Raw genomic sequence first — 56,423 nt, forward strand, 5'->3', positions numbered from 1 at the left:
AATGTCGGAGGGGTCACACCCGTTCCCATCCCGAACACGGAAGTTAAGCCCTCCAGAGCCGATGGTACTCCGCGGGAAACCGCGTGGGAGAGTAGGTCGCTGCCGGATTCTTTTTGAAAGCCCCTGGCGCCGCAAGGCGCCAGGGGCTTTGTCTTTGCGGGCTTGTGTCACGGGTTTCGGGCACACGTCTCTTCGTGGATTGATCCGACGGGATGCGAACGTACAGCCGCCTGGCTTTGAGGCTGGCCTGACCCTGGCTGCTTTGCTTGAGTGGCGCTCCTTCCCCCCTCTCTGGACAGGAGCCTCTCGCATGCATCTGCTTCGAATCTACGCCGCTGGTCTGTTCGCATTGGGGCTCCTGCTGGCGCCCGCGGAGTCCAAGGCGCAGCAGTCCGGCGTCCGCCTGGGCGTGGGCGCGGACTACTGGGTGGACACCAGCGCCGCGTTCAACTTCACGCTGGGCGTTGAAGGGCATGTGGCGGGTCCACTCTTCGTGGGTGCCCGGTTCGGCGCGGTGCTCGTCACGGACGGCAACATCATCGGCGTTCCGTTGGACATCTCGCTTCGCGCGACGGTGGGCCGGAACGTCTACATCGAGGGGCTCGCCGGCCCGTGGATCTTCTTCAAGGGCGACACCTTCAAGGCCCATGCTGCGTTTGGCTTTGGCCTCCAGGGCAAGGCCGCGAGCATCGGCATCGAGGTGGGCTACCTCGATCCGAATCCCATCATCGGCCTGCGGCTGGGCTACAAGTTCTGAGGTCCTGGCTCAGTAGTGCGGTGGCCGCTCCTGTTGGCGGGCGTCCACCAGGCCCGGCTCGGCGTCCAGCTTGCGCTTGAGCTGGTCCAGCTCCACCCGGAGCGCGTCGATGACGCGACCCTGCTGGTAGAGCACGTCGTTCAGCTCCTGCAGCAGCTCCTGCTGCTGCGTGTAGCGGATTTCCAGCTCGACCAGGCGCTTGTCTTCCATTGCCGTCTTCTCCGCTTGGGGACCGTGCCCCATGAATACCCTTGAATACCTGCAGCGCGCCCGCGAGCTGCTTGGACGCGGACAGCCCGAGTTGGCGGAGTCCGCGCTGAGTGATGCCATCGATGCGGCCGTGGCGGCGGAGGACCTGGTCCTCCTCACCCAGGCACGGTTCGCGCTGGGGGAGTTGCTCTTCCAGCAGGGCCGGGATGAAGAGGCAATCCCCTTCCTCCAGGCGGTGGTGCGCACCGAACGGGCCGACGGGTCCGTGGACGCGCCGGTCATCGCCTCTGCGCGGATGCTGCGCCAGATTCGGGGGCAGGAGCCGCGTTGAGCGTCTCCTGTGCCTCAGGGCAGCCGGCACTGCTCCCGGATGGCGTCCATTCGCTGTGGGAAGCGCCGCTCCAGGTCCGTCCGCGTCTGGCGTGCTCCCTCGAACTTCCCCGCCTTCAGCTGGAGGGTGCAGAGGGTGCCCAGGGCCCGCGTGTCGGACACGTTCAGCCGGTCCGCCTGACGCAGGGCCTCCTCGGCGGCGGTCTCGTTCCCCAACTGGAACCAGGCGATGCCCAACTGGAAGTGGCCTTCCGTGAGCTTCGGGTCCTTCTGCACCGCCTGCTGCAACAGCCCCACGGCTTCGCGGCTCCGGCCATTTCTGGTCAGCACCAGTCCCTGTTCCACCAGGAGCCGGGCCGTGGGGACCTTGCCCTCCAGGGAGGTGAAGACCTTCAGGGCGTCCTCGGGCCTGCCCATCCGGCTGAGCAGCCGGCCGTAGCGCAGGCCGATGAGGGGATCTCCTGGAGTGCGACTGTAGGCTCGGGACAGGGCCTCCGTGGCGCCGCCGACATCGCCCTTCGCCTCGCTCAGGTCCGCCCAGAGCAGCTCCGGCCGTGGGTCCGCCGGCGCGAGCTTCCGTGCCTTCTCGAGCGACTGGTCCACGCAGCGGGACATCCGCTCCCGGTCGCAGATGCGCGCGAGCAGGAGCTGGGTCTCCAGGGCATTCGGGTCCCTCCGCTCGGCTTCCAGGGCCAGGTCGTGCGCTTCCGCGGGGGCTCCTTCGCGCAGGAGCTCGGCCGCCTCGCGCAGGTCCGCCGCCGTTGCCTTGTCGTTGTGCTTCAGGGGCACTAGGAACCGCAGGCGGCCCTCCACGTTCTCCGTGGCCCTCGCGATGGCCAGTTCCTGCTCGGGCATGTCGCGGGGCAGGAGCAGGGGGATGACGTGAATGGCGAGCGCCGCCCCGCAGACCCAGAGGACGCCCCGGAGCCCCTGGGGCCGGCGGCGGCCGCTCCGCTCCTCCGGTTCGTTCGCTGGGTCGCTCATGGGGCGTTTCTAGACGGCCCGGAGGTGTGGGCGCAGCCCCGACGGCAGTTCCAGCTCGCAGCTCCAGCAGAGTTCGAAGTTGGCGGGGTTCTCCTCGCCACAGCGTGGACACGTCACCGAACGGTTGGCGGCCTCCTGGTTGGCCTGGAGCTCCGCGAGGACCTGGCGCCCGGCTTCCAGCTCCTGCGGCCACAGCCACAGCTCCACCCAGGCCTCGGTGCTGGGGATCTCTCCGCTCAGCGGGACCAGGGACTCACCGCGGATGTCGACCGAGAGCCCGGCCGATTCCAGGGCCCCCGCCAGCATCCGTGCCTCTCCAACCGTGCGGTGCACGGAGAACTGCACGCGCTTCATGCTTCTTGTCTGTCAGAACCGGGCCTCCAGGGCAACCGGCCCCGGCTGCTCCCCTGCTGTGCCCCGGCAGGCGCGGCCCTCACGGACCGTGCGGCCTCGGTCATTCATCGTGACGGAGTTGGTGCGGAAGGACGGCGTGGGCATGGCGAGGGGCTCGCGCGTGGAGCTCCGCCGACAGCAGGGCGTCCAGCTCCGCGAGCAGGCGATCATACCCACCTCCCTTCGCGGGCAGCCGCTCGGTGGCGAGCCTCAACCGGGGCGTCTCCTCGTCCTCGAAGGCCAGGGTCACCGCCAGGATGTCCGGGCTTCCTGCTTGGGGCGCGAGGGTGGCGGGTTCGGGCTCCTGCTGCAGGGGTTCCAGCAACGGGGCCAGGCGGTGGATCTCCTCTGGCGTCAGGTCCCGCTCCACCACCGGTTCGCCCTGTTCAAGGACTCGCAGGTGCTTGAGGCCTTCCACTCGCAGCGCCTGCGCCCCGGTGTTCGTCTGGCCACTGCGTTCGTAGGTCACGGTCTTCACGCGCCGCACCTCCCCGGAGTCAAGGAGTAGGCACTCGCATCCTCCCTGGCATCCAGAGGAGACCGCGGCGAGCGTTCCCTGGACGGGGAGGGCAGGCCGAGCGACCGGTGCTGGACACCAGGCAGCGCCTGCTGGGCCCCTGCGCTTCCCGGGGGCGTCTCCCTACCGTGCCTTCCGTCCGGGCGCCCATGTCCGGACACACGGAGGACGCCGCACGATGAGCAAGCACAAGACCCCGAGCCCGAATGATCAGCGCTCCAACACGAAGAACCCCGAGCGCCCGGAGCACAAGTCCGCCCAGGACAACCGCTCCAACCAGATGAACCCGAACCGTCCTCCGAACCCGCCGTCCAACATGCCGTCGCACGGCGGTGGGGGCATGACGGGCGGGGATGATTCCTCGAAGCGCTGAGTGAAACGGGAGAGGCCGGCCGCGCGTTCGGGCCGGCCCCTCCGGGGGCGTTGTCCTAGCGGACGCGCGGCGAGCACTCGCCTTCGCCGCGGTAGTGGCCCACCGTGCGCACGAGCGCCGTCACGAAGTCGCGCAGCGTCCGCACGCTGCCCGCGCCTCCCGTGCCGTACTGGTCCGAGGGCAGAGTCGTCAGGTTCACCAGTCCCAGTTCATCCAGCGTGATTTCACCGTCCGGGCCGACGATGCCCGTGCTGTCCGCCGCGGCGATGGCGTCGAAGCGCATCTTCGCATCCGGCGATTGGAGGTCGTCGAAGAACAAGTGGTCGCCGTGGATGGTGAGCTGCACCGTCTCCGTGCTGCCCTTGGGTACCGTGACGCCGTTGCCGATGTCCTCGTTCTCGCAGTGTTCGTAGGTCGTGTTGGTCGCGAAGCCCCAGTGGAAGCTCTTGGTCGCCGCGCCCTTGGTGGCCGTGCCCTCGACGTAGACGGACCACCCTTCGGTGTTCATCCGCGTCACGTCCTCCATGTCCGCGTTGCCTGCGGTGGCGTCCGTGGCGGGGGCGATGGCGTAGCTCACCTCGTCCCATTCCTCGGCGGCCAGGTCGCTGAACTTCGCGACGTCCACGGGGCCCGGACGGTGCACGTCGTAGACCTTCGCGGCCGTCTGCTCGGCGGCGGTCTCTCCCTCGTGGTTGGCGACCTTCACCTCGCTCAGCTTCACGAGGAACTTGGTGTACTTCACCGTCCAGCCGTCCTCGAAGGCGCTGGCGGGGATCTCCTTCTCGATGAAGTCCTCCCCGTACGCGGTGAACGTCACGTTGCCTTGACCCGACGAGCAGGCGACCAGGGCCAGGCAGGACACTCCCATCAGCCAATGCTTCTTCATTCCGCTGCTCCTTCCACCCACGTCACGACGTAGGCGCTGGTGTCTTCCACGCCGCGCACCAGGCCGTTCTGGGCCTGGCTGTTGGCGGGGAAGGTGGAAACGCCAGCCGCGTCCGGAAGCGACGCGGTGGCGAAGTCGATGCGGTCCATCCATGTCCCCAGATCCACTGCGATGCGCACGAAGCCGGCCTCCTTCTGGAGGTCGCGCTCGAAGCGCACGCCTTCGATGGCCTTGGGCAGATCCACCGTCGCGTCGAAGCGCACCGTGGCTCCGGACGTGTGGGTCGCGGTGCCTCGCACGTGGGCCTGGTGGCCTCCGAGGATGTTCTGCGCGTCCGTGGCAGCCGTGGGCGTCACGAGCGTCAGCTCCAGTGAGCCGTACGAACCCGTGACGGCGTTGGCGTCACCCAGGTTGCCTCCCGCGAGCAGATCCACGGTGCGGGCGTTGAGTACCTCTCCCAATGCATCCCCGGGGACATAGTGGCCAGGGTGCGCGTGCGCGGTGCCTCCGATGAGCGAGTACCATTCGAAGCGGGGGAGGCGTTGCGACAGCAGCACTCGGCCCTCGAAGAAGCGCACCGAGCCCACGGAGAGCTGCGCGGCTTCGGGCGTCACCGTCCAGCCGTACTCGTTGGGTGCCGTGGGCGCTGTCGCCGTCATCGTCACGGCGAAGGTGCGGCGCTCGGCTTCGGTCTTGCCTCCGCAGCCCAGGCTCATCAGGGCCACGGTCAAGGCCAGTGCAATCGGGTTCATCACAGGTGGACCTCCAGGGTGAGCGAGGCCACGCGTGGCGCCCCCGCGGTGAAATGTCTGGCTGGAACGAGGCTCGGCTGGGCGGTGGGGTCGAAGCGCGAGCTGTAGACGAACTCGCCGTCGCGCCAGCGCGTGTTGAGCAGGTTCTTCACGTCGAGCCGCAGCGCGAGTGCTCCCCTGCGCAGCGCGGCCTGCACGTCCGCGAGGAACACGGTGTGGCTGTGTTCGTCGTAGGGCAGGGGCCTGGGGCCGATGAGCGTGAGGCCCGTGCCCAGCGACAGCACGGAGCCGATGCCGGGCAGCGGCTTCTCCCAACCGATGTCCGCTCGGGCGACCAGCGGCGCGAAGTAGGGGAGCTTCGCGTCCGTCTTCGTCACCGTCGCGTTCGCCACCGTGGCGCTCAGCGCGGCCGTGACGCCTTCGAGCGGACGCGCCTGCAGGGACGCGGAGATGCCGGTGCGCAGCGTCTCTCCCGTGAAGACGGTGGTGCCCACCGTGTGGTCGAAGAAGAAGTCGTCCGACACCTGCGAGCCGAAGGCGCTCGCCTGGATGGACAGACGTTCTCCGTCCTTCCTCGTGCCCAGTTCCGCGCCGTGCACGTTGACGAAGGGGGCTTGTTCTCCTTCCGCGAGGCTTCGCGCCTGCGGGGAACGGAAGCCGTCTCCGTAACTGGCGAAGAGGGCCCAGGTGTCCGTGAGCGCGTATTCGACGCCGGCCTTCGCGCCCCAGTGCACACCGAAGGCGCTGCGCGAGTAGCCCTGCCCGTCGTAGTAGCGCGGGTCTCGGAAGGCGAGCGCGTCGAAGACCTCCACGCCCAGCGCGTCCGCGCGGCCTCCCAGCCGGAAGGCCCAGCGGCCCACGGGGAGCCTGGCTTCGGCGTAACCCCAGACGTCCGTCTGCGTGATGTCCGCGTCTACTTCGCCCGCGAAGAAGGTGCCGTCCGTCTCGCGGTAACGGTGTTGCGTCTGGTGGATGCCGTCGCGCCTTCCTCCCAGGCCGAGCTCCAGCGCTACGGGGCGGTCGAAGAGCGTGACCTGGCGGCGGTGCTCGGCTCGCAGGCCCAGCGTGGAGCCGTCGTGGGTCTGCTCCAGGCCGTCGCCCCGGTCGTCCACCCGGTAGCCCGTGAAGTTGTTGCGCAGGCGCAGGTCCGAGCGGATTCCGAAGGCCTCCAGGCGCGTGCGCGCGGTGCCCTCGCGCGGGAGGTCCACGCCGATGAGCAGCTGGTGCCTGGAGACCGTGCCTCCCTGCCGGTCGAAGGAGCCGGAGTAGAAGGTGCGACGCCCGGCTTCGAGGTCGTCCTCGCGCACCACTCCGGGTGAGTCGAAGCGCGTGACGTAGCTTCCTCCCAGGATTCGCGCGCTCAGGCCGTGGCCCAGGTCCAGGTCCGCCTGGGCGAGCAGGGTGGCCCGGCCGTAGCCTCGCTGGGGCCCGAAGCCGTCGCTCTCTCCGATTTCCGCCGCCGCGAAGGTGCCGGGGTCCTCGCCCGGGCGGACCGTCACGACGAGCCGGCGCGTGTTGAACTGGCCCAGCGTGCCGGCGAACTCCACGCCCTTTTCACGCGCGCCCAGGTCCATGCGCACCGTTCCTGCTACCGCGAAGTCCCCCTGGAACGCGCGGTAGGAGCCCTCCGTCACCTCCAGCGATTGGACGAGCTCCGGGATGATGAAGTTGGTGTCCGCGTAGCCCAGCGCGTGGATGTGGCTCACCTCGTTCACCGGCAGGCCTCCGACGTTCAGCTCCACGTCCTGGCCGTGGAGCGCGTCGAAGCCTCGGAGGAAGAGCTGCTGCGCCTTGCCTTCGCCGCTGTGCTGCGAGGCCACCAGGCCCGGGACCACGCGGAGCACGTCCGTCGCGTTCATTCGCGGTGCCGTGTCGAGGATGTCCCGGCCGAGGGTGACTTCGGCGGCGCTCTGGGCCGGACGCGTGCCTCGCACCACCGTGGACCGCTGCTTCCCGGTGGCTTCCGTGGGTGGCGTGGCGGCGGGGGCTTCCGGAGACTGCTGCTCGGGAAGGGGCGCGCCGGGTTCATTCGGGGCTGGGGCCTGTTGTGTTTCGGGTTGCTTCTGTTGCTGCGTGGCTTCTGTTGCCGCGTGGCCGGTGTCTTCCGGGCGCGGCCCTTCTTGTGCGGCGGGCATGACCGAGGGAAGGCACGTCGAGAGCGTGGCGAACGCGATGAGCAACATGGTCACGGTGGGGACGACACGAGGAGACGACGGCACGTCCCCGGCTCGCGTCGGGACGCGTTCCGGGGCGTGCGGGTTGAAAGACAGACGGGGCTCGAGGACACACGCTCACGCAGGCCCGTGTCTGGCCTGGGCCAGACGGTCCGCATGCTCGCGAGTCATCCTTCCGGAAGTCCGAAGGGGGCTATGGGCCCTGCGGCATCGCCGCGGACCGCAACCGCTGACCCGGTGACCACTCCGGGCTTCGCTCCGGCTCCACGCGCCAGGACACCCAGCGCAACTTCGGCGGCACGAACACCGTCCAGCTCGCCGCCACCGCCAGCAGGTGCTCCACCGAGCCCGTCAGATGCTGGTGGCCATGGCCCCGCTTCGCTCCGTCCGGCGTAGCCTGCTCGGACTCCGTCGGACACGCGGCCCGGGTCGCGTCACATGCGGCCTGAGTTCGGTGGACGTGGGTGCTGACGCCGTGCTCGTGGCGCCCCAGGCCTCCGCCGTGTCCCACCACCGCGTGCAGCACCGGCGCCACCGCGAGCCCGTACACCAGGACCCACAGTCCCAGGAACGCCAGGTCTCGTCGGTCTCGGGTGTCCCACACGGCGGTTCGGTGTACGGCGGCGGAGCGTCCAGGACGGGGGAGGTGAGGCGGCTGCCTGCCTATCCGTCCTCCCCCCGACACGCAAGGTGGCCTCCGCCGCCCGCTGCCAGACAGTTCCTTGCCGCCCAGTCCCATGACCCCGTGGACCGCTTGACGCATTGCATCGGAATCCGCTGCGGCCACAGACTTCCCGTCATAGACTCGTCACGTGCGTTCCGAATCCGCCGCTCTTCGTTCCCTGCCTGCCTCTACCGAGGTTCCTGCCCCGCCCTCGCGCGCCGACCGTCTGCGTGCGCTGGGGAGTGAGTCGTTCGACCTGCTCGTCATTGGCGGCGGGGTGACGGGGGCGGGTGCTGCTCGGGACGCGGCGCTGCGGGGCCTGAAGGTGGCCCTGGTGGAGCGCGAGGACTTCGCCAGCGGGACGTCCAGCCGCTCGTCGCGCCTCATCCACGGTGGCCTGCGCTACCTGGAGCATGGCCACCTGGGTCTCGTCTTCGAGTCGAGCATCGAGCGGCGCCGCCTGCTCCACCTGGCGCCTCACCTGGTGCGCCCGCTGGCCTTCATCTGGCCCGTCTACGAAGGGGCTCGCGTGCCGCGCTGGAAGCTCAACGCGGGCCTGATGCTGTACGACGCCCTGTCCCTGTTCCGGAACGTGAAGGCGTATCAGCGCCTGTCGCTCAAGCAGCTGGTGGAGGCCGAGCCCGGCATCCGCTCCGAGGGGCTCAAGGGCGGCGCCCGCTACTACGACGCGGCCACCGACGATGCTCGCCTCACGCTGGCCAACGCGCTGGGCGCGAGCGAGGCCGGCGCGGTGGTGCTCAACCACGCCTCCGTGAAGCGGCTGGTGCTGGAGGACGGCAAGGTGAAGGGCGCGGTGGTGGTGGATCACCTCACCGGCCTGGAGCACACCGTGCACGCTCGCGCCGTCGTCAACGCGACCGGGCCCTGGAGCGATGAGATCCGCCGGCTGGACTCGCAGCAGGAGCGCACGGGGCCCGCGGTGCGCGGCAGCAAGGGCGTGCACATCGCCGTGCCCCGCTCGCGGCTGAACATCGGGGACGCGCTCACGCTCCTGTCGCCCGTGGATGGCCGCGTGATGTTCATCCTGCCCGCGGATGCGTTCACCCTCATCGGCACGACGGAGACCGCCACCCGCGCCCACCCGGCCGAGGTGCGCGCGAGCGAGGCGGACGTGGCCTACCTGCTCTCCTCCGCCAACGCCTTCTTCCCCGAGGCGAACCTCACCCGCGAGGACATGGTCAGCGCCTGGGCCGGCATCCGCCCGCTTGCGGCGAGCGGCTACCACGGCAACAGCGACGCGGGCAGCGCCAGCCGCGAGCACTCCATCGACGTCAGCCCGTCCGGCGTGCTGGCCATCAGCGGCGGCAAGCTCACCACCTTCCGGGTCATGGCCCGCGACGTGGTCAACGCCGTGGAGCGCCACCTGTCCCGCCCGCACAAGAAGCCCGTCACCCACGAGCAGCCCCTGCCGGGCGGCGACATCCTCAAGCTGGACGCGGAGCTCGCGGCGGCGAAGCAGGAGGTGGGGGATGCTGCCACGGGCGAACACCTGGTCCGCGCGTACGGCAGCCGCTGGCACGCCGTATGGGCGCTCACTCGCGAGTCGCCCGCGCTGGCCGAGCCGCTGGTGGAGGGCCTGCCCTACCGCCGCGCCGAGGCCGCCTGGGGCGTGTCCCATGAGATGGTCCAGACGCTGGCGGACCTGCTCATCCGCCGCCTCAAGGTCGCGTTCGAGACGCGCGACCAGGGCCGCGCCGCCGCCGTCCGCGCCGCGGAGGTGATGGCGCCTCGCCTGGGTTGGGACGCCGCGGAGACCGAGCGTCAGCTGGCGGCCTACGCCGTGGATGCACAGCGCATCTTCGGCGTGGATCCTTCCGACGCCTGACGTCCTGCCAGGTGGCCGGGCACGGTGCGTCATGCCGGGCCGGACGTCCTGCCGCGAACGAGGCGCTTCCCTCGCTGAGCGTTGAGCGCCTCACGATGGACCGGCACCGGATGGCCGTCGGGCGCACGACAGCCGCCCGAGCAGTCGTGCTGCGTCCATGCTTAAATCGTCTTGGGAACGGGAAGCAGGGTCGGCCCGTTCTTCCCGGCCCCCTTTTCGGGGGCGGCAGGTCACGGCGCGGTAATCCACGTTGGCCGGGCGAAGGAGATACACCCCATGAAGCGTTGGCTTTGGCTTGGGCTCGGGTTGTCCGGACTGGTGGCGAGCGGCTGTGGCAGCGACCCCGAACCCATCGATGTCCTGCCCCAGGTGTGTCCTGGCACCTCGGAGGTGTCGCTGCCGAAGCCGGGGGTCTCCCCGCTGAGCACGGACACGGCGCCGGACGGCGTCATCATCACCTACAAGCCGAAGGTGACCGCGAGCGCGCTGGCCGCGTCGGCGGACATCGCGGCGGCCGTGGAGCGCGAGGGCGGCACGGTGAAGCGCCGCATCCCGAACATGAACGTGGTGTCCGCACGGCTGTCGCCGGAGGCCATCTCCGCGCTGAAGCTCCACCCGGACGTGCTCTCCGTGACGCCCAATCGCCGCGTGCGCGCGCTGGGTCTGCCCACGCCCCCGCCGCTGGCGTCGTGGCAGGGCGCGTACAGCACGCAGGGGTCGGTGGGCGAGTACACGGAGGGGCTGAAGCTGATCCAGGCCCCGCAGGTGTGGGACGCGAACAACGACGGCGTCATCGACCCCGGCGCGCCCACGGGCGAGGGCGTGAAGGTGTGCGTCATCGACAGCGGCTGGGACAGCAAGCACCCGGAGCTGAAGGCGGCGTTCGTCATGGGCAAGGACTTCGTCGACGACGACGACGACCCGTCCGACCAGAGCGTGTCCCAGGGCGTGGTGACGGTGGGCGGCGGCCACGGCACGCACGTGTCCGCGACCATCCTGGCGCAGTTCGGCGCGGGCTCCGGCGCGCGCGTGGCGCCCGGGGAGGAGCCGAACGGCGTGGTGGGCGTGGCGCCGGGCGCGTCGCTGCTCGTCGCGCGCGTGCTGGACACGGACGGCGGCGGCCGCACGGATGACGTCATCGCGGCGGTGGACTGGTGCCATTCGCAAGGGGCGAGGGTTGCCTCGCTGTCGCTGGGCGCGCCGGATCCGTCAGAGACCGAGCAGCTCATGTTCGAGAAGGTCTGGGAGAACGGCAACGGGATGCTGTCCGTCGCGGCCAGCGGCAACGACGGCAAGCGCGGCATCGCGTATCCGGCCGCGTACCTGCCGTCGGTGATGGCGGTGGGCGCGGTGGACCTGCAGGGCGAGTACGCGCCCTTCTCGCAGTTCGGCCAGGAGCTGTCCGTGGTGGGGCCGGGTGTGAACGTGCTGAGCGCCACGGTGCTGGGGGCGGCGTCGCTGTCCTCGGTGACCGCGGCGTCGGCGCCCGTCACCTCGTCGCCGCTCACGTACACCGCGCAGGGCACGTACACGGGCCGGCTGGTCAACTGCGGCCTGGGCGCGGACCGCGCTGCGTGCGGTGAGACCGCCACCTGCGACGGCTTCGTCGCGTACGTGGACCGCGGCGACCTGTTCTTCGAGGAGAAGGCGCGCAACGTCATCCAGGCCGGCGCCCGCGCGGTCATCATCGGCAACAACGTGGCGGACGACGCGGAGGGCACCTTCACGCTGGGCTCCTCGAACTCGCACTGGGTGCCCACGGTGTCGGTGTCCATGGCGACCGGCGCGTCCCTCAAGAAGCTGCTGGGCCAGGATGTGACGGTGTCCATCACCGGCCTGGACTACCAGCGCGAGTCGGGTACCTCCATGGCCACCCCGCACGTGTCGGGCGTCGCCGCGCTGGTGTTCAGCGCCCGGCCGGACCTGAGCGCCGCGCACGTGCGCGCGGTGCTGGAGAAGACGGCGAAGGACGACAAGACGACGCCGGGCAAGGACGAGAAGTACGGGTATGGCCTGGTGCAGGCGGCCAAGGCCGTGGAGCTGGCGCGCACGCTGCCCCAGGGCGGCGGTCCGCTCCCGCTGCCGTAACCGCGCGCCTTCGCGCCCGTGGGCCTGACGCCCCCGCGTCCCTTCGTGGGACCGGGGGCGTTTCCTTTTCCCGAGCAGGCGCCGGGTCGTGGGTTGGCAGCCCGGGCGGGCATGCGAGCGCCAGTCCTCCGGGCGGGTGGTTCGCGCCGCGTGCGCATGCACCTTCCCAAGAAGGGAGGCACGCGGCGCATGAGGCGAGACACCTGGCTGGGATTGGGAATCGCGGGGCTGGCCTGCCTGCTGATGTGCGCCGGGACTCCATCCGGCGGCATGGAGGATGACGCGGCGTCCGAGGAGACTCCTGCTCCCGCGGGTGCGCGAGTCATCACGCCGCGGACTCCCTCGGCCACGCCGCAAGCTCCAGCGCCCGTGCAGCAACAGCAGCCTGGGACGGGCGGCTCCGGGACGAACACGCAGGCTCCCGCTGGGACGGCTCCTGGCGCCGCGCCCGCGCAGGGCACCGAGGCTGGGTCGGATCCGAACAGCCCCAGCGCGGAGCCGAGCCCGGAGGGGCAGACGACTCCTCCCAACCCGGGCCCGGAGACGAACTCGGGCACGGGGGGGACGGGCAACACGGGGACAGGGGCTCCCTCCACGGCGAAGCCCTCCGCTCCTGGCGCCTCGCAGGGCGTCGCGGTGGTGGATGCCATCTACCGGGGGAAGGTGCGCTCGGTGTCCGACACGGTGGTCGTCATCGACAACGATGGCTCACGCCTGCCGCTGGAGATCAGCACCCAGACGCGCGTCGTCCGCGACGGTGAGGACATCGGTGTGACGGAGCTCAAGGAGGGCGAGCGTGTGCGCGCCACCGTGAACCTGGTGGGCCGGAGCCACACGCGGGAGATCGCCGTGCTGACCGGCGCCGAGGCCCGACGCGACGCCGAGACTCAACGCCGCCGGTAGCCCGCGGCCCCTCCGTCAGCCGCATGGCCTGGTCCGCGTCTCCCGCACGATGACGGTCTACAACCGATACCGAACCCTGTTGCACAAGTTGGCCCTCGTCCGCGCCTGCGCGCCCGGCGGGGATTCACCCGAAGCGGATGCGCTGCTCGACACGATGGACGAGGTCTGGGACGCCCTGTCCGACGGCGAGCGCGCCGCCATGGAGCGCGAACGCGCCCGGTTGGCCTTGTCCGTGGACATGCGCGCCGTGCCCGCGTGAGGCCTTCGCGTCACTCCCGCACGGACCCCATGGGCGCACCCGTGGGCCCCTGGGGAAGGTGCGAGGACGGCCGTGACGGCGGCAGTCCCCGGCCCTGACGCTGACGCCACACCGCCCGCGTGTAGTCCACCACCGACGCCAGCGACAGCAGCGCGACGAGCGCCACGAGCGGCCGCACCAGCGGCGGGTAGAGCAGGACGCACAGCAACACCGCGAGCTGCAACGTCGTGACGACCTTGCCCAGCATCCGCGCCTTGAGCTCGACGGCCCGCATGTCCGGCCGCACCCTGGCGACGATGAAGCCGATGGCCGTGCCGATGTCCCGCAGGAGCAGCAGCGTCAGCTCCACGGGGTCGATGAGCCCGTCCAGCAGACACACGATGAAGGCCGTCACCATGAAGGCGCGGTCCGCCACCGGGTCGATGAGCGCTCCCATGCGCGTGGCCAGTCCCCGGTGCCGGGCAATCCAGCCGTCCAGGAAGTCCGTCGCCGCCGCCAGCACCACCAGGAAGGCCCTCATGCGCAGGTCCGACACCGCGATGAACACCGCGGCGAGCGGCAGTCGCGACAGGGACAGCGTATTGAGCAGCACGAGGCTTGCCCGACGGTGCATGGCTTTCAAAAGGTAGTGCTCGGCCCCCGGGGCGCACCTGCCCGGCATGGCGAGCGTCCAGCGAAGAACTCCTCCGGTGCCCTCGTGGATCCACGTTCAACGAAAGGACCCCGCGGCCCGCGTACGGTGTCCCAGGGCATGGCCCGGGATTTTCCCCGGCCTCCGTCCTCCTGGAGTCCGCCTCTTGAACGCGATGGGAACCTTCCGCCCCCTGCTGGCACTGGCCACCCTGCTCACCGTCGCGCTGCCGCTGGCGAGCTGTGAAGCGGCCGGACGGGCGAAGGTCGCGACCCGTGCTCCCACGGCGGAGGAGCGGACGCGCTACCCGTGGCTGCCAGCCTCCGCCCAGGTGCGCTCGCTGGAGGAGACCTTCGCGCCGCCGGAGGGCTACACGCGCATGCCCCTGGAGGCGGGCTCCTTTGGCGCCTGGTTGCGCGGACTGCCCCTGCGCTCCGATGGCTCCCCCGTGCGCGACTTCCAGGGCAATACCGTGCTGGCGGCCTCCGACTCCCGGCTGGCGGCGGTGGGGGAGCTGGACGTGGGCACCGCGAACCTCCAGCAGTGCGCGGACTCCATCCTGCGCCTTCACGCGGAGTGGCGCTGGGCGTCCGGCCAGTCGGAGCGCATCGCCTACCGCTTCACCAGCGGCCACCTGGCGTCCTGGCCCAAGTACGCGTCCGGGGAGCGGGCGCGCGTCTCCGGCTCGAAGGTGACGTGGGTGCCGGGGAGCGCGGCGGCGGACAGCTCGCGGGCGGCCTTCCGGAACTACCTGAACCTGCTCTTCACCTACGCAGGCACCCTGTCGATCCAAGCGGAAGGCTCCCGTCCCACGCGGGAGCAGCTGCGCCCCGGGGACTTCTTCGTCCTGGGCGGCAGCCCCGGCCACACGGTGCTCGTGCTGGACGTAGCCACCAACGCGAAGGGTGAACGGATGGCGCTCGTGGGCCAGGGCTTCACCCCCGCGCAGGACTTCCACGTCCTGGCGGGAAGGGACGGGGCCTGGTTCCCGCTGGAAGGGGAGAGCCTGGCGACGCCCTTCTGGGCGCCATTCCCCATGACGTCCCTGCGACGCCTGTCCTCGCCCTGATCGACTGGAAACCTGAAGCACCAACGAGGTGCAGCCTGGGGGACGGGCGCCCTCCTGGTGGGTCTCCTGGCGGACGGGAAGGCGTGAAACGGGCAACTCCCGAGGGTTCTTCTGGAATCGACGGGAGGCAGGAGGCAGGTTGCGGCGTGGAGTGTTGTCCTGCCGTCAACGGGCGACACACCGAAGCCGGGCCCGTCCCCCGCCGAGTGCCCGTCAGCCTAAAGGGAAGAGGAGCCCGTCCCCCGAGCCTCCACCATGTCCTCCGCCGCCGCATCCGTGCCCGCGTCTTCTCCCAGGGCCAGCATCCTCATTGTCGACGACACGCCCGGCCACCTCCTGGCGCTGGAGGGCATCCTCTTGCCCCTGGGGCAGCGGCTGGTGCGCGCCACCTCCGGACGCGAGGCCCTGCGGCGCGTGCTGGACGAGGACTTCGCCGCCGTCCTGATGGACATGAACCTGGGCGACATGACGGGCGTGGAGGTGCTGGGCCTCCTGCGCGAGCGCGAGCGCAGCCGGCGCACGCCCGTGCTGCTGATGACCGCGGGCGACGGCGACGAGAAGGAGTGGCTGGCGGCGTACGCGCACGGCGCGGTGGACTACCTGCGCAAGCCGCTGCGGCCTGAAATCCTCCTGGCGAAGGTGTCCATGTTCGTGGAGCTGCACCTGGCGCGCGAAGCCGTGCAGCGGCGCGAGGAGTCGCTGCGCGAGCGCGAGCGCGACGCCCTGGAGGCCGTCCACCGCGAGCGGCTGCACGCCTTCTTCATGCAGGCCCCGGTGGGCATCTCCATCACGCGCGGGCCGGACTTCGTCTTCGAGCTGGCGAACCCCTACTACGAGCTCCTGGTGGGCCGGCGGGTGACGCCGGGACAGGCGCTGCTGGACGCGTTCCCGGAGATGGCCTCGCAGCCGGAAATCATGGAGGTGCTGCGCGGGGTGGTGCGCACGAGGCAGCCCTTCGTGCGGCCGGAGTTCGAGGTGAAGCTGGTGCGCGACGGCCAGCCGGACTCCGTCTTCTTCAACGTCATCTACCACCCGATGGTGGAGGTGGACGGCACCGCGTCCGGCATCATCACCCTGGCCACCGACGTGACGGAGTTCGTGCGCGCGCGCCGGCACACGGAGGCGCTCACGCAGGACTTGCGAAAGCAGCAGGCCGCGCTGGCGGACAGCGAGCAGCGCCTGCGTCTGGCGCTGACGGCCACGGCGCTGGGCACCTTCGACATGGACGTGGTGACGGGCGAGCTCAGGTGGGATGCGCGCTGCAAGGCGCTCTTCGGCCTGCCGCCCGATTCGGAGTCGTCCTACGAGTTGTTCCTCGCGGGCCTGCACGTGGAGGACCGGGACGCCGTGCAGCGCGCGATCGCGCTCAGCTGGGACCCCACGGGCAAGGGCGACTACGACGTGGCCTACCGCACCGTGGGTTTGAAGGACGGCGTGGAGCGCTGGGTGCGCGCCACGGGCCGCACGCACTTCCAGGACGGCAAGCCGGTGCGCTTCGTGGGCACCGTGCAGGACATCACCGCTCGCAAGCGCGCCGACGCGGAGCGGGCCCGTCTGATGGCGGGCGAATTGCGCCGCACCGAGCAGCTTCGCGGCCTGTCGCGCGCGAGCCTGGCGCTCAACGCGGCGGGCAGCGTGCCGGCCATCCTGGAGCTCGTGACGCTCAAGGCGCGCAAGCTGATTGGCGCGAACCAGTCCTTCGTGCAGGTGGCGGACGGACGGGACGCGCCGACGCTCGGCTCGCTGTCCGCGGTGGAGCATGATCCGCAGGCGCCCGGCGCCGCCCAGGTGGGCGTGGACGAGCGCGGACTCTTCGCCCGGGTGTGCCAGGAGAACCGGCCGCTGCGCCTGACGCGCGCGGAGCTGCGTCAGCACGCGGCCTACACCGAAGCGCCCGCCGCGCCGCGGCCCGCGCTGCCCCTGAAGGGCTTCCTGGCGGTGCCGCTGGTGGGGCATGACGGCCGCAACCTGGGCCTGATGCAGGTGTCCGACAAGCTGGAGGGCGACTTCGACGCGGAGGACGAGACCATCGCCGTGCAGCTGGCGCAGATGGCCAGCGTGGCGCTGGAGAACGCGCGCCTGTACGAGACGGCGCAGGCGGAGCGGCGCAACCTGTTCGCGGTGCTCAAGCAGCTGCCCGCCGCCATCACCGTGCTGCGCGGGCCGGAGCTCGTCTTCGAGATGGCCAACGACCTGCGCCTGAAGCTCACCGGGGCCCGGCCGCTCCTGGGGCTGACCGTGCGCCAGGCGCTGCCGGAGCTGAACGACCAGGGGCAGGTGGCCCAGTTGGAGGAGGTCTACCGCACCGGCGAGACCTACCGCGGCCACGAGGTGCCCATGCGCCTGGGCCGTGACGTGGGGCAGGACGCGCCCGAGGGCTACTTCAACCTCACCTTCCAGCCGCTGCGCAACGCGGAGGGCAAGGTGGACGGCATCGTGTCCGTGTCCTGGGAGGTGACGGAGCAGGTGCTGGCGCGCCGGCGCATCGAGGCGCTGGCCGCGGAGCTGAAGGAGCGCGAGCAGCAGTTCCGCACGCTGGCGGACTCCATCCCGCAGCTGTCGTGGATGGCGGAGCCGGAGGGGCGCCTCTTCTGGTTCAACCAGCGCTGGTACGACTACACCGGCACGTCGCCCTCGCAGGTGGGGGAGAAGGACTGGAACGAGCTGATCGACCCGGAGGACGCCGGGCGCGTGCTGGAGCGCTTCAACGCGGCCCTGCGCGAGGGGACGCTGTGGGAGGACCAGTTCCGCCTGCGCCGCGCGGACGGCAGCTACCGCTGGTTCCTGTCGCGCGCCAGGCCCGTGCGGGACGGCGAGGGGCGCATCGTCCGCTGGTTCGGCACCAACACGGACATCGACGACGAGCGCCGCACGCTGGAGAGCCTCAAGCAGGCGGAGGAGGAGATCCGCCACCTCAACACGGGCCTGGAGAAGCGCGTGCGCGAGCGCACCGCCCAGCTCCAGGAGGCGAACAAGGAGCTGGAGTCCTTCAGCTACTCCGTGTCGCACGACCTGCGCGCGCCGCTGCGCCACATCACCGGCTTCGCGCAGTTGCTGGAGCGGCGGGCGGGCGCGAAGCTGGACGACGTGGCGAAGGGCTACCTCTCCACCATCGCGGGCGCGGCGAAGCAGGGCGGCACGCTGGTGGATGACCTGCTCGCGTTCAGCCGCATGGGCCGGGCGGAGCTGCGCCAGTCGCGGGTGGACCTGGGCCAGCTGGTGGAGGAGGCCCGGCGCGACCTGATGCCGGAGGCCACCGGGCGGCAGGTGGAGTGGCGGGTGGGAAGCCTGCCCACGGTGGAAGGCGACCCGTCGCTCCTGCGGCAGGTCATCCACAACCTGTTGGCGAACGCGCTGAAGTATACCCGCCCCAAGCCGGAGACCCTCATCGAGGTGGGGGCACGCGAGACGGAAGGCGAGGTCGCGGTGTGGGTGCGCGACAACGGCGTGGGCTTCGAGATGCAGTACGTGGATAAGTTGTTCGGCGTCTTCCAGCGCCTGCACACGGCCGAGGAGTTCGAGGGCACCGGTATCGGGCTCGCGAACGTGCGGCGCATCGTGTCTCGCCATGGAGGACGGACCTGGGCGGAGGGCGCCGTGGGGCAGGGCGCGTCCTTCACCTTCACCCTGCCCCGCGCTTCTCCCGTGGAGAAGAAAGTCGAGACGCACGCGTGATTGACCTCAAGCGGATCCTCCTGGTGGAAGACAGCGCCAACGACGTGGCGCTCACCCTGGCGGCGCTGGAAGAGGTGCACCTGGCCAACGAGGTGGTGGTGGTGCGCGACGGACAGCAAGCGCTGGACTACCTCTTCCGCAAGGGCGAGTACGCGAACCGGCAGGACGGCCACCCGGCGGTGGTGCTGTTGGATTTGAAGCTGCCGAAGGTGGACGGGCTGGAGGTGCTGGAGAAGGTGAAGGGCGCCCCGGAGCTGAAGGCGGTGCCGGTGGTGATGCTCACCTCGTCGCGCGAGGAGCGGGACCTGGCGCGCAGCTACGGCCTGGGCGTGAACGCCTACGTGGTGAAGCCCGTGGCCTTCCCGGACTTCGTGTCCGCGCTGCGCGAGCTGGGGCTGTTCTGGGCGGTGGTGAACCAGCCGCCTCCGGGCTCTCCCGGCACGACTGGAGCCCCCAAGTGAACGCACGCGGCGGTGCCGCGCGGGACCTGACGACTCTGCCTTCGATGGAACGGCCCCTGTCCATCCTCTTGCTGGAGGACAGCCCGCTGGACGCGCAGCTGGTGGCCGCGCAGCTGGAGGAGGGCGGGCTGCCTTCAACGCTGGAGTGCGTGCAGGCGCGGGCGGCCTTCGTCGCGGCGCTGGAGAAGGGGAGGTTCGACCTCATCCTGTCGGACTACAACGTGCCGGGCTTCGACGGGATGAGCGCGCTGGAGGCGGCGAAGGCCGTGTGTCCGGACACGCCGTTCCTCTTCGTGTCCGGCGCGCTGGGCGAGGACCGCGCCATCGAGCTGCTCAAGCGCGGCGCCACGGACTACGTGCTGAAGGACCGGCTGGAGCGGCTGGGCCCCAGCGTGCGGCGGGCGCTGCGCGAGGCGGAAGGGGTGCGGCTGCGCAAGCGCACGGAGGAGGCGCTGCGCCGCTCCGAGGAGCGCTACCAGCTGGTGGCGCACGCGAGCTTCGACGCCATCTGGGACCTGGATCTCCAGACGGACACGATGCACTGGATTGGCGACGCGACGGAGGAGGTCTTCGGCTTCCCCCTGGAAGAGGTGGACGCGGACGCGGCGTGGTGGCGCCGGCACATCCACGGCGAGGACCGCGAGCGGGTGCTGTCGGGGCTGCAGCGGGCGTTCGATTCGGACGAAGACCGGTGGCAGGACGAGTACCGCGTGCTGCGCAAGGACGGGGAGTACGCGTACGTGGCGGCGCAGGGCTCCATCCTGCGCGGAGCGAGCGGGAAGGCGCGGCGCATCGTGGGCGCCATGCGCGACATCACGGAGCGGCGGCGGGCGGAGGAGGAGCGGCAGAAGCTGGTGCACGAGGCGCAGGCGCGGGTGGAGTTCGAGCAGCAGCTCATTGGCATCGTCAGCCACGACCTGCGCAACCCACTGGGCGCCATCCTCACGGGCGCATCGCTGATGCTCCGGCGCGACGACATCCAGCCGTGGCACGCGAAGGCGGCGGCGCGCGTCCTGTCCGCGGCGGAGCGGGCCACGCGGATGATCCGCGACCTGTTGGACTTCACGCAGGCGCGCATGGGCGGCGGCATCCCGGTGCACGCGGCGCCGTGCGACTTCCACGCGCTCACGCTGCAGGTGGTGGAGGAGGCGCGCACGGCGCATCCGGAGCGCATCCTCCAGATGGAGCAGGTGGGGGACGGGCAGGGGGCGTGGGACTCCGACCGGATGGCGCAGGTGCTGTCCAACATCCTGGGCAACGCGCTGAAGTACAGCCCGGAGGACACGCCGGTGCGCGTGGAGAGCCGGGGCGAGCAGGACGCTGTCGTGGTGAACGTGCGCAATGGTGGGGACCCCATTCCCCCGGAGATGCTCCCGCGCATCTTCGAGCCGCTCCAGCGCGGCACGACGGCGGGGCGCTCCGAGCGCAGCATCGGGCTGGGGCTCTACATCGTCCGGCAGCTGGTGCTGGCGCACGGCGGGACGGTGGACGCGCGTTCGTCCGCGGCGGAGGGCACGGTGTTCACCGTGCGCCTGCCTCGGGTTCCTCCGAAGGAGCTGACCGTTCCGGCGCTGGAGTAGGGGGTTCGCGTGCCTGCCTGGAGGAGGACGGACTGGGGGGCCGGTGGCGGAGCCGCCTGGCTCCAGCAGGGGACCTGCGCCGGTTAGGATGCGGGGCTGGCCTCATCGTGGAGGATGGACGCATGTCGAAGCCGCTGGAAGTCGTGAACGCCGTGCTGAACGCGGGCTTCGATGGCCTGGGGCCGCTGTGCAGCGCGACGGGGCTGGCGGACGAGTACCTGCGGGACACGCGCTACGCGGACCACGAGGCGCGCATCAATTCGCTCATCCACTGGGAGACGGGGAAGCTGTTCACCACGGGCTTCCTGGCCGGACTGGGCGGCCTGCTCACCCTGCCGGTGTCGCTGCCCGCGGGCCTGGGCGTGTCGTGGATGGTGCAGGCGCGGCTGGTGGGTGCCATTGCTCGCATCCACGGGCATGACGTGGAGGAGGACCGCGTGCGGACCCTCACGCTGCTGGCCATCGTGGGGGACATTGGCAAGGAAGTGGTGAAGCAGGCCGGTATCGAAGTGAGCCAGCAGCTGGGCATGCGCGCGCTGGAGGCCGTGCCGATGCATGCGCTGAGCAGCATCAACCGCGCGGTGGGCTTCCGGCTGGTGAGCAAGGCGTCGCAGAAGGGCGTCGTGAACCTGTCGAAGGTGGTGCCGCTGGCCGGTGGGCTGGTGGGCGGCGCGGTGGATGCGCTCGCGTGCCGCGCGGTGGGGGCCACGGCCCGGCGGTTGTTCGCTCCAGGGCTTGGGGCCTTGGTGCCCGTGTCACCTGGATGACCGGGCGCGGGGCTTGTCGTTGACGGTGGGCCTTCGCGCTGGAGTCATCCGGGCGCATGGGCCGCCTCCTTGTCCTCCTCGTCGCGCTGGGCCTCGCTGTTGGAGGCTGCCGGCGCTCGTCCGAGGAGGCGGGCACGGGGGGCCGCACTCGCATCGTCTTCAAGTTCCAGCCGCTGTGGGGTGACCCGAAGCCGTTCCGTGAATTGCTGGCGCAGTACGAGCGCGCCAATCCGGACGTGGAGTTGGTGACCGAGGCGCTGCCGAATTCATCGGACCTGGCGCACCAGTTCTTCCTCACGTCGTTGCAGGGCAAGGCCACGGACTTCGACGTGCTGGTGGCGGACGTCGTCTGGGTGCCGGAGTTCGCTCGCGCGGGCTGGGTGGCGGACCTGTCCGAGGACTTCCCTCCCGAGCGCCTGCGCCAGGAGTTCCTGCCCGGACCGGTGGACGCCGTCGTGATGAACGGGCGCACGTACGCGGTGCCCTGGTACGTGGACGTGGGCGTCCTCTACTACCGCTCGGACCTGGTGCCTCGCGCGCCGCGCACCTACGAGGAGCTGCGGCGCTTCACTCGCGACGCGATGGCGAAGACGCCCGGCATCCAGGGCTATGTGTGGCAGGGGCGGCAGTACGAGGGCCTGACCTGCAACGTGTACGAGGCCATCTGGGGCCACGGCGGGCAATCGCTGGGGACGGACGGGCGCGTGCTCCTGGAGACGGAGGCCGCTCGCGAGGCGCTGGCGTACCTGCATGGGCTCATCGCGGACGGGTTGTCTCCTCCGACGGTCACGGGCTTCGGCGAGGAGGAGTCGCGGCGCGTGTTCCAGGAAGGCCGCGCGGTGTTCATGCGCAACTGGCCCTATGCGTGGAGCGAGGCGCAGGCGGAGGGCTCTCCCATCCGGGGCAAGGTGGGCATCGCGCCGCTGCCGACGAAGGATGGACAGCCGGGGTGGGGGACGCTGGGTGGGTGGCAGCTCGCGGTGAACGCGCATGTTTCGCCCGCGCGCAGGAAGGCGGCGGCGCGGCTCATCGCGCACCTGACGTCGCCGGAGGCGAACCGCGTGCTGGCGCTGCACTACGCGCGCAACCCGCCACGGATGGCCCTGTATGACGACCCGGAGCTGCGCGCGGCGGAGCCGTTCATCGCGAGCCTGAAGGAGGCGCTGGTGCGGGCGCGCCCCCGGCCGGTGACGCCGTACTACCTGCTCATCGCGGACGTGCTGCAGAGCGAATTCTCCGCTGCCGTGGCGGGCCTGCGGACTCCGGAGGTGGCGCTCACTCGGGCGCAGAAGCAGGTAGATCACCTGACCGGTGAGCAGCCTCCGGAGGAGGAATGAGGGGCGCGGGTTCGCAAGCTCGGGAGCGGCGGCAGGCGTACCTGCTGGTGGCGCCCGCGGTGGTGGTGCTGGCCGTGGTGGCGCTGTACCCGGTGCTGGCGGCGATATGGCTGAGCCTGCACCGGTACATCCTGGTGTTCGGCGAGCGGCGCTTCACGGGGCTGGAGAACTACGCCTACCTGATGGGGGACGTTCGCTTCTGGTCCGCGCTGGGGAACACGGCGTACTTCACGGCGGTGGCGGTGGTTGTGGAGCTGCTGCTCGCGGTGCCGCTGGCGCTGCTGCTCAACCGCGCGTTCCCGGGGCGGGGCTTGTTGCGCGCGTCGGTGCTGGTGCCGTGGGCGATTCCCACGGTGGTGAGCGCTCGGTTGTGGGCGTGGATGTTCAATCCGGACTACGGGCTCATCAACCGGCTGCTGGGTGGGGCGGAGATCAACTGGCTGGGGGCGCCGGGGTATGCGTTGCACGCGGCCATCCTGGTGGACGTGTGGAAGACGACGCCCTTCGTGGCGCTGCTGGTGCTGGCGGGGCTGCAGGGGATTCCGGAGGACCTCTACAAGGCGGCGCGCGTGGACGGGGCGTCGGGGTGGCGGCAGTTCCGGTCCATCACGATGCCCCTGCTGAAGCCCGCGCTGCTGTTGGCGGTGCTGTTCCGGTCGCTGGACGCGTTCCGTGTGTTCGACGCCATCTATGTGCTGACGGAGGGCGGACCGGCGAACACAACGGAGACGTTGAGCATCTACGCGTACAAGACGCTGATGCGCTCCGGGGACTTCGGGTACGGCAGCACGCTGTCGGTGGCGACGTTCCTGTGCGTGGTGCTGCTGGCGGTGGTGTGGCTGCGCTGGCTGGGGCGCGAGGAGGGGCGGCGATGAAGCGGCCAGGGTTGGGCACGGCGTTGGCCGTGGTGGCGTTCCTCACGTTCTTCCTGGGGCCGTTCCTGTGGCAGGTGCTCACGAGCTTGTGGCCGGACGGGGAGTTGACCCGGCCGTGGCCTTCGCACCTGACGGGGGCGAACTACGAGAGTGTGTTGTTCGGGCGGCCGTTCCTGTGGGCGGTGTTGAACTCGCTGGTGGTGGCGACGCTGACGACGGTGTTCTGCCTCACGGTGGGCGCGTCCGCGGCGTTCGCGCTGGCGAAGCTGGAGTTCCGGGGGAGGGGACTGCTGCTGTCCGCGGCGCTGGGCGTGTCGATGTTCCCGCCCATCGCGACGGTGAGCCCGCTGTACCTCATCCTCAACGCGGTGGGGCTGAGGGACAGCCTGGTGGGGCTGGCGTTGCCGTACACGACGTTCGCGCTGCCGCTGACGTTGTGGGTGCTGACGTCGTTCTTCCGCCAGCTGCCGGACGAGCTGTACCGCGCCGCGCGGGTGGATGGGTGCACGCCGGTGGGCGCGTTCCGAAGGGTGCTGTTGCCCCTGGCGGCGCCGGGTCTGGCGACGACGGCCATCCTGGTCTTCATCTTCGCGTGGAACGAGTTCCTCTACGCGCTGACGTTCCTGTCCACGCCGGAGAAGCGCACGGTGCCGGTGGCCATCAGCCTCTTCGCCAGTGAGTACAAGGAACCGTGGGGAGAGATCGCCGCCGCGTCGGTGGTGGCCACGCTGCCGCTGGTGTTGCTCACGGTGCTGTTCCAGCGGCGCATCGTGTCCGGGCTCACGGCCGGCGCGGTGAAGGAGTAGGCGCGGGCCCAACGCTTCTGTTGCGTACGCTTCAGGTGCTCCGCGATTTTTCGCTGTACGTCTTCAAGGCTCAAGGAGTCATCGAAGGCTTCCTGCGAGGCGTCACTGCCGCTTGTGTTTTCATCCAGGCTGAGCAGCACCTTGTAGACAAGCCAGGCGCGTTCCACAGGGGGCAACTTCAACGCCTGTTCGATGAGCTCTTCAACGGTAACGGTCTCCATGGTTCCTCCCACGTCGCAGAGGAACCTTCCTACCTGAAGGGTCTGACAACTACCGGCCTACCGCTTCGACCTCTGCCCACAGGCGCTTGCCCTCAAGCGCCGTGTCGAGCGGTGCCCGTCGCTCCGAGATGCGCAGGAGCACGGCGGCCAGTTGGTCCAGGTGCATGGGCTTCAAGTGATGCAGCAGCGGCAGCTTGCCCAGCGTGTGCAGGATGCCGGGCGGCGCGTGGTATTCGCCCTCCAGCGCGGGTGGGCGCACCATCGTGTAGGGGATGCCGCTCTCGCGGACGATGCGCTCCGCTTCCGCCTTGGCCTTGAGGTACGCGCCCACCGGGCTTCCCGCTCCCACCGACGTGAGCAGCACGAAGTGGTCCACCCCCGCTGCCTTCGCCGCGTCCACCAGCTGCCGTGTGGTGCCGATGTCGCTCGACTCGTAGGTGTCCCCCGCCGCGAAGCGCTTGCGCATCGTGCCGATGAGCTGGAGCACCGTGGTGCTGCCCTTCATCGCCTCCACCAGCGCGGGCCCGTCCGCCAGCTCCAGCACCGCCTTCTTCGGCCAGTGGTTCGCGGGCTCCGTGTTCGTGCTCTTGGGGCGCACGTGCGGCGTCACGGAGACGCCCTGGGCCAGGGCCTGCCGCATCAGCGTGCGGCCCGTGGCGCCCGTGGCGCCCGCGACGAAGAGATGACGAGGAGCTGCGCTGCTCATGGCGATGCCTCCCGGCCGCGAACCTCGCGGCCCCTGGAGCGCTTCTTGAGCACACGGCCTGCCCCTTGCCCACTGTTTCCAGGGGGCACGCGTGAAAGCGGACAGCCAGCCTCAGCGTCCGGCGCGCTCGGCCTGGACCTCCCGCGCCTTCGTGAGGTCGTCCAGGAAGATGGCTTCCAGCTGACGTGCCGCCTCCTCGTCCTCCAGTACCAGTGAACCTTCCTCCAGCAGGTTGAACGACAGCGCGTCGTAGTTGATGGACCCCACCAGGATGAGCCGGTCATCCACCAGCATCGTCTTCGCGTGCATCATCGACGGCTGGTACTCCCAGAGGCGCACGCCCGCTGCCCGCAGCGTGTCGTAGCTCTGGCGCTGGAGCAGTGTGATGGCCCGCTGATCATTCTTGTCCCCCGGCGCCAGCACCCGCACGTCCACGCCCGCGCGTGCCTTCTCCACCAGCAAGGCCGTCAGCGCGTCGTTGGGCGTGAAGTACGCCTGCGAAATCCAGAGCCGCTTCTTCGCAGCCTTCACCATCAGCTGCGTCAGCCGCTCCGCGCGCGTCACCTCCGGGTTCGCCGTGCTGCTGACGAAGGCCGCCCAGCCTTCACCCGCGGCGTCCAGGCCGGGCTGCTCCACCGACAGCGTGGGGAAGTCCGTCTGCGGCAGCAGTTCGCCCGTCGACTCCTGCCAGTTCTCCGCGAACGCCTGCTGGAGCTGCGCCACCACCGGGCCCTGGACGCGCACGTTGGTGTCGCGCCATTCCTTTTCATTGCGCGCGTCGCCCAGCCACTCGTCCTGGATGGCGAGCCCGCCGGTGACGGCCACCCTGCCGTCCACCACGAGAATCTTCCGGTGGTTGCGCGCCAGGTTCTCGTCCGCTGGCAGCGGGCGGAACAGGTGGGCTTCGCAGCCGGCTGCTTCCAGCCGGGGCTTCACCTCCGTCTCGAAGGGTCCGCTGCCCAGCGGATCCACCAGCACGCGGCAGCGCACGCCCGCTCGGGCACGCTCGGCCAGTGCTTCAATCATGCGGTCGGACGCACGGCCCGGCCGCCAGATGAACATCACGATGTGAATGGAGGCGCGGGCCCGGCCGATTTCTTCCACCATCACGTCGAATACGGCGCCGTTGTTCGCCCACCGGATGCGGTTGCGCGGTTCCATCCGCACGCCCGTCGTCTGGTACAGCGCCGATGCGAAGCCCGCCCCACGCGATCCCACCTGCCCCGTGAGCTGGAATGGACGTGACGACTCCTTCGTGTTGCACGCGGACGGACATCCCGCGAGCAGCAACGCCCCCATCATTCCCACCAACCATCGCCCGCCCTTGTCCACGTCCGTTGCCCGCGCCTCCTGACCTTCAGGGGTAGGCACCCCCGGGTGACGTGTCACCCGTGAGCACGAGACGAGTGTTCTCTGTCCACGGTGTGGGTGTGCGCACAGGGTGGTGAGGTAGGCATGTCGATCTCCGGCGACGTGGGCCGTCTTTTTCGGCGAAACCCCCCACTGTCTCCCGAAAGGTCCGTCCCATGGCCCGCTACCTGATGTTGCTGCACGAGAACCCCGCCCACTTCGCCGCCATGTCCCCCGCCGAGCTGCAGGCCATCGTGGAGGAGTACGCCCGGTGGAGTGACGGGCTGCTCCAGGAGGGCCGCCTGCTCCAGGGCGAGAAGCTGCGCGACGAGGGCGGCCGGCGCCTGAAGCAGCAGGGCGGACAGTTACTCGTGTCGGACGGGCCGTACGCGGAGGTGAAGGACGTGGTGGGCGGCCTCTTCATCCTGTCCGCGGATTCGTATGACGCCGCCGTGACCCTGGCCCGGACGTGTCCGCACCTGCGCTACGGCGGTGAGGTCGAGCTTCGCGCCATCGAAGAGGTCTGACGGCGTGTCCTCCGTGACGCAGGCGCTGGAGTTGGCGTTTCGCGAGTGGTCCGCAGGGCTCGTCGCGGCCCTGGCCCGGCGCGTGGGGCTGGGGCGGTTGGACCTGGCGGAGGACTCGGTGCAGTTCGCCATGCTCCAGGCGGCGCGGACGTGGGGCTTCCACGGCATCCCGGAGCAGCCTCGCGCGTGGCTGCTGCGCGTGGCGCTGAACCGGCTGACGGACCTCTTGCGGCAGCGCGCGCCGGAGGTGCCGGAGGACTCGGAATCCGTGGAGGAGGCCACGCCGACGGAGGCGCCCACGCGCTTCGCGGCGGAGCTTCCGGATGATGCGCTGCGATTGCTCTTCGCGTGCTGTCATCCGGAGCTCTCCCGCGAGATGCAGGTGACACTCACGCTGAAGGTGGCGTGTGGCTTCTCCGTGCGCGAGGTCGCCGCCGCGTTGCTCGCGGACGAGCCCACCGTGGCGCAGCGCCTGGTGCGCGCGAAGCGGACACTGCGCGCCTGTCGAGCCACGCTGGAGGTGCCTTCTCCCGAGGCGCTACCGGAGCGGCTGGGCGCGGTGCACGCCGCGCTCTACCTGCTCTTCAACGAGGGCTACGAAGCCTCCGAGGGCCACGACCTGTCTCGCGCGGAGCTGTGCTTGGAGGCGCTGCGCCTGGCGGAGGTGTTGCTGTCGCACGCGGGGACCGCGACGCCGGAGGGCCATGCGCTGGCCGCGCTGTTCTGCTTCCGCACCGCGGGGCTTCCGGGCCGCGTGGATGCGCGGGGCGCGTTCGTGCCGCAGGAGGCGCGAACCGGGATGGAGTCGTCACCCCTCTTGATGTCTCGAGGGCTCTGGCACCTGCGTGCTTCCATGGGGACGGTACTGACGCCGCTGCACCTGGAGGCGGAGATCGCCTTCGTGCATGCGAAGACGTCCACACCGGGGCCCGAGGACAGCGCTCGGTTGCTGCGGTTGTACGACGCGCTACTGGCTCTCAAGCCGTCGCCCATCGTCGCGCTGGGACGCGTGGTGGCGCTGTCGCGCGTGCGCGGGCCGGCCGAGGCGCTGGAGGCGTTGGGGCCTTTGCGCTCGGAGGCAGTGCTGCGGCGGTATCCGTACCGCTTCGCCGTGGAGGGCATGCTGCTGGAACAGGTAGGGGCTCGGAGCAGGGCGGCGGATTGCTTCCGTCAGGCAGCGGCGCTGGCTCGGACGCCGCCGCAACGTGAGTACCTGCTCTCCCGGGCCCGAGCCTGTGAGTAGGAAACCGCGTGCTACCGTTCCGCTCCGTCGAGACACCGGGAGCGGACATGGCGTTGAGCACGTCGGCGGACTTCAAGTCGGATCTGGGCATGGAGCCTCATCGCCTGCTGCCCGTGGTGTCGCGACTGGATGACTTCATCCGGCCGTTCTGCGCCGCGCTCGATCACATCCTGCAGAACCGCTACCCCTCGCGGATGGTGTTGCAGCCCCAGCCGTACACGAACGTGCACGCGAAGCACGGCTACAGCAACACCACGGAGCACGAGACCATCCGCGCGCTGCGCAAGGTCCGCACGGCGGAGCACCTGCCCTTCTACGAGAACCAGCTCCGTGACGAGCACCAGCTCACGAAGCGCAAGCACCACACGGGCACATCGGCTTTCGAGCTGGGCGAGACGGACTGAAGCGTCTGCCATGGCCGGTACTTGCCGGGAAGAACGTCAGACGCGTGTCTTTTGCTGCCCTCGCCGGGGCATTCCTGTGAGGCGCGTATGCGGATGACGTTGCTGGTGCTGGTCGTAGTGCTGTTGGCCACGGGATGTGCCTCCGCACCGCATCCGAGGAGCTTGAGCTACGCGCCGAGCGGGACGCCCGCCTTCTCTGGGCCGGAGCAACGGTCGCCGCGCCGTCAGGGCGCACGTGACGATGCGACCGGTGGCGAGCGGGACTCTTCGCTGACGCGTGATGCAGTCCTCGCGGGCATTGCCGAAGTGAAGGGCTCGCTGGGCGGCGTCGAAGCCACGCTCTCCAGGTTGGCGGACCGTCCCTCTCCACTCGTGGGATGGAGCCTCAAAGGCGTCTTCACCCGCTACCTCGACCATGGCTCCAGTCAGGCGACGTGGATGAAGGGGTCGCTCGGGAGCGCCACCGCGCTGACACGCGTGGCTTCGGATGTGGGGGACGCGAGCATGGAGCAGGGGCTGCTGCGCATGACGGGACCGAAGCTCCAGGCGGCCATGTTCGGGACGCTGCTGATGGCCACCTGGGTGGACTTCCTCCACCTCGCGGATGCGGTGCTCCGGAACTGTCCGACGTGCAGCGTCGAGAAGCTCTTCGTCGACCTGCATCGCGTGCAGGAGTTGATGGATCCTGTGTTGGCGGACCTCGCCTCCCAGGACCCGGAGCGGGTGGAGGCGGCGGCGGTTGCGATGCCCGAGTTGATGGGGAAGCTGACCCGTGAATTCGACGCGATTCATCGGGAGACCCGCGCGAGCATGAAGCTCGGTGGGCAGGTCCTCGCGGCGGTGCGGGCGGTGGAGATGGTCGCCATGATTTCCACGCTGAAGGTGTCGCTGCCGCGGCTGCCTCCCTCGGCGCCTGCGTCGCTGGGCGTGGGCTTCGTGATGAGCTCGGGAGGAGTGATGACGGGCTCGCGGCTGGTGGTCTCCGCCGAATGGGTGGAGATGATGAGAAGGCTCGTGAGGGCGGGCGTCATCTCCGTCCCCGCCGTCAGTTCAGCAGTCCTCATCCACGGTGGACAGGTGCTGATGGCGCAAGCGCCTCGGGACCTGCCCACGGGCGTGCGTGAAGCGCTGGGTGACAGCCCCGAGGTTCGTGCCATGCACGAAACCGGCAGGGCAGGGGCGGGCATGTCCGATGCCCCGAAGCACCACGTCCTGCCGCAGGAGCACCGCGAGTGGTTCGAACGGCGCGGCTTCAAGGGTGACATGAACATTGACCAGTTTTGCGTCCGGATGGAGCGTGCCCATCACGAAGCGATTCACGGTGGTGGCAACTGGAAGCTGGGACGCACCTGGCCCGGCGAGTGGAATCGGCTGATCATGAAGGCACTGCGTGATGCTGAAGACAGGGCCGGCCGGATGCTGACGCGGAATGTGGTCCTCAGGATTGTCGGAGAGAATATGAAGGTCCACGACATCCCAATGAACTTCACTCCTGGGAGGGGGCGATGACCGACGGTCGCTCGTGGCAGGGAAACTGGAAGGCCCGCTTGTATGAGCGCGTCCGGGAGCGCGGATACGATTCGCTCACCGCCTTCGCCGAGGCTCGTCCTACCGCCTCACTGGTTGAGTTGGCCGAGGAGCTTGGCAAACACGACATTGCCGGAGCGCAGGTGTTCAGCGGGTTGGTGGCCGAAGCAGAGCGCAGTCATCAAGTTATGCGCCTGGTGCGCGGACAGCTTGTGCGCGAGCTGGCTCGACACCTGTCCAACGGATGGCCGACCGTGCTGGACGACGATGCCCGCATGGATGTTGCTGTCGCTCTCGGCCAATGGTCGGCATACACTCCAGAAACCCATGAAGAGCATGTGAGGCGGGCCGGCGACGCGCTTCTCGCCCATCCTCCTCCTCCTGGCTGGCGTCCGCTTGGTCCTGACGACGCGCTTCTCCGAATGCTCTTGCCGGACGACGAAGCCTGATGGGGCGAAGCTGCGGACTTTCAAGCCTACAAGCGAAGTTTGTTTGGAGCGCCAGCCGATGAGCGAAGGGCATTCCTGGGGTGGCAACTGGCCGGCGCGGCTGTATGGGCGGGTCCACGAGTTGGGATACGACTCACTGACCGCCTTCGCGGAGGCACGCCCTACCGCGTCGTTGGTGGCGGTGGCCGAAGAGCTTGGACGGGATGACTTCGCCGGAGTGCAGGTGTTCAAAGGGCTGGTCGAGGAGGCAGCGCGGACACATCGAGTGACCCGGTTGGTGCGCAGTCAGTTCGTTCGTGAATTGTCCGAGGGGCTCCCCAACGGCTGGCCGACCGTGCTGGACGACGAAAACCGAATAGAGGTCGCCATGGTGCTTGGGTCCTGGTTTGGGTTCACTCCCGAGACGCACCTGGCACGCGTCGAGTCGGTCATGGGTGCACTTCGCGCGAATCCGCCCGCGCCCGGCTGGCGTCCGCTCGATCCTGACGACGAACTGCTCCGCACGCTTTTGCCCGACGAAGAAGCCTGAGATGACCTATGGACGCTCATGGCAGGTCAATTGGCGAGTCCGCTTGTACGAGCGGGTCCGTGAGCGCGGCTACAATTCGCTCACCGCCTTTGCCGAGGCGCGTCCTGCCGTTTCGCTGAATCAGCTTGCCGAGGAACTTGGCAAGGATGACATCGCTGGGGTGCAGGTCCTGGGCGGATTGCATGCCGAGGCGGAGCAGCGCAAACAAGTCACACGTTTTGTGCGTGACTTGCTCGTGCGTGAGCTGTCCGAGAGCCTCCCCCGCGGCTGGCCAGCCGTGATGGATGACGAAGCTCGTTTCCAGGTCGCCAAGGTGCTCGGCTGCTGGTCCGCTGATACTCCTGATACTCACAAGGAGCGGGTAAGACAGGCCCGGGGTGCCCTTCGCGTGAGTCCTCCGCCTCCCGGCTGGCGCCCGCTCGGCCCTGACGACGAACTGCTCCGCACGCTCCTTCCCGACGAAGAGGCGTGACTACTTGCGCGTATCCCCTGGAGGCGTGGCCACCACCTCACGCCCCAGCTCCAGCATCGTGGCGCTCTCCGACGGATCCGGGCGCTTGTCCCGCAGCGTGACGAACTCCTCCGCCGCAGTGGGGTGGATGCCCACCGTGGCGTCGAGCTGCTTCTTCGTCACGCCGCACTTCAGCGCCACCGCGAGCCCCTGGATGATCTCCGGCGCGTCCGCGCCCACCATGTGGAAGCCCAGCACCCGCTCCGTGCCTCGCTCCACCACCACCTTCATCATCGACCGCTCATCCCGGCCCGTCAGCGTGTGCTTCATCGGCCGGAAGCTGGACACGTAGACGTCCACCTTGCCGTATCGCTCCATCGCCTCGCGCTCCGTGAGCCCCACCGTGCCCACGGGCGGCTGGCTGAACACCGCGGACGGGACGTTCTCGTGGTCCATCGTCACCGGGTTGTTCCGGTACAGCGTCTCCACCATCGCTCGGCCCTCCGCGATGGCCACTGGCGTGAGGTTGAGCCGGTCCGTCACGTCCCCCACCGCGTAGATGCTCTCCACCGATGAACGCGACTGCGTGTCCACCACCACCGCGCCGCGCTCGTTCAGCTTCACACCCGCCTCCTCGAGGCCCAGGCCCTGCGTGTTGGGTATGCGGCCGGTGGAGTACAGCACCGCGTCCACCTCCAGCGTGTCCCCCATGCGCGTCAGCAGGCTGAGCGTGCCGTCCTCTCGCTTCTCGATGTCCTGGACGAACGTCTCCGGGCGGATGTCCACGCCCTTCTTGCGCATCTCCTGCGTCAGCGCCGCGCGGATGTCGTTGTCGAAGCCCCGCAGCACCGTGTCGCCGCGAATCAGCATCGTCACCTTCGCGCCCAGCGCCGCGAAGATGCCCGCGAACTCCACTCCGATGTAGCCACCTCCCACCACCGCCACCCGGCGCGGCAGCGTGGGCAACTCCAGCGCCTGCTCGGACGTGAGCGCGTGCTCGATGCCCGTCACCTCCGGCAGATAGGGCCGCCCACCCGTGGCCACCAGGATGCGCTCCGCCGTGTAGCGCTTGCCCGCGACCTCCACCGTGTGCGCGTCCACCACCCGGCCCCGGCCCTCCACCAGCGTCACGCCCGCGTCGCGCAGCAGCCGCCCGTAGATGCCCGTCAGCCGGTCCAGCTCCTTCGCCTTCACCGTCTGGAGCTTCTTCCAGTCCAGAGCGGGGCTGTTCACCGTCCAGCCGTAGCCGGCCGCGTCCTCCATGTCGTAGCGGTAGTGCGCCGCGTACACGAGCAGCTTCTTGGGCACGCACCCTCGCAGCACGCACGTGCCGCCCACGCGCCCCTCCTCGCAGATGGCCACCTTCGCCCCGGAGGCCCCCGCTCGCCGGCTGGCCGCCACGCCGCCCGACCCCGCGCCCAATGTGAACAAGTCGAAGTCGTAGCCCGCCATCCGGTGTCCTCCCTGCGTCAAAAGTGATGTTTCAGCGCTCCAGAGGGAAGAAACCCTGCCGGGCCCCGCCCGCCGGGCTGCTCCCCAGGGCCCGAAGCGCCTCCTGCTTCGGCTGCCCCCGATGCATTCAATCCCCCTCCCGCACGAGAAGGGGGGATATCCTCACCGGCAGGGCGGCTCCCCCTCAATGTCTCACCCCCCCTCCTGTCAGACCTCCTCCCGGGCGGATGCCCCGGACATCGACACGTCTCCGGGCATGGATCCGGAAGTCGTGGGGCGCCGGTACCGCATCCTCGACCTGCTGGGGCGCGGCGGCGCGGGCACCGTGTGGCGCGCGCAGGACGGACTGTCCGGGCCGGTGGCCCTCAAGCGGCTGCACAAGACGGTGGCGGACCTGGCGCGGCGGCCCGGCCGGGGCACCCCTTCCGCGTTCGCCACGCAGGGCATGGCGCTGTCCCTGGCCCATGAGTTCCAGACGCTGGTGTCGCTGCGCCACCCGCACGTCATCCGCGTGCTGGACTACGGCTTCGACGCGGAGGGCCGGCCCTACCTGTCCATGGACCTGCTGGAGGACGCGCGCACGCTGGTGGAGGCCGGCACGGACGCGCCCCTGGCGACGCAGGTGGGGCTGCTCATCCAGACGCTCCAGGCGCTCGCGTACCTGCACCGGCGCGGCATCATCCACCGCGACCTGAAGCCCGGGAACGTGCTGGTGGTGCGCGGCCAGGTGAAGGTGCTGGACTTCGGCCTGGCCGTGGGCCGCGACCAGCAGGGCCGCCGCGCGCAGCCCGCGGGCACCCCCGGTTACCTGGCCCCGGAGCTCTTCGAGGACCAGCCCCCTTCCGAGCTGACCGACCTGTTCGGCTTCGGCGCCATGGCGTGCCAGATGTTCTTCGGCCGGCTGCCCCACGCGGGCCAGGTGTTCGCGACGCCGGGCTTCCCGCCCGCGCTCAAGGCCCTGCTGGAGCAGCTGGTGGCGCCCGAAGCCCACCGCCGGCCGCGCGACGCGGAGGCCGTCATCACCGCGCTGAGCGACGCCGTGGGCCAGCCCCGGCCCGCCGAGTCCGCCGCCACGCGCGAGAGCTTCCTCCAGTCCGCGCGCTTCGTGGGCCGCGTCGCGGAGCGCGAACACCTGACGGACGTGCTCGACGCGGCGATGGCGGGCCAGGGCGGCGCGTGGCTCATCGGCGGCGAGAGCGGCGTGGGCAAGTCGCGCCTTTTGGAGGAGGTGCGCTCGCTGGCGCTGGTGCGCGGCGCGATGGTGCTGCGCGGCCAGGCGGTGGACACCGGCGGCGTGCCCTACCAGGAGTGGCGCGCGGTGCTGCGCTGGCTGCCCATGCTCACGGAGCTCTCCGACCGCGAGTCGCGCGTGCTCCGGCCGCTGGTGCCGGACCTGGACGCGCTGCTGGGCCGCGAGGTGCCCGCCGCGCCGGAGCTGGACGCGGACATGGCGCAGCTGCGCCTGCACCAGACGGTGGAGGACCTCTTCGCCCGCCTGTCGCAGCCCACCGTGGTCATCCTGGAGGACCTGCATCAGGCGCACGCCGAATCGCTCCAGCTCCTCGCGCAGCTCGCGGCGAGGGCGCCGGGGCTGCCGCTGCTGTTGCTCGTGAGCTTCCGCGACGACGAGTCCCCGCAGCTGCCGGAGCACCTGCCCGGCACTCGCGTGCTGCGGCTGCAACGGCTGAACGCGGAGGAGATCGCCCAGCTGGGCGAGTCCATGCTGGGCGCCGTCGGCCGCCGGCCCGACGTGGTGTCGCTGTTGCGCCGCGAGTCGGAGGGCAATCCGTTCCTGCTGGTGGAGGTGGTGCGCGCGCTCGCGGAGGACGCGGGGGGCCTGGACCGGCTGGGCGCCGTCGCGCTGCCCCAGCGCGTGTGGGCGGGCGGCATGCGCGCGCTGGTGCAGCGCCGGCTGGAGAAGGTGCCTCGGGAGTCGCGGGAGCTGCTGGACGTGGCGGCGCTGCTGGGCCGGGAGCTGGACCTGGCGGTGCTGGAGCGGGCCGCGCCCGGCGTGGACGTGGAGGCGTGGCTCACCGACTGCGCGGCGGCGGCGGTGCTGGACGTGGCTGACGGCCGCTGGCGCTTCGCTCACGACAAGCTGCGCGAAAGGTTGCTGGAGGACCTGTCCCCGACGCTCCGCCCCGCGCTCCACCGGCGCGCGGCCCTGGCGCTGGAGGCGGCCCACCCAACGGGCCACGCCGCCGCGCTGTCGTACCACTGGGGGCAGGCCGGGGACGCGGCCCGCGAATCGCACCACGCGCGGATCGCGGGCGAGGAGGCGCTGGCGGTGGGTGCGTGCCGGGAAGCGGTGCCGCTGCTCTCGCGGGCGCTGGCGGTCGCGCCCCAGGCCACGCCGCTGGAGCGGGGCCGCGTGGAGGCCCTGCTGGCGGAGGCGCGCTTCCAGCTGGGAGACCTGGAGGCCTTCCGCGTGCACGCGGAGTCAGCGCTCGCGCACTTCGGATGGCGTGTGCCTTCGTCGCGCGTGGCGTGGGTGCTGGGCACGCTGACGCAGGCGCTGTCTCGGCTGGCGCAGAGCGCCCGTCCAGATGCGTACGTGGATGATTCCAGGCGGCGCCGGGAGTCGCGGCGGGTGGCGGGCCGGCTGCTGATGCGGCTCACCGACGCGTTCATCTACGCGCAGGAAGCGCTGCCGGTGCTCTGGAGCGGCCTGCGCATGCTCAACCTGTGCGAGCCCGCGGGGCCCACGCCGGAGCTGGCGCGCGGCTACACGGTGATGGCGGTGGTGGCGGGCACGGTGCCGGTGCACCGCGTGGCGGACGCGTGGGTGAAGCGGGCGCAGGAGGTGGCCGAAAGCGTGGGCCGCCCGGCGGACCTGGCCTACGTGCTCAACCGCAACGCGGTGTGCGCGGTGTACCAGGCGCGCTGGCAGGACGTGGAGACGTGGCTCGCTCGGGCGACGGCCATCGTGGACTCGGTGGGGGACCTGCGGCTGGCGGAGGAGTGCCGCGCGCTGCTCACCGTGTCCGCCATGTACCGCGGCCAGTTCGCGCGGGGCCTGCCGCTGATGGACTGGCTGGAGGCGTCCGCGGTGCGCCGGGGCTCGGCGCAGACGCAGCACTGGGCCCAGCATTACCGCGCGCACATGCTGCTGCGGCTGGGCGAACACGCGCGGGCCCGCGTGGCGCTGGAGCCGGCGCTCGCGTGGACGGAGGCGCACGGCGGCGCCACCGACCGCATCATCGTGGACGGCACGCTGGCGCTCTTGTGCCTGCGCGAGGGCGACACAGCGGGTGCCCGCGCGGCGGCGGAGAAGGCGCTGGTGCGGCTGTCCGCGGGCAAGCCGGTGGCGCACTTCGTCTACTTCGGCGCGACGGCGGTGGCGGAGGTGCTGCTCACGCTCCTGGCTCGCGAGACGCCCGGGCCCGGATTGCAGGCGCTCACGCACAGCGCGCGGTCCGCGCTCCAGGAGGTGGAGCGCTTCGCGCGGGTGTTCCCCTTCGGCGAGCCCTCCGCGTGGCTGTGGCGCGGCTGTGAGGCGTGGCTCGCGGGCAAGCAGCGCAAGGCCTTCCGCGCGTGGAAGCGCTGCATCGCGGAGTCGGACGCGCGGGGCATGCCCTACGAGGCGGCGCGCGCGCGGCTGGAGTGGGCGCGGCATCTGCCCGCGGACGACGCGGAGCGCGCGGAGTTGCTGCGGCGCGCGGCGGAGGATTTCACCCGGCTGGGGGCGCGCGAGGACCTGTCGCGGACCCTGGCCGAACAAGGGACGGCAGGGTGACGAAGCGATGATGTGGCTGAGGGACGTGGCGTTGCTGGCATGCCCGGATTGCCGGGGCCAGATGGTGTGGCACGGGCAGAGCGAGGACGACCGGCTGGACGAGGGACGTCTTCTCTGCGGTAGCTGCGGCGAGACGTGGGAGGTGGCGGACGGGCTCGCCCAGCTGTACCGCGAGGACCGCGTGCAGGGCACGGACCGCCTGATGCGCCATGTCTACGACGGGCTCCCCGCGCTGCACGACCCGCTGACGGCGGTGCTGACGCCCCTGTTCCAGTCCGTCTCCGAATCGCGGATGCGCGACGGGTACATGCGCAGGTTGGAGTTGGGCGCGCTGAAGCCTCGCGACGACGGACAGCCCGTGCGCGTGCTGGAGGTGGGCGTGGGCGCGGGCGCGAACCTGCCTCGCATCCGGGGCGCGCTGCCGCCGGGCCTGCCCGTGGAGGTGTGGGGCCTGGACCTGAGCACCGGCATGCTGGCGCAGTGCGAGAAGCGGCTGCGCAAGGGCCGGGGCGTGAAGGACACGCGGCTGCTGGTGGCGGACGCGCACGCGCTCCCGTTCAAGGACGGCCTGTTCGACCGCGTCTTCCACGTCGGAGGGATTGGGAGCTACCGCCAGCCCGCGGTGGCGCTGCGGGAGATGGCGCGCGTGGCGCGGCCCGGCACGCCGCTGGTGGTGGTGGACGAGCAACTGGACGCGGCCTTCCGTCCGTCGCTGTTCCAGCGCGCCGCCTTCCGCGCCCTCACGTTCTACACGCGCGACGCGAAGAGCCCCCGCGCGCTGCTGCCGAGGAACGCCGAAGACGTCATCGAGGAACAGGTGTCACCGTTCTACTACTGCCTCACGTTCCGCGTTCCGGCCGTCACGGGTTGAGCACCAGGTCCAGCAGCTTCAGCGTCATGCCGCCCGTGAAGTCGATGGTGGCGCCGTTGAACCACGCGGCGTCGTCACCCACGAGCACGGTGACGAAGCGGGCCACCTCGTCCAGCGTGCCCATGCGCCCCGCGGGGTTCATGGCCGCGTGGCGCGCTTCCAGCCGGGCCAGCGCCTCCGGCGAGTAGACGTGGCGCAGCGCGGGCGTCATCACCGTGCCGAACTTGAGCAGGTTGACCCGGTGGCCCTTGGGGCCCAGCTCCATGGCCAGGTGGCGCACGTACATCTCCAGCGAGGCCTTGGCGGCGCTGATGAGGCCGGTGTTGCCCAGGTGCGTCTCGTCCAGCGGGTTCTGCAGGCCCAGCAGGCGCGCGTCCGGAGCCAGCAGGTCGCGTTGAACAAGCGCCTGCGTCCAGTACACGAACGAGTGCGCCATGCAGTCGAACGTGCGCTGGATGCGGCGCGGGTGCAGCCGGTCCGGGCCCTCGGAGAGGAAGCGGCCCACGGACGCGCCGGCGATGGCGTGCACGAACAGCTTCACGCTGCGGGGGCCGGTGCGCTGGAGCAGCTCATCCGCGCCGGCCTCGGCGGCTTCGAACGTGGAGGCATCCGCCTGTCGCAGGTGCACTTCACGGCCCGCCTCGCGCACGCGGGTCTCCAGCTCGCGCGCGGTGTCCGGGTAGCGGCCCCGGTGCACGCCGAAGACGTTCAGCCCCGGCTTGCGCGCGACGGCCTCCGCGATGGCCGCGCCCGAGCCGGAAGAGGCACCCAGGATGAGCGCCCACGCCGGGGGAGCACCCTCCGATTCGGCTGGAGGAGATCCGCCTGGGACAGGGGGCTCGTGCATGGTGCTCATCATAGGAATCCACGCGGGGTGGGGCTCGGGAGACGGCAGGGGTCCTCGACGGAAAGGGGAACGGAGTGGAAAGATCCACCCATGCCCTCAGTGAAGTTCCTCTTGGCGTGTCGGGTCCTGCCCGTCCTCGCATTGCTCGCGGCCTGTGCCCATGGCTCCTCGGACGAAACGAAGTCGGAGTCCGAACAGGAGCTCACCACGCTGTACCAGCGCACCTGCGGTGGGAGGCTGGCGCAGGCGTGCTTCGAACAGGCCGAGCGCCTGCGCACGGGCGACGGCGTCACGAAGGACGTCGCTCGCGCGGCGACGCTCCATGAGCTGGGCTGCAACGGCGACGACCTGCGCGCGTGCGTGGCGCTGGGCGAGCTGAAGGAGGAGGGCCGGGGCGTCGCGAAGGACGAGGCGGAAGCGGCGCGCCTGTACGCACGGGGCTGTGAGCGGGACCTGCCGGAGGGCTGCGGCCACCTGGCGCTGCTGTACGGCGAGGGCCGGGGCGTGGCGAAGGACCTCACGCAGGCGGTGCGCCTCTACGAGCGCGGCTGCGCCGGGGATGACCGGCTGTCGTGCAACAACCTGGGCGTGCTGAAGCTGATGGGCGGCTTCGGCGTCGAGCAGGACGTGGCGGCGGGCATGGGGATGCTGGTGCAGGCGTGCAACCGGAGCCTTGGGGTCGCCTGCCTCACGGTGGCGCGCGAGTTCGACCAGGGCGTGCGCACGCGCAAGGACGCGCGCCTCGCGTCCAGCTACTTCCGCATGGCGTGCGGAATGGGCGCGCAGGAGGCGTGCACGTCCGCGAACGCGGCGGTGGTGGCGAAGCCGGAGCCCACGCCCGCCGTCACGCCGGAGGAGGGCGCGAAGCTGGATGGGGTCCGCGCCATGTGTGAGCTGGGCGCCGGCGTGGGCCTGGGCATGGCGTGCCACATGATGGGCACCGCGTACGAGAAGGGCGCGGGCGTGGCGGTGAACCCCGGCCGCGCGACGATGTTCTACCAGCGCGCGTGCGACCACGAGGTGCCGGAGGCCTGCGGCGACGTGCGGCGCATGCTGGGGCTCACGGCGGACGGCGCGAAGGCCGAAGGCCCGAAGCAGTCCGTGTTGCAGTCGCTCCAACTGGACCCGGCGAAGACCGCTCCGGAGAAGCCGAAGCAGTCCGTGTTGCAGTCGCTCCAACTGGATGCGGGCAAGGTCTCCGCGAACGCGAAGCCCGCGCCGCGAGCCTCCGTCGACCGCTGGAAGGAGGAGTGTCAGGACGGAAAGGGCGAGGGGGATGCGTGCGCCCGGCTGGGGGCGGTGCTGCTGGAGGGGAGCGCCGGGCTCCAGGTGGATGTGAAGCGGGGCATGAAGTTGCTGGAGGACGCATGCCTGAAACGCGCGCCCGCCGCCTGCGTGCGGCTCTGGAGCGTGCTGTCCTCCGGTGATGAGGCTTTGAAGATTGGACCGGCTCCACTCGTGGGACTCGCCTTCCTGGAGACGGGGTGCGAAGCGCGCGACGGCGGCGATGCGTGCAACCTGCTGGGCATGGCCCTGACCAACACCCTCCGCCCGTACGCGAACCTGGGGAAGGGCATTCAGGCCTGGCGCGACGGATGCCTCGGGCATGAGGACACGAACAGCTGTGTGCTGTTCCTCGCCATGACGCGGAAGCTCGCCGCCTCGGGGCCGGAGGCGTTGAGGGCGGACGCGCAAGGCAGCATCCCTGGCATCCAGGCCCATGCCTGCAAGGCGCGCATGAAGGACGCCTGCGAAGCGCTGGGCCAGCCGATGCCGAAGGACGTCCTGCGGGTGCGCCACCTGCGGACGGACTGCGACGCGGGCGACCCGGATGCCTGCGCGGACCTGGCCCTCAAGTACCGTCAGGCCAACGAAGGCAGCCGGTTCGCCACGGTCGAGCGCAACCTCGAGGAAGAGCTCCGGGTGGCGGAGAAGGGGTGCGCCGGTGGCAGCAGCGACGCCTGCTGGCAGCTGGCGAAGCGCTCCAGCGAGGAGAGGGTCGCGGGCGTTCCCCGCGACCTGGAAGCCGCCTTCGCACGCTCGGAGCTGGCCTGCGCCATGAAGTCCGGGGACGCGTGCGAGCTGCTCGCGAAGCTCCTGCGGGAGCACCGCCACCTGGGGCCGGATGCACCGCAGGTCCAGGAGGCCCGGGCGCGGGCCTGCCTGTACTGGCCCGCGTCGTGGCGCGAGAAGCAATGCGCGAAGTAGGCCTCAGTCGCCCCGGAGCTGAAGCCCCGCGGCCACGGGCTTCGTGAAGTTGCGCCGTCCGCTGGTGGAAAGCCCGCTGCACGAAGGGCTGGGTGGGTTGTTCCCGGGTCCGTCCGCGTTTACCGATGGAGGACGCATCCCCAGCGCCGTGGAGAAGGAGCACCCCATCGTGCGTACTCCAGAGAAGGTCGTGTTCGGCCACACCGTCGAAGGCCTGCTGGTGGCCCTGGAGGGGCATCTGGAAGGCCCGCTCCGGACGCGGTTGAAGGCCGTGGGGCTGGACCTGGACCAGAAGCTGGCGCCCGCCTATCCCCGGGACCAGTGGCACCAGATGTTGCTCCTGGGCGCGCAGGTGCTCTTCCCCCACCACTCCGTCGCGCAGGCGCACTGGCACCTGGGCCAGCGCTTCGTCACGGCCTACTTCGCCACCCGCATCGGCCGTGCGCTCCAGGGCGTGCTGAAGTTCCTGGGCCCCGCGCGCACTCTGGAGCGCACGACGCGCAACATGGCCTCCGGCAACAACTACCTGCACGTGGACGTGCAGCGCCTGGCCGCCACCGAGTACCGGCTGAAGGTGAACGAAGGCGGCATCCACCCGGAGTTCATCGGAGCCCTGTGCCACTTCGGCACGTTGACCACCGGCGTGAAGGGACTCACCACCGTGGTGGAGGGCCGCGACGGGCCCTCCGCGACGTACCGGATGCGCTGGTAGCGGCCCCCGTGCTCAGCCGTGGGAGATGACGAACTCCTGCGCTCCCACGCGCACCTGGAGCATGCGCTGGATGCCCGACCCCAGCTTCCACCGGATGGCGAGCTGATCCATCCACGCGACGAACGCGGTGACGCGGAAGTCGTCGCAGGCCAGGTCATCCAGGGACGTGAACACCTGCTGCACGGCGGAGGTCGCGTCGTTCTCCGCGATGACGGCTTCCGAGTGGATGGCCTTGTTCAGCGCGATGAGCTTGTCGAGCAGGTCCCTCCAGAACACGTACACCTTCCCGTACGGCTGGCTCCCGATGTCGCCTGCGTAGCGTGAGGACTGCACGAGCACGTCCGAGAACGTGCCCGTCCCGCCGCTCTGCTCCCAGTGCGACGCGACGAAGCCGTCCGGTCCGGCATGGTTCTTCAGGTGCCAGGCCACGCTCGCCTTCGCCCGGTCGAGCGTCCAGTCCTTCGCCCCGTCCTTGAGGTACGCGTCCCAGAGTGGCGTGTAGAGCTCTTCCCGGCGCTGGAGGCTGGTGCGCACGGGCTGGCTGGCCCGGGGCATGGCGCGCGCCAGGGCCCTGGCGAAGGCGTTGCGTTCGAAGGCGGGTTCGGAGCCCAGCTTCGCCAGCAGCCGCCGGAAGCTGGGGTTGTCCACGCGCAAGTCCAGCCGCGTTTCGGTCTTCGTGCCGGCGGGCGCCGCGCGGAAGAGGCGGTCCACCAGCGCCGCCGCGTCCTCCGGGCGGACCGCGCCCCAGACGGTGGCCCCGTCCACCGCGCGTTGGATGAGCTCCTTCGACAGGCCGTCCTCCACCTGGCTCTGGGCGAAGAAGGAGTATTCGAACTCGTCCGCGCTGGGCGTGAGGCTGAAGCGCGGCATCTGGGCGCTGAAGTCGAGCCCCCAGCGGGAGGTCTTCCCGTACAGCACGCCCGAGCTCTTGTAGCTGCGCGCCCCCAGGAACGCGTAACGGCGCGGGCCCTGCCGGTGGTCGCGGGACGCGTGCTGGACGACGGCCTTGAGCTTCCGCCGGTCCTCCTGCGAGGCGAAGTTGACGTCGCGCCAGCCCAGGCCCAGGCCCCAGACGCGCTGGGACTCCACGGACTTCATGTGGAAGTAGCGCCGCAGCCAGGCGTCATTCACCCGGTGCTGGATGGAGGCCAGGTCGCCGGAGACGAACGCGCCGTGCGCGCCCGCCAGCTCCTCCACGGGCACCTCCAGCTCCAGGAGCGTCGCGTCCTCGGTGCTCCGCGCGTACTCGTATTCGAAGCCGGCCTTGAGCGCGCCGCTCACCACGCTCTCGACGAAGTCCTTCAGCTCCTCGTACGCGGCCGTCACCGACGCGAGCGTGGGCTCCACCGGCTTGTGGAACCCGAGCTGCTTCAGCAGCGCGGCGGCGACCTGGAGGAGCGCGGGCGTGAGCGAGCCCTGCTCCAGGCCGTCGACGACCTTCAACGCGTCCTGCACCTTCGCGTCCACGGCGCCCAGGAGGGAGGCGAGCAGCGGCGACGAGTACCCCAGCGAGACTCCCGCGGACACCTGGGCCGCGGCGGAGTCCGAGGTGGCCTTGCGGACCGACACGCGGAACGGTCCGCCGTCCTTCGGCCGTGAGAAGACGATGCGGAACTCGTCCTGGAGCGACACGGTGCCGCCGATGGACGCGCCCACCTCCGCCTTCAGCTCGAACACCAGCTGCCCGGCCAACCGCTTCGCGAGCGCCGCCACCAGCGACGTGCTGATGGCGGACCAGGAGACCTTCACTCCGGCCTTCAGGGCCACGCGCGTCTGGAACGACAGGGCGTCACCGGGTTGGAGCGCCTGCACATCCCCCAGCACGAAGGGCAGGCGCAGGGACTTCGCGTCCGAACCCAGCGCGGCCTCCAGGATCTGGGTCGCGGCGTGGTGCCGGTAGTCCGCCACCTTCACCTGGAGCGATCCGCCGCCGCTCAACTCGACGAAGGGGAAGTTCCCCTGGCCATTGGCCTCCGCGTTCAGCTCCGCCGCGTACTTCAGCCAGCACGCGGCCCCGTCCGGGGAGAAGAGGGGCTCCACCGAGGAGCCGTCCAGCTCCTTCGGAGGCACGCCGATGATGCCGTACGCGTCCTTGTCGTTCCGGTCGTTGAAGAGCTCGACGGGGACCTTGAGCGCACCCGTCAGGGACACCTGGCCTCCCTGGATGGGGATGGCCTTGTTGCCGTTCAGCTCCGCGTGGCCCAGCGCCTGTTCGTGAGCGGCGTTGCCCAGCGCGAGCTTGAGCGTGTTCACCGCGGGAATGTGGATGCTCCAGCTCATGAGACTCCCCCACCTTGGATTGCCTGTGTCCCTGGGACCGCTGAGCAATCATTGACGTGGGGCCTGCCTGGCCGCTTCTGACGGCGGGGAGGTGCGACTGTCCTCGCCGTGAAATCGTCATCACCCCGGGGATGTAGGGGTTGTTCACAAGTCGGTGTTCGGTCTAACCAGGGGGCACCCAAGCCACGTCATCCCCCGAGCCGTGGCGGAGGAGCCCCTCGTGTCGAACCCGTCGGAGATCGTCTTCGGCCATACGGTCGAAGGCCTGCTGTTGGCCTTGAAGGGCCGGCTGGAAGGTCCGCTGCGCGCGAAGCTGAAGGACGCCGGGCTGGACCTGGACCGGAAGCTGGAGCCCGCGTATCCGAACGCCATCTGGCAGAAGCTCCTGCAGATTGGAGCGACGGAGCTGTTTCCGAACGTGACCATGAACGAGGCGCAGTGGCTGCTGGGTGAGCGCTTCGTCGTGGGCTACTTCGAGACGAACATGGGCCGCGCGCTGCAAACGGTGCTGAGGCTGCTGGGCCCCGCGCGCGCCCTGGAGCGCACGTCGCGCAACCTGGCCTCCGGCAGCAACTTCCTGCACGTGGAGGTGGAGCGGCTGTCGGACTCGGACTACCGCATCAAGGTGAATGAGGGAGGGACCTACCCGGAGTTCATCGGCTCCATCTGCCACCACGGGACGATGACCACCGGCGTGAAGGGCCTGACCACCGTGGTCGAGTCCCGCCAGGGCCGCGCCGCCATCTACCGCGTGCGCTGGTAGTCACGCGCCGCGTCCAGCGGGTGCCCTTGCCACCTGGGGGGCCCTGCTTGATGCTGAGGTCATGACGCAAGGGCCGCCCACGGATGACGCCTCGGATGCCCTGCGGGAGCTGGGCCGCCGGCTCTCCAGGCGGAGGAAGGAAGCCGGGCTGGAGGTGGAGGCCCTGGCCGCGCGTGCGCGGGTGTCCGCGCATCTCATCCGGACCTTCGAGCTGGGCGAGCAGGCGCTGGGGCTCAGCGCGTTGACCCGGCTGGCCTCGGCGCTGGGACTTGCGCCTACGGCCTTCTTCCACACGTCCGCGCCTGTCGAGCAGGTCCCCTTGGATCCCGCGGCGCTGCTGAAGGGAAGCGCGGTCAGTGCTTCGCTCTCCGATGTGGATCGGGACTTCCTCCTGGAAGGGCTCCGGCAGGCACGGGCCTTCAGCCTGCTTGGAGCGCTCCGGCAGGTCCCCCGGTTGGCGGAGCAGTTCCCTCCCGAGCCGCCCCCCGCGAAGAACGCCCACCAGGCGGGATATGCGTGCGCCCGGAGGGTCCGAGCCCTGCTTCCTGAGCGTCAGGGCCCGCTGCGCAATCTGGGCCGGCTGATGGAGAGCCATTTCGACGTCCTCGTCCTCCGGCATGCCTTCACGAATCCCGCCGTGCATGGCGTCAGCTGCCGCTCTGGCAATGCCCGCCTTATCGTCATCCATTCGGAGCTGACGCGTGAGCCGGTGCGCCGCTTCGTGCTGGCTCACGAGCTGGCGCATCAGCTCCTCGACCTGTCGGAGAGCGACGTCCAGACGGACGAGGGGCGCTTGGACTCGTCGCGCTTCTGGATGGAGAACCCTCCCGCGGAGAAACGGGCGAATGCGTTCGCCGCCATGCTGCTGGCACCCGAAGAAGCGGTGACGCAGAGCCTGGGGGCCGCGAAGCCGGAGGGCTATGGCCTGAAGGAAGCCCGTGAGCTGGTCATCCGGGCTCGCACGCACTTCGGCCTCAGCTTCGCCGCCATGGCCTGGCACCTCTACAACCTCCGGTACATCCGGGAGCGGGAGACCGTGGAGGCCCTCTTGATGTCCCCGGACGAGACCGTCCTGGAGGGCTTCGAGGACGAAACGCGCTTCACGGGCATCGAACGTCGTGCCCTGGATGCGCACGCCCACGAGTTGATCTCATCGAGCCGGGCTCGCGAGCTGCTCGGACGCCCTGTCGAGGACCTGCTCGCGACATGAGCCGATACGTCGTCGACACCGACGTGCTGGCGAACGTCCAGCGCGCGGGGCATGCCGTCACGCTGGGGGAGTTGGGGACCCTGCCCGTCGTCATCACCGACACGGTCTGGGATGAGTTGACCGTGGGCGCCTCGCTTGCCGGCGCTCCGGAGCGTCTGGTCCAGGAAGCGGAAGCGATGCTCAAGGCCATCGCGGGCGCGCCCACCGTGTTGGTGCCGCAGAGCCCGGAGGCCCAGACGCTGGTCCAGCTCCAGCTGCCGCCGGTGACAGAGGGGATGGGGGAGCACTCGGTGATTGCCTATGCCTGTCACCATCCCGGCGCGACGGCGATCCTGCATGACCGACGCGCCCTTCATCGGGGCATCGAGGAGCTTCGCGGACGGGTCCTCTCCCTTCATGGGTTTTTGGACGTGCTTCGTCGGGAGCACGGGCTCGCACTGAAGGCCGCACACCAGATTTCAGAGTGGTACTGCGTCCGGAACAAGCCGCAGCGCCGCCCGCTCTGGTGGTAACGCTCAGGACGGACGCGCCGCGTCCAGCAGTCCCTGCACCGCGCCCGTCACCTCGCGGTGCACCGTGAGCAGTGCCTCCCGGTCCGTCGCGTCGAATCCTGGGGTCAGGTGGGTTGTCAGTGACTCTCCAACCCATTGGGTCATCTTCACCGGGAAGGACAGGGACAGCGGCCACAGGCCCGTGGCGCCCACGCCCAGCCACAGCGGCAGCCTTCCGGGCATCCCCACGCGCTTGCCCCACGCGTAGCCGTCGTTCAGGCCCACGTAGGCGTCGTCCATGCCGTGGCCCGCGATGGGGACGATGGGCAGGCCGTAGCGCACGGCCAGGCGCAGGTAGCCCAGCCGTTCTCCCCAGTCCACGCGGTAGCGGTGCCGGAAGTCGCGGCAGCCCTCGCGTGTGCCGCCTGGCTGCACCAGCACGTGCTCGCCCTTCTTCACCGCTTCCTCCAGCAGCGGCCCGTCGCTGGTGACGAAGCCCAGCCCGTCCGCCACCTGGCGCATGCCGGGGATGCGGTCGAACGCTCCGTGCGCGATGCCATGGGGCAGGTAGCCCAGCCGGTCGTGCAGCGTCACCGTCAGCATGCACAGGTCCACCGCCAGGGGCCGGCCGTGGTAGCCCACCAGCAGCTTCGCTCCAGGGCGCAAGAGCGGCTCCAGGTTCACCACTTCGTAGCGGTGGTAGCGCTGGAGCAGGCGGAACGTCGTCAGCCACGCGGCCCGTGCCGCTGTCGCCGTGACCGTCACCCACCCACCCGGTACAGCACCGCGCCGTGCGCCACGCCCGCGCCCACGCCCACCATCAACACCCGGTCCCCCGGCTTCACCGGCCGCGTGCGCCACAGGCGATCCAACCCCGTACCCAGCGACGCGGAGCCCACGCTGCCCACCGTGTCCACCACCGTGACGCTCTTCTCCTCCGGCACCTCCAGCGCCTGGAGGATGGCCGCGAACATGCTCCCGTTCGGCTGGTGCGTGAGCACCCACTCCACGTCCGACACCGTCAGCCCCGCGCCCTGCAGCACCGTCGTCGCCGCGCGCTTCAGTTCCCCCAGCGCGACGCGGGTCATGTCCCGCGATGGCGTGAGGAAGCGCATGCCCTCGCGCTGGCCTGTCTGGTGCGGGTTCTCCAGCACGACGTCCGGCGGCAGCGTGCCGTCGTTGCCGAACGCGGCTCCCAGCACGCCTTCGCCGGGACGCGCTTCGCCCAGCACCACCGCCGCCGCAGCGTCACCCAGCACCAGGTAGGGACGCGGGTCTTCCGGCCGCGTGGTGCGTGACAGCAGCTCCACGGACACCACGCCCACCGGCCCCAGTCCCGTCGCCGCCGAGCGTGCTGCCAGGTCGAACGCGCTCAGGAAACCCATGCACGCGTTGCCCACGTCCATCGCATCGCACGTCCCGGACAGCCCCAGCGCCGCCGCCACCCGGCTGCCGTTGGCCGGCGTGGTGACGTCCCCGCCCATCGACGACACGAACAGGATTCGCCGGAGCGCCGTCGCCGGGAGTCCCGCTGCCTCCAGCGCGCCTCGCAGGGCCTGGGCTCCCAGGTCCGCCGCGCGCGTGCCCTCCGGCGCGAAGTGCCGCGTGCGGATGCCTGTCTTTCGCTCCACCTCCGCCGCATCGCGGCCGACTCGCGCGCAAACCTCCGCGGTCGTCACCGGCGGGCCCGGCAGCACGCTCGCGGTGCCGAGGATGCGGACCGGAATCACGCGGCCCTCCGGCCACCGGCCGCGTTCCGGCGCCCTCGCAGTGCCTCCCAGGCCTGCTTGAACTCCAGCAGCTTCTGCTCCAGGCCCATGTCGCGCGCGGCTTCGTCCAGCACCTCGTCCACGTGCGTGAAGCGCATGGAGCCGAGCAACGGATGCTCGCGCGTGCCCACGTCGTAGCGCAGGTCTCCTCGCGCGGACTCCAGGTCGCCGTTGCGGTGCAGGAGCAGCACGCCGCTGGCCAGCAGGTCCTTCGCTCGCGCCACCGGGTTGAGCGCGGAGAGGAACAGCCCCACCGCTCCGGGCAACAGCGGCCGCGCGGCGTGGTGATGGCCCGCGGGGAAGATGTTGCTGGAGAAGACCAGGTCCGCGCCCGCGTGGAGCAGCACGTCCACCGGCACCATGCTGGTGAAGGCCCCGTCCACGTAGCGCGCGGGCGGCTGGAGCGTGGGCGCCCAGACGCCCGGCGCCGAGCCACTCGCGCGCACCGCCAACGCCAGCGGTCCCTTCTCCAGCACCACGCAGCGGCCCGTGGTCAGGTCCGTCGTCACCGGCAGGAAGCCCATGGGCAACTCCTCCAGCGCCAGGTCCCCCAGGTCGCCGCGCACCAGCCACTCCATGGCCTGCGTCGTCACGACGGAGGACAGCGCCGCGGCGGACAGGTGCCCGTTCCGCGCGCGGTGCTGGAGCCGGCGCAGGCCGTCCAGACCTTCACGTCCGTCGCGCGCGGTGCCGCAGTAGTACGCGCCCACCAGCGAGCCCATGCTCGCGCCGCTGAGGAAGTCCACCGGCACGTCCAGCGCAGCCAGCCTCCGCAACAGGTGCGCGTGATAGAAGCCCCACACGCCGCCGCCGCTGAGCGCCAGCCCCACGCGCCGGCCGGTGATGGCGCGCGCCCACCGCGACAGCGCGTCCCGCGTCCCCGCGTCCAGGCCCAGCGCCGCCAGCGGCCGAGAGTCCCCGGGCCGCACCACCAGCCGCTCCCAGTCCAGCCGCAGCCGGCACCCGGGCGGCGGCGCGTCCTCGTCCCAGCCGTCCTCGTCCGGCAGCGAGCGCCCCCGCAGCGTCGGGCTGCCCTGCGACCGCCACGGCGACAGCAGCACGGTGAGCAGCACCGGCGCTCCCGGCGTCCTCGCTCTGTCCGTCTCTCCACCCGGCGGCACCAGCCGCACCTCGCGCGGCGTCAGCACCTCCGGCACCGGCACTTCATCCACCAGCACGCAGTCGAAGTCCTCACCTTCGGCGAGGAGCGGCGCGCCCGGAGTCACCGTGCGGCGGAACACGCGGTCGGCTCCGCGCACCGCGCCTTTCGTGCGCTTCGCCCCCGCGCGCACGAGCAGCACCCGGTCCCCGAAGTCGTGGACCATCACCTTCGCCACCAGCTCCACCAGCACGGACCGCATCGCGGGCGGCAGGTCCAGCCCCTGCTGCACTCGGAACGTCACCACGTCCGGCCGCGCCGCCGCGCTTCCTCCAGCGCTTCCAGGCCGAAGCACCGCCGCCACCGCCTCCAGCTCCACGCGAGGAAGGAAGAGGGCGTGCGACGCGGACTCCGCCGTCACCGTGACGGGCCACGTGCCGCGCGCGAGCGCCTCCACGCCCAGCGACATCCCCGAGCGCAGGTGCAGCAGCACCGTCCCTCTCGCTGTCACCCGCCACTCGCCCGAGCGCAGGAGGTAGATGCCGTCCACCGGCTCGCCCTCGCGGCAGATGCCCTCGCCCGGCTGGGGCTCCACCGGCCGGGCCCGCTCCAGCAAGCGGAGCAGGGCGGACGCACGCGCGTGGCGCAGCACGGGGGCTTGCTTCAACGTGTACAGCCACCGACGCCGCTCATCGACAGTCAGAGGAGAAGGCATGCGTCGCCCAAGGATAACCAGGACGCTCCAGCGCGGGGTAGCGCGCCGGAGTGCCTGCCCGCTCCGTGCGGGTCATCGCTACGCCGGCTGGGGTCGCGGTGGCTCCCCCTCGGGAGGGATGGACGGCGGCGGCGGGCTGCTCGGACCACGAGGTGGATTGCCGTGCTTGCGGTGTTTCAGGATCTTCGTGCGCGCGCCTTCCACCAGCGCGTAGAGCACCGGGATGAAGATGAGGTTCACGAAGGTGGAGAAGAGCATTCCGCCGAAGACGGCCGTGCCCAGCGACTTGCGCGCGGAGGCGCCCGCGCCGCTGGCCAGCATCAGCGGCACCACGCCGAAGAGGAACGCGAAGGACGTCATCAGGATGGGGCGCAGGCGCGTCTCCGCCGCGTTGATGGCGGACTCCACCACGCCCTGTCCCTGCGCGCGCAGCTGCTCGCCGAACTCCACGATGAGGATGGCGTTCTTCGACGCGAGGCCCACCAGCATCACCAGGCCCACCTGACAGAACACGTCGTTCACCAGCCCGCGCAGGTTCTGCAACAGCAGCGCGCCCATCATCGCGACGGGCACCGCGAGCATGACGACGAAGGGCAGGGCGAAGCTCTCATACTGCGCGGCCAGCACCAGGAACACGAACACGATGCCCAGCGCGAAGATGACGAGCACGGTGTTGCCCGCGCTCTTCTGCTCCAGGGACAGGCCCGTCCACTCGAAGGTGAAGCCCGGCGGCAGGGCCTGCTTCGCCACCTCCTCCATGGCGCTCAAGGCCGTGCCGGTGGAGACGCCGGGGCTGCCCTGGCCGTTGATGTTGGCGGAGCGGAAGAGGTTGTAGTGGGTGATGTTCTGCGCGCTGGTGATGGGCGTCACCTTCACCAGCGCCTCCAGCGGCACCATGGCCCCGGTGTCCGAGCGCACGTAGAGGCTGCCGATGTCCTTCGGGTTGTCGCGGAAGGGCGTCGCGGCCTGCACGAACACGCGGTAGACGCGGTTGGCGAAGGTGAAGTCGTTCACGTACTGGCTGCCCAGGTACACCTGGAGCGTGGAGAACAGCGAGGACAGGGGCACGCCCATGGCCTTGGCCTTCTCCCGGTCCACGTCGATGTCGAGCTGCGGCGAGCCCGCGGTGAACGCGGAGAACACGCCGCGCAGCCGCGGGTCCTGGCCCGCCTTGCCCACCAGGGCCTGCGTGGCCTGCGCCAGTTCCTCCAATGTGCGGCCGCCCTGCTGGTCCTCCAGCACGAACTCGAAGCCGCCCACGCTGCCCACGCCACGGATGGCGGGCGGTTGCAGGGGCAGCACGCGCGCGCCGCCCACCTGGCTCAGCGGACCGCGCAGGCGCTCAATCAGGCCCGCGACGCTGGACTCCTTCGTCTTGCGCTCGTCCCAGGGCTTCAGGTTGATGAAGAGCGAGCCGTAGTTGGCGCCCGTGCCCAGCAGCGAGAAGCCGCCCACGGTGAAGATCTGCGTCACCTCCTCCTGCTGCTTGATGATGTCCTCCACCTGGATGAGCACGTTGCGCGTGTACTCCAGCGACGTGCCCTCCGGGCCCTGCACCGCGATGATGACGTAGCCCTGGTCCTCGTCCGGGATGAAGCCCGTGGGCGTGGCCCGGTAGAGCAGGCCCGTGGCCACCAGGAACACCGCGAAGATGCCCACGACCACCCACCGCAGCTTGCCCAGCATCTTGCCCAGGAGCTTCCCGTAGCCGCGCCGGAGCGCGTCCAGGCCCTGGTCGAACTTGCGCGCCAGGAGGAACTTCTGGCCCTCGTTGGGGCGCAGGAGGCGCGCGCACAGCGCGGGGGACAGGGTGAGCGCCACGAGCGCGGAGAGGCTGATGGAGAACGCGATGGTGAGCGCGAACTGGCGGTAGATGGCGCCGGTGGTGCCGGGGAAGAAGGACACCGGGATGAACACCGCGGACAGCACCAGCGCGGTGGCCACCACCACGCCGGACACCTGCTGCATGCCCCGGTGGGTGGCCTCCTTCGCGTCCACCTTCTCGTGCTCGATGACGCGCTCCACGTTCTCGATGACGACGATGGCGTCATCCACCACCAGGCCCGTGGCCAGCGTGAGGCCGAAGAGCGTCAGCGTGTTGAGCGAGAAGCCGAACGCGTTGACGAACATGAACGTGCCCACGAGTGACACCGGCAGCGTGGTCACCGCCACCAGCACGCTGCGCCAGCCGTGCAGGAAGATGAAGATGACCAGGACGACCAGGAGGATGGCCTCGCCCAGCGCCTTGAGCACCTCCTCGATGGAGGCGCTCACCGCGGCCGTGGTGTCGAACGCCACCTGATAGGTGAGGCCCGGCGGGAAGTTGGCGGACAGCCGCTGGAGCTCCGTCTCCACGCCCTCGCGCACCGCCAGCGCGTTGGAGCCGGGCAATTGCGTGATGCCCAGGCCCACCGCGTCCTGGCCGTTGAAGCGCAACAGCTGCTGGTAGCTCTCCGCGCCCAGCTGCGCGTTGCCCACGTCGCGGATGCGCACCAGGGCGCCGTCAGCGCCGCGCTGGATGACGATGGCGCCGAACTCGTCCGCCGACGTGAGCTGGCCCTTCACCTGGAGGGACAGCTGGTACGCCTGCTCCTTGGAGGACGGGGCCTGGCCCACCTTGCCCGCGCCCACCTGGACGTTCTGTTCTTGAAGCGCGTTCACCACGTCCTGCGCGGTGAGGCCGCGGCGGGCCAGCTCCGTGGGGTCCAGCCACAGGCGCATGGCGAAGCGGCGCTCGCCGAAGATGCGCACGTCGCCCACGCCCTTCACACGCAACAGCGCGTCGCGGATGAAGACGTCCGCGTAGTTGCTGATGAACTCCGTGTCGTAGCGCTTCTCCTTGTCATAGACGCCGAAGGAGACCAGCAGCTGCGTCTGCGCCTTGCGCACGGTGACGCCCAGCGCGTTCACCTGCGCGGGCAGTTGTGGCGTGGCGGTGGCCACGCGGTTCTGCACGTCCACCGCGGCCAGATCCACGTCGCGCGACGGGTCGAACGTGGCGGTGATGGTGGACTGGCCGTCGTTGGTGCTGGTGGAGGACATGTAGCGCATGCCCTCCATGCCGTTGAGCTGGCGCTCCAGCACGGTGGTGACGGCGCTCTCCACCGTCTCCGCGGCCGCGCCGGTGTACGTGGCCGTGATCTGCACCTGCGGCAGTGCCAATTCCGGGTACTGCTCGATGGGGAGGCTGGGAATGGAGATGGCGCCCACCAGCGTGATGAGGATGGACAGCACGCTGGAGAAGACGGGGCGCTGGATGAAGAAGTCGGTGAACATGGCAGCCCCCTACTGACCCGCGTCCGAGCCGCCGCCCATGCCCTGGGCAGGGGGCAGGGGCATGCCTTCTGTCTGGCCCTGCGACCGCCGCGCGGGCTTCGGCTGGATGGGCATGCCGTCCCGCAGCTGCTGCACTCCGCTGATGATGACCTGGGTGCCCGCGTCCAGGCCCTTGAGCACCTCGTAGTCGTTGCCCTCCACCAGCCCCAGCGTCACGGGCTGGCGCTTCACCACGGTGCCGGCGTCGCCTTCCCCCACCACCATGGCGAAGGACTGGCTGCCCTGCCGCGTCACCGCGGTGGTGGGCATCTTCAGTGCGTCGCGCACGTCGTAGACGAGCTGCGCGCGCACCAGCTGTCCGGCCCTCAGGCCCACGGTGTTGTCGAAGGCGGCCTGCACCTCCACCAGCTGCGTGTTGGGATTGGGTGTGGTGGCGACGAAGAAGGCGGGGGCGCGGACGATGGGCTCGCCATCCTCGTTGAGCACCTCCAGTGGCGTCTCGCCAATCTTCACCCGCGCGGCCTGGTCCACGGGCACCTGCACGGACAGCTCCAGCGCGCGGCTCTGGTCCAGGATGGTGAGCGCCGTCTGCGGCGTCACGTAGTCGCCCAGCTTCACCGGGATGTCGCCCACGACGCCGTCGAAGGGGGCGCTCACGTTGAAGAAGCCCAGCTGCACCTGCTGATTCTGGATTTGTGCCTCCGCCGCCTGGGCCTGGGCCTCGGATTGCGCCGCCTGGGCCACGGCCTGGTCGTAGTCCTGGCGGCTGACGAGTCCTTCCCTGAGGAGCTGCGCGCTGCGCTCGCGCGTCCTGCGCGCGAACTCGCGGTTGGCGACGGCGGAGGCCTTCTGGGCCTGGGTGGCGCGCAGGGAGGCTTGCTCCTGGCGCGGATCCACGACGAGCAGCACCTGGCCCGCCTTCACCGTCTGGCCCTGGCGAACGGGAATCTTCTGGATGTAGCCAGCGACCTGCGGGACGACGGTGATGCTGCTGCGCGAGATGAGGGTGCCCACGTATTCGCGGGTGTCGCGCACCGGGCCGGGCTTCACCGCCATCACCTGGACGGGCGTGGGCTTGCCGCCGCCCTGGCTCTGGCTGCCGGCCTGGGGGCCGCCTCCGGGCGCGGCCTGGCCGGGCTCCTTGCCGCCGCTGCACCCGCCCGCCGACAGCGCGAGGACGAGTCCCCACGCGCCCCAACCGCCCCTCACCAATCGCATGCCGCCTCCGACAGGAATGCATCCACCTGGGCCTGGCGGTACTGGAAGTCGCGGATGACGAGCTCCAGTTCGGCCTGCCGCAGGGCCCCGGCCGCGTCCACCAGCTCGAGGCTCGTTCCGGTGCCCACCTCGAAGCTGCGGCGGGTGAGCCGGTCATTCTCTTCCGCGAGTTTCCGCTGGCGGTCCGCCAGGTCGCGCGTCTCCTGGGTCACCTGCACGGCGCGCTTCGCCTGGGTCACTTCGATGACGACGTTGCGCTCGCGGCCGGTGACCTCCGCGCGGGCTTGTTCCAACTGGCCGCGGGCCTGGCGCAGGCGGCCCTCGCGCGCGCCGCCGTCCCAGAAGGGCAGCACCAGGCTGGCGCCGACGTTCCAGATGGGCACCTCCGCGAAGCCCGGGTTGACGGTGAGCGCGGTGGTGCTGCTGGTGAGGTCCAGGGTGGGCGCGTACTGGCGATACACCTCGCCGATGGCGCGCTCGGCCACCACCTGGCGCGAGCGGGCGGCGGCGATGTCCGGGCGGTTCTCCAGCCCCTCCAGCGTGCGGCAGGTGGCCTTCGCGCCCTGGAGCAGCGTGGTCAGCTCCAGGCCCGGCTTGAGGCCCACGGCGGACGGGGTGCCCAGGGCCAGGCCCAGGGACTCGCGCGCCTTGCGCAGGTCCTCGTCGCCGGTGACGACGTTGCGGCGGGCGATCTGCGCGTCCTGCTCCACGCGGACGACGTCCAGGCGGGTGCCCGCGCCCAGCTCGAAGCGGCGCTGCGCCAGGGCCAGCCGCTCCAGCGAGGTGCGCAGGTTGACGCGGTTGACCTCCGCCAGGCGCTCCGTGGAGGACACGGAGACGAGCGCCTGCGCGAGGCCGCGGGTGAGCTGCCGGCGCGTCTCCGCGAGCGACAGGTTGGCGGTGCGCCGCGACTCCTTGGCGCTGCCCAGGGCGTAGAGGCTGGCCAGGTCCACCACGGGCACGTTGGCGGTGAGGAGGCCCACGCCCAGCAGATCCGTGGGCGTGAAGCCCCCGCCGCCCGTCACCGCGCCGCCCGTGCCGCCGCCGAAGGCGATGATGCCCGGGTTGAGGACATTGTATTGGGCGGTCACGTTGCCGGAGACGGAGGGCAGCAGGTTGGCGAGCGCGATGCGCCATGTGCCCGCGGCGACTTCAATCTGGCCCAGCGCGGCCTGGAAGTCGGTGGAGCGCTGGCGCAGGAGCGTGAGCGCTTCGTTCCAGGACTGGAGCTCCTGGGGCGCGGCGGGCGCGGGCGTGAGCAGTGGATCCGACACGTTCGCCTGGAAGGGCGGTGGCACTTCGGGGACGTCGTCCGGGTTCTGGGCCGACGGCGTGCGGGTTCGGTCGGGCTGCCGCGCGGGAGTCCGTGCGTTTGGCGCGGCCGGTGTCCGCGCGGGCGCGTTCGGAGCCGGGGCACTCGGCGCGGCCGGAGGCTGCTCGGGGAGATTCAGGACCGGGGCGTTCGGCGCGGGCGCGTTCGGCGCCTGGGTGTTCGGTGGCGCCACGGAAGGCGTGGGCGGCGGAGGCGCGGGCGGAGCGCGCTGCGGTGGCGCGGTGTATTGCGCGAGGATGGGACGGAAGGGTCCGGAGCCGTGCGGTGCTGGCGCCTCACCGGGGATTCCGGTGGGAACCAGCAGGGCTGCGAACACGAGCGCGTTCATAAGGGATGCTCCCCAGGTAGGGGCGATGCCAGCCCCCCGCCACGGTTCGCGCCCCCCGGCGCTCCAGTGGACAACACAGCAGGGCGAGGTTGTGCTCAGCAGTCGATGAACAGGCCTCGAGCCAGGAGCTGGAGGTCCGGGGTTGCCCTTACGGACGCAAGGGCGGGGAAGGTGGAGGGGCTCGTGGAGACATGGCGAGTCCTGACGCTGGCTGGGGCAAGTGAAGAGCCAACGTGCGTCACGAGCGCCGAGCGGGCGTCTGTCTTCAAGGGAGGGCGCGCGTTCAGCACACCACGGCCGTCATGACGGCCGGGCCCGGGTGGGCCTCGTTACTCGTAGAACTTGCCCGCGAACAGGATGCTCGCGCACCG

General features: G+C 70.5%; 50 protein-coding genes and 1 rRNA gene (1 of these 51 running past the window's edge). 30 read left to right on the forward strand and 21 right to left on the reverse strand.

Annotation, left to right across the window (positions count from 1 at the left end):
• A 5S ribosomal RNA gene (rrf, locus tag D7X99_RS06165) occupies nt 1-108 on the forward strand; the annotation flags it as partial.
• A gap of 202 nt (nt 109-310) precedes the next feature.
• Nucleotides 311-757, forward strand: coding sequence for a hypothetical protein (locus D7X99_RS06170; protein ID WP_120567841.1), 447 nt, complete (start codon nt 311-313; stop codon nt 755-757).
• A gap of 9 nt (nt 758-766) precedes the next feature.
• On the opposite strand, the gene D7X99_RS06175 is transcribed toward D7X99_RS06170, so the two are convergent.
• Nucleotides 767-967 (reverse strand): SlyX family protein, encoded by a 201-nt coding sequence (locus D7X99_RS06175; protein WP_121776928.1) that lies wholly within the window; start codon nt 965-967, stop codon nt 767-769.
• A gap of 31 nt (nt 968-998) precedes the next feature.
• Here D7X99_RS06175 and D7X99_RS06180 point away from each other — a divergent pair, with 31 nt between their 5' ends.
• On the forward strand, nt 999-1,298 hold the full coding sequence (locus D7X99_RS06180) for a tetratricopeptide repeat protein (RefSeq protein WP_120544379.1): 300 nt from the start codon (nt 999-1,001) through the stop codon (nt 1,296-1,298).
• 14 nt (nt 1,299-1,312) lie between these two features.
• Here the strand turns inward: D7X99_RS06180 and D7X99_RS06185 are convergent, their stop codons facing one another.
• The 3 genes from D7X99_RS06185 to D7X99_RS06195 all read right to left on the reverse strand — a co-directional run bounded on the left by D7X99_RS06185 (nt 1,313) and on the right by D7X99_RS06195 (nt 3,152).
• Nucleotides 1,313-2,281, reverse strand: a complete 969-nt coding sequence (locus tag D7X99_RS06185; protein ID WP_121776929.1) for a tetratricopeptide repeat protein — start codon at nt 2,279-2,281, stop codon at nt 1,313-1,315.
• 9 nt (nt 2,282-2,290) lie between these two features.
• Complete coding sequence (locus tag D7X99_RS06190; RefSeq protein WP_120567845.1) at nt 2,291-2,635, reverse strand: hypothetical protein; 345 nt, start codon at nt 2,633-2,635, stop codon at nt 2,291-2,293.
• 100 nt (nt 2,636-2,735) lie between these two features.
• On the reverse strand, nt 2,736-3,152 hold the full coding sequence (locus D7X99_RS06195) for a hypothetical protein (protein WP_121777031.1): 417 nt from the start codon (nt 3,150-3,152) through the stop codon (nt 2,736-2,738).
• A gap of 217 nt (nt 3,153-3,369) precedes the next feature.
• Between D7X99_RS06195 and D7X99_RS06200 the strand changes: the two genes are divergently transcribed.
• Nucleotides 3,370-3,564 (forward strand): hypothetical protein, encoded by a 195-nt coding sequence (locus D7X99_RS06200; protein ID WP_120597503.1) that lies wholly within the window; start codon nt 3,370-3,372, stop codon nt 3,562-3,564.
• Between the two features lie 55 nt (nt 3,565-3,619).
• Here D7X99_RS06200 and D7X99_RS06205 read toward each other — a convergent pair whose 3' ends face one another.
• From D7X99_RS06205 to D7X99_RS06220, 4 genes are all read right to left on the reverse strand, one after another.
• On the reverse strand, nt 3,620-4,450 hold the full coding sequence (locus D7X99_RS06205) for a hypothetical protein (RefSeq protein WP_121776930.1): 831 nt from the start codon (nt 4,448-4,450) through the stop codon (nt 3,620-3,622).
• Nucleotides 4,447-5,202 (reverse strand): hypothetical protein, encoded by a 756-nt coding sequence (locus D7X99_RS06210; RefSeq protein WP_121776931.1) that lies wholly within the window; start codon nt 5,200-5,202, stop codon nt 4,447-4,449. Before D7X99_RS06210 ends, D7X99_RS06205 begins: the two co-directional genes overlap by 4 nt.
• Entirely contained in the window at nt 5,202-7,421 is a 2,220-nt protein-coding gene (locus tag D7X99_RS06215; protein WP_121776932.1) for a TonB-dependent receptor, read from the reverse strand. Before D7X99_RS06215 ends, D7X99_RS06210 begins: the two co-directional genes overlap by 1 nt.
• Before the next feature lie 148 nt (nt 7,422-7,569).
• On the reverse strand, nt 7,570-7,980 hold the full coding sequence (locus D7X99_RS06220) for a hypothetical protein (RefSeq protein ID WP_233613135.1): 411 nt from the start codon (nt 7,978-7,980) through the stop codon (nt 7,570-7,572).
• A gap of 208 nt (nt 7,981-8,188) precedes the next feature.
• On the opposite strand from D7X99_RS06220, the gene glpD reads away from it, so the two are divergent.
• The 4 genes from glpD to D7X99_RS06240 all read left to right on the forward strand — a co-directional run bounded on the left by glpD (nt 8,189) and on the right by D7X99_RS06240 (nt 13,136).
• A complete protein-coding gene (gene glpD, locus D7X99_RS06225) occupies nt 8,189-9,886 on the forward strand; it encodes a glycerol-3-phosphate dehydrogenase (protein ID WP_121776933.1) in 1,698 nt (565 codons plus the stop codon).
• Between the two features lie 276 nt (nt 9,887-10,162).
• On the forward strand, nt 10,163-11,974 hold the full coding sequence (locus D7X99_RS06230; protein ID WP_121776934.1) for a S8 family serine peptidase: 1,812 nt from the start codon (nt 10,163-10,165) through the stop codon (nt 11,972-11,974).
• Nucleotides 11,975-12,163: 189 nt separating this feature from the next.
• Complete coding sequence (locus tag D7X99_RS06235) at nt 12,164-12,877, forward strand: hypothetical protein (protein WP_147476037.1); 714 nt, start codon at nt 12,164-12,166, stop codon at nt 12,875-12,877.
• 79 nt (nt 12,878-12,956) lie between these two features.
• Entirely contained in the window at nt 12,957-13,136 is a 180-nt protein-coding gene (locus D7X99_RS06240) for a hypothetical protein (protein WP_233605194.1), read from the forward strand.
• Between the two features lie 10 nt (nt 13,137-13,146).
• On the opposite strand, the gene D7X99_RS06245 is transcribed toward D7X99_RS06240, so the two are convergent.
• Nucleotides 13,147-13,749 (reverse strand): CDP-alcohol phosphatidyltransferase family protein, encoded by a 603-nt coding sequence (locus D7X99_RS06245; protein ID WP_233613137.1) that lies wholly within the window; start codon nt 13,747-13,749, stop codon nt 13,147-13,149.
• Between the two features lie 193 nt (nt 13,750-13,942).
• Here D7X99_RS06245 and D7X99_RS06250 point away from each other — a divergent pair, with 193 nt between their 5' ends.
• From D7X99_RS06250 to D7X99_RS06285, 8 genes are all read left to right on the forward strand, one after another.
• Nucleotides 13,943-14,836, forward strand: coding sequence for a DUF4846 domain-containing protein (locus D7X99_RS06250; RefSeq protein ID WP_121776937.1), 894 nt, complete (start codon nt 13,943-13,945; stop codon nt 14,834-14,836).
• Between the two features lie 255 nt (nt 14,837-15,091).
• Nucleotides 15,092-18,511 (forward strand): PAS domain-containing protein, encoded by a 3,420-nt coding sequence (locus tag D7X99_RS06255; protein ID WP_121776938.1) that lies wholly within the window; start codon nt 15,092-15,094, stop codon nt 18,509-18,511.
• A complete protein-coding gene (locus tag D7X99_RS06260) occupies nt 18,508-18,972 on the forward strand; it encodes a response regulator (protein ID WP_120579302.1) in 465 nt (154 codons plus the stop codon). The genes D7X99_RS06255 and D7X99_RS06260 overlap by 4 nt, the downstream gene beginning before the upstream one ends.
• 44 nt (nt 18,973-19,016) lie before the next feature.
• Complete coding sequence (locus tag D7X99_RS06265; RefSeq protein WP_211485278.1) at nt 19,017-20,552, forward strand: ATP-binding protein; 1,536 nt, start codon at nt 19,017-19,019, stop codon at nt 20,550-20,552.
• Between the two features lie 122 nt (nt 20,553-20,674).
• Nucleotides 20,675-21,319: an EcsC family protein gene (locus D7X99_RS06270; protein WP_121776939.1), complete on the forward strand. Its 645-nt coding sequence runs from the start codon at nt 20,675-20,677 to the stop codon at nt 21,317-21,319.
• 56 nt (nt 21,320-21,375) lie between these two features.
• Nucleotides 21,376-22,656, forward strand: a complete 1,281-nt coding sequence (locus tag D7X99_RS06275) for an ABC transporter substrate-binding protein (protein ID WP_121776940.1) — start codon at nt 21,376-21,378, stop codon at nt 22,654-22,656.
• Nucleotides 22,653-23,531, forward strand: a complete 879-nt coding sequence (locus tag D7X99_RS06280) for a carbohydrate ABC transporter permease (protein ID WP_121776941.1) — start codon at nt 22,653-22,655, stop codon at nt 23,529-23,531. Before D7X99_RS06275 ends, D7X99_RS06280 begins: the two co-directional genes overlap by 4 nt.
• Nucleotides 23,528-24,337 carry a carbohydrate ABC transporter permease gene (locus D7X99_RS06285; protein ID WP_121776942.1) on the forward strand — a complete coding sequence of 270 codons (810 nt, stop codon included), beginning with the start codon at nt 23,528-23,530 and terminating at the stop codon, nt 24,335-24,337. The genes D7X99_RS06280 and D7X99_RS06285 overlap by 4 nt, the downstream gene beginning before the upstream one ends.
• Nucleotides 24,338-24,607: 270 nt before the next feature.
• Here the strand turns inward: D7X99_RS06285 and D7X99_RS06290 are convergent, their stop codons facing one another.
• Both D7X99_RS06290 and D7X99_RS06295 read right to left on the reverse strand, forming a co-directional pair.
• Complete coding sequence (locus D7X99_RS06290; protein ID WP_121776943.1) at nt 24,608-25,264, reverse strand: NAD(P)-binding oxidoreductase; 657 nt, start codon at nt 25,262-25,264, stop codon at nt 24,608-24,610.
• A gap of 111 nt (nt 25,265-25,375) precedes the next feature.
• Nucleotides 25,376-26,596: a phosphatidylserine/phosphatidylglycerophosphate/cardiolipin synthase family protein gene (locus D7X99_RS06295; RefSeq protein ID WP_233613139.1), complete on the reverse strand. Its 1,221-nt coding sequence runs from the start codon at nt 26,594-26,596 to the stop codon at nt 25,376-25,378.
• 194 nt (nt 26,597-26,790) lie between these two features.
• Here D7X99_RS06295 and D7X99_RS06300 point away from each other — a divergent pair, with 194 nt between their 5' ends.
• From D7X99_RS06300 to D7X99_RS06330, 7 genes are all read left to right on the forward strand, one after another.
• Nucleotides 26,791-27,141, forward strand: a complete 351-nt coding sequence (locus D7X99_RS06300; protein ID WP_121776944.1) for a YciI family protein — start codon at nt 26,791-26,793, stop codon at nt 27,139-27,141.
• A 4-nt stretch (nt 27,142-27,145) separates the two neighbouring features.
• Entirely contained in the window at nt 27,146-28,384 is a 1,239-nt protein-coding gene (locus tag D7X99_RS06305; protein ID WP_158626935.1) for an RNA polymerase sigma factor, read from the forward strand.
• Between the two features lie 47 nt (nt 28,385-28,431).
• Nucleotides 28,432-28,788: a hypothetical protein gene (locus tag D7X99_RS06310; RefSeq protein WP_121776946.1), complete on the forward strand. Its 357-nt coding sequence runs from the start codon at nt 28,432-28,434 to the stop codon at nt 28,786-28,788.
• Nucleotides 28,789-28,875: 87 nt separating this feature from the next.
• Complete coding sequence (locus D7X99_RS06315; RefSeq protein WP_121776947.1) at nt 28,876-30,297, forward strand: DUF2380 domain-containing protein; 1,422 nt, start codon at nt 28,876-28,878, stop codon at nt 30,295-30,297.
• Complete coding sequence (locus D7X99_RS06320; protein WP_121776948.1) at nt 30,294-30,764, forward strand: NUDIX hydrolase; 471 nt, start codon at nt 30,294-30,296, stop codon at nt 30,762-30,764. Before D7X99_RS06315 ends, D7X99_RS06320 begins: the two co-directional genes overlap by 4 nt.
• A 58-nt stretch (nt 30,765-30,822) precedes the next feature.
• Nucleotides 30,823-31,293: an NUDIX hydrolase gene (locus D7X99_RS06325; protein WP_121776949.1), complete on the forward strand. Its 471-nt coding sequence runs from the start codon at nt 30,823-30,825 to the stop codon at nt 31,291-31,293.
• Nucleotide 31,294: 1 nt separating this feature from the next.
• Entirely contained in the window at nt 31,295-31,765 is a 471-nt protein-coding gene (locus D7X99_RS06330) for an NUDIX hydrolase (RefSeq protein WP_121776950.1), read from the forward strand.
• On the opposite strand, the gene gor is transcribed toward D7X99_RS06330, so the two are convergent.
• Nucleotides 31,766-33,196: a glutathione-disulfide reductase gene (gene gor, locus D7X99_RS06335; RefSeq protein ID WP_121776951.1), complete on the reverse strand. Its 1,431-nt coding sequence runs from the start codon at nt 33,194-33,196 to the stop codon at nt 31,766-31,768.
• 187 nt (nt 33,197-33,383) lie between these two features.
• Between gor and D7X99_RS06340 the strand changes: the two genes are divergently transcribed.
• The gene (locus D7X99_RS06340; RefSeq protein ID WP_121776952.1) at nt 33,384-36,932 is read left to right on the forward strand and encodes a serine/threonine-protein kinase; all 3,549 of its coding nucleotides are present in this window, start codon (nt 33,384-33,386) and stop codon (nt 36,930-36,932) included.
• A 7-nt stretch (nt 36,933-36,939) separates the two neighbouring features.
• On the forward strand, nt 36,940-37,803 hold the full coding sequence (locus D7X99_RS06345; protein ID WP_169826220.1) for a methyltransferase domain-containing protein: 864 nt from the start codon (nt 36,940-36,942) through the stop codon (nt 37,801-37,803).
• Here the strand turns inward: D7X99_RS06345 and D7X99_RS06350 are convergent.
• Nucleotides 37,793-38,650 carry an SDR family NAD(P)-dependent oxidoreductase gene (locus tag D7X99_RS06350; RefSeq protein WP_233596616.1) on the reverse strand — a complete coding sequence of 286 codons (858 nt, stop codon included), beginning with the start codon at nt 38,648-38,650 and terminating at the stop codon, nt 37,793-37,795. The two genes, D7X99_RS06345 and D7X99_RS06350, sit on opposite strands and share 11 nt — an antisense overlap.
• Nucleotides 38,651-38,740: 90 nt before the next feature.
• Here D7X99_RS06350 and D7X99_RS06355 point away from each other — a divergent pair, with 90 nt between their 5' ends.
• Nucleotides 38,741-40,858: an SEL1-like repeat protein gene (locus D7X99_RS06355; protein ID WP_121776953.1), complete on the forward strand. Its 2,118-nt coding sequence runs from the start codon at nt 38,741-38,743 to the stop codon at nt 40,856-40,858.
• A 43-nt stretch (nt 40,859-40,901) separates the two neighbouring features.
• Nucleotides 40,902-41,570: a DUF2378 family protein gene (locus tag D7X99_RS06360; RefSeq protein WP_121776954.1), complete on the forward strand. Its 669-nt coding sequence runs from the start codon at nt 40,902-40,904 to the stop codon at nt 41,568-41,570.
• Nucleotides 41,571-41,582: 12 nt separating this feature from the next.
• Here the strand turns inward: D7X99_RS06360 and D7X99_RS06365 are convergent, their stop codons facing one another.
• Complete coding sequence (locus D7X99_RS06365; RefSeq protein ID WP_121776955.1) at nt 41,583-43,850, reverse strand: hypothetical protein; 2,268 nt, start codon at nt 43,848-43,850, stop codon at nt 41,583-41,585.
• A 220-nt stretch (nt 43,851-44,070) separates the two neighbouring features.
• Here D7X99_RS06365 and D7X99_RS06370 point away from each other — a divergent pair, with 220 nt between their 5' ends.
• From D7X99_RS06370 to D7X99_RS06380, 3 genes are all read left to right on the forward strand, one after another.
• The gene (locus D7X99_RS06370) at nt 44,071-44,613 is read left to right on the forward strand and encodes a DUF2378 family protein (RefSeq protein ID WP_121777035.1); all 543 of its coding nucleotides are present in this window, start codon (nt 44,071-44,073) and stop codon (nt 44,611-44,613) included.
• A 61-nt stretch (nt 44,614-44,674) separates the two neighbouring features.
• Nucleotides 44,675-45,823, forward strand: coding sequence for an ImmA/IrrE family metallo-endopeptidase (locus D7X99_RS06375; protein ID WP_121776956.1), 1,149 nt, complete (start codon nt 44,675-44,677; stop codon nt 45,821-45,823).
• The gene (locus D7X99_RS06380; protein ID WP_121752928.1) at nt 45,820-46,335 is read left to right on the forward strand and encodes a hypothetical protein; all 516 of its coding nucleotides are present in this window, start codon (nt 45,820-45,822) and stop codon (nt 46,333-46,335) included. Before D7X99_RS06375 ends, D7X99_RS06380 begins: the two co-directional genes overlap by 4 nt.
• A gap of 3 nt (nt 46,336-46,338) precedes the next feature.
• On the opposite strand, the gene D7X99_RS06385 is transcribed toward D7X99_RS06380, so the two are convergent.
• The 7 genes from D7X99_RS06385 to D7X99_RS06415 all read right to left on the reverse strand — a co-directional run.
• Entirely contained in the window at nt 46,339-47,079 is a 741-nt protein-coding gene (locus D7X99_RS06385) for a lysophospholipid acyltransferase family protein (RefSeq protein ID WP_121752929.1), read from the reverse strand.
• On the reverse strand, nt 47,076-48,044 hold the full coding sequence (locus D7X99_RS06390) for a 3-oxoacyl-ACP synthase III family protein (protein ID WP_121776957.1): 969 nt from the start codon (nt 48,042-48,044) through the stop codon (nt 47,076-47,078). The genes D7X99_RS06385 and D7X99_RS06390 overlap by 4 nt, the downstream gene beginning before the upstream one ends.
• Nucleotides 48,041-49,897, reverse strand: coding sequence for a cyclic nucleotide-binding and patatin-like phospholipase domain-containing protein (locus D7X99_RS06395; protein WP_121776958.1), 1,857 nt, complete (start codon nt 49,895-49,897; stop codon nt 48,041-48,043). Before D7X99_RS06395 ends, D7X99_RS06390 begins: the two co-directional genes overlap by 4 nt.
• Before the next feature lie 78 nt (nt 49,898-49,975).
• Nucleotides 49,976-53,173, reverse strand: a complete 3,198-nt coding sequence (locus D7X99_RS06400) for an efflux RND transporter permease subunit (protein ID WP_121776959.1) — start codon at nt 53,171-53,173, stop codon at nt 49,976-49,978.
• Between the two features lie 9 nt (nt 53,174-53,182).
• Nucleotides 53,183-54,391: an efflux RND transporter periplasmic adaptor subunit gene (locus tag D7X99_RS06405; RefSeq protein WP_121776960.1), complete on the reverse strand. Its 1,209-nt coding sequence runs from the start codon at nt 54,389-54,391 to the stop codon at nt 53,183-53,185.
• Nucleotides 54,379-56,052 (reverse strand): TolC family protein, encoded by a 1,674-nt coding sequence (locus D7X99_RS06410; protein ID WP_169826227.1) that lies wholly within the window; start codon nt 56,050-56,052, stop codon nt 54,379-54,381. The genes D7X99_RS06405 and D7X99_RS06410 overlap by 13 nt, the downstream gene beginning before the upstream one ends.
• A gap of 329 nt (nt 56,053-56,381) precedes the next feature.
• A protein-coding gene (locus D7X99_RS06415) for a hypothetical protein (protein ID WP_121776961.1) crosses the window boundary here: on the reverse strand, nt 56,382-56,423 show its final stretch. It continues 231 nt past the right edge of the window; the window shows 42 of its 273 coding nt (coding positions 232-273); the start codon falls outside the window, past its right edge; its stop codon occupies nt 56,382-56,384.

It is taken from the genome of Corallococcus sp. AB032C, from assembly GCF_003668935.1.
GTDB classification, from domain to species: domain Bacteria; phylum Myxococcota; class Myxococcia; order Myxococcales; family Myxococcaceae; genus Corallococcus; species Corallococcus exiguus.

Coding starts and splice junctions, on each gene's coding strand:
- D7X99_RS06170 (WP_120567841.1), top strand. CDS start 311: ATGCATCTGCTTCGAATCTACGCCGCTGGTCTGTTCGCATTGGGGCTC.
- D7X99_RS06175 (WP_121776928.1), bottom strand. CDS start 967: ATGGAAGACAAGCGCCTGGTCGAGCTGGAAATCCGCTACACGCAGCAG.
- D7X99_RS06180 (WP_120544379.1), top strand. CDS start 999: ATGAATACCCTTGAATACCTGCAGCGCGCCCGCGAGCTGCTTGGACGC.
- D7X99_RS06185 (WP_121776929.1), bottom strand. CDS start 2,281: ATGAGCGACCCAGCGAACGAACCGGAGGAGCGGAGCGGCCGCCGCCGG.
- D7X99_RS06190 (WP_120567845.1), bottom strand. CDS start 2,635: ATGAAGCGCGTGCAGTTCTCCGTGCACCGCACGGTTGGAGAGGCACGG.
- D7X99_RS06200 (WP_120597503.1), top strand. CDS start 3,370: ATGAGCAAGCACAAGACCCCGAGCCCGAATGATCAGCGCTCCAACACG.
- D7X99_RS06205 (WP_121776930.1), bottom strand. CDS start 4,450: ATGAAGAAGCATTGGCTGATGGGAGTGTCCTGCCTGGCCCTGGTCGCC.
- D7X99_RS06210 (WP_121776931.1), bottom strand. CDS start 5,202: ATGAACCCGATTGCACTGGCCTTGACCGTGGCCCTGATGAGCCTGGGC.
- D7X99_RS06230 (WP_121776934.1), top strand. CDS start 10,163: ATGAAGCGTTGGCTTTGGCTTGGGCTCGGGTTGTCCGGACTGGTGGCG.
- D7X99_RS06235 (WP_147476037.1), top strand. CDS start 12,164: ATGAGGCGAGACACCTGGCTGGGATTGGGAATCGCGGGGCTGGCCTGC.
- D7X99_RS06245 (WP_233613137.1), bottom strand. CDS start 13,749: ATGCACCGTCGGGCAAGCCTCGTGCTGCTCAATACGCTGTCCCTGTCG.
- D7X99_RS06250 (WP_121776937.1), top strand. CDS start 13,943: ATGGGAACCTTCCGCCCCCTGCTGGCACTGGCCACCCTGCTCACCGTC.
- D7X99_RS06255 (WP_121776938.1), top strand. CDS start 15,092: ATGTCCTCCGCCGCCGCATCCGTGCCCGCGTCTTCTCCCAGGGCCAGC.
- D7X99_RS06265 (WP_211485278.1), top strand. CDS start 19,017: ATGGAACGGCCCCTGTCCATCCTCTTGCTGGAGGACAGCCCGCTGGAC.
- D7X99_RS06270 (WP_121776939.1), top strand. CDS start 20,675: ATGTCGAAGCCGCTGGAAGTCGTGAACGCCGTGCTGAACGCGGGCTTC.
- D7X99_RS06275 (WP_121776940.1), top strand. CDS start 21,376: ATGGGCCGCCTCCTTGTCCTCCTCGTCGCGCTGGGCCTCGCTGTTGGA.
- D7X99_RS06280 (WP_121776941.1), top strand. CDS start 22,653: ATGAGGGGCGCGGGTTCGCAAGCTCGGGAGCGGCGGCAGGCGTACCTG.
- D7X99_RS06285 (WP_121776942.1), top strand. CDS start 23,528: ATGAAGCGGCCAGGGTTGGGCACGGCGTTGGCCGTGGTGGCGTTCCTC.
- D7X99_RS06290 (WP_121776943.1), bottom strand. CDS start 25,264: ATGAGCAGCGCAGCTCCTCGTCATCTCTTCGTCGCGGGCGCCACGGGC.
- D7X99_RS06300 (WP_121776944.1), top strand. CDS start 26,791: ATGGCCCGCTACCTGATGTTGCTGCACGAGAACCCCGCCCACTTCGCC.
- D7X99_RS06310 (WP_121776946.1), top strand. CDS start 28,432: ATGGCGTTGAGCACGTCGGCGGACTTCAAGTCGGATCTGGGCATGGAG.
- D7X99_RS06315 (WP_121776947.1), top strand. CDS start 28,876: ATGCGGATGACGTTGCTGGTGCTGGTCGTAGTGCTGTTGGCCACGGGA.
- D7X99_RS06320 (WP_121776948.1), top strand. CDS start 30,294: ATGACCGACGGTCGCTCGTGGCAGGGAAACTGGAAGGCCCGCTTGTAT.
- D7X99_RS06325 (WP_121776949.1), top strand. CDS start 30,823: ATGAGCGAAGGGCATTCCTGGGGTGGCAACTGGCCGGCGCGGCTGTAT.
- D7X99_RS06330 (WP_121776950.1), top strand. CDS start 31,295: ATGACCTATGGACGCTCATGGCAGGTCAATTGGCGAGTCCGCTTGTAC.
- gor (WP_121776951.1), bottom strand. CDS start 33,196: ATGGCGGGCTACGACTTCGACTTGTTCACATTGGGCGCGGGGTCGGGC.
- D7X99_RS06340 (WP_121776952.1), top strand. CDS start 33,384: ATGTCTCACCCCCCCTCCTGTCAGACCTCCTCCCGGGCGGATGCCCCG.
- D7X99_RS06345 (WP_169826220.1), top strand. CDS start 36,940: ATGATGTGGCTGAGGGACGTGGCGTTGCTGGCATGCCCGGATTGCCGG.
- D7X99_RS06350 (WP_233596616.1), bottom strand. CDS start 38,650: ATGCACGAGCCCCCTGTCCCAGGCGGATCTCCTCCAGCCGAATCGGAG.
- D7X99_RS06355 (WP_121776953.1), top strand. CDS start 38,741: ATGCCCTCAGTGAAGTTCCTCTTGGCGTGTCGGGTCCTGCCCGTCCTC.
- D7X99_RS06365 (WP_121776955.1), bottom strand. CDS start 43,850: ATGAGCTGGAGCATCCACATTCCCGCGGTGAACACGCTCAAGCTCGCG.
- D7X99_RS06375 (WP_121776956.1), top strand. CDS start 44,675: ATGACGCAAGGGCCGCCCACGGATGACGCCTCGGATGCCCTGCGGGAG.
- D7X99_RS06380 (WP_121752928.1), top strand. CDS start 45,820: ATGAGCCGATACGTCGTCGACACCGACGTGCTGGCGAACGTCCAGCGC.
- D7X99_RS06395 (WP_121776958.1), bottom strand. CDS start 49,897: ATGCCTTCTCCTCTGACTGTCGATGAGCGGCGTCGGTGGCTGTACACG.
- D7X99_RS06400 (WP_121776959.1), bottom strand. CDS start 53,173: ATGTTCACCGACTTCTTCATCCAGCGCCCCGTCTTCTCCAGCGTGCTG.
- D7X99_RS06405 (WP_121776960.1), bottom strand. CDS start 54,391: ATGCGATTGGTGAGGGGCGGTTGGGGCGCGTGGGGACTCGTCCTCGCG.
- D7X99_RS06410 (WP_169826227.1), bottom strand. CDS start 56,052: ATGAACGCGCTCGTGTTCGCAGCCCTGCTGGTTCCCACCGGAATCCCC.